Origin of the sequence: Klebsiella sp., assembly GCF_027492335.1 — a bacterium.
Classification (GTDB): Bacteria; Pseudomonadota; Gammaproteobacteria; order Enterobacterales; family Enterobacteriaceae; genus Klebsiella; species Klebsiella huaxiensis.
The window spans coordinates 1-56,606 of the sequence record NZ_JAPUEW010000032.1; the positions used below are offsets into that span (position 1 = coordinate 1).

At 52.0% G+C, this 56,606-nt stretch carries 56 protein-coding genes and 2 pseudogenes; 24 read left to right on the top strand and 34 right to left on the bottom strand.

The features are described 5' to 3' along the window. Positions 1–1,159 (bottom strand): PTS sugar transporter subunit IIC (locus tag QVF11_RS09360; protein WP_287856505.1); only part of this gene is annotated, 1,159 nt, incomplete at its 3' end. 155 nt (positions 1,160–1,314) lie between these two features. Here QVF11_RS09360 and QVF11_RS09365 point away from each other — a divergent pair. Further along, complete coding sequence (locus tag QVF11_RS09365) at positions 1,315–2,136, top strand: helix-turn-helix domain-containing protein (RefSeq protein WP_112214992.1); 822 nt, start codon at positions 1,315–1,317, stop codon at positions 2,134–2,136. 333 nt (positions 2,137–2,469) lie between these two features. Continuing rightward, positions 2,470–3,330, top strand: a complete 861-nt coding sequence (locus tag QVF11_RS09370) for an AraC family transcriptional regulator (RefSeq protein WP_287856616.1) — start codon at positions 2,470–2,472, stop codon at positions 3,328–3,330. 37 nt (positions 3,331–3,367) lie between these two features. Here QVF11_RS09370 and QVF11_RS09375 read toward each other — a convergent pair whose 3' ends face one another. The 12 genes from QVF11_RS09375 to QVF11_RS09430 form a co-directional block, all read right to left on the bottom strand. Beyond that, the gene (locus tag QVF11_RS09375) at positions 3,368–4,888 is read right to left on the bottom strand and encodes a carbohydrate porin (protein WP_287856507.1); all 1,521 of its coding nucleotides are present in this window, start codon (positions 4,886–4,888) and stop codon (positions 3,368–3,370) included. An 88-nt stretch (positions 4,889–4,976) separates the two neighbouring features. Further along, on the bottom strand, positions 4,977–5,309 hold the full coding sequence (locus QVF11_RS09380; protein WP_287856509.1) for an L-rhamnose mutarotase: 333 nt from the start codon (positions 5,307–5,309) through the stop codon (positions 4,977–4,979). Then, entirely contained in the window at positions 5,302–6,228 is a 927-nt protein-coding gene (locus QVF11_RS09385; RefSeq protein ID WP_142513720.1) for a dihydrodipicolinate synthase family protein, read from the bottom strand. Before QVF11_RS09385 ends, QVF11_RS09380 begins: the two co-directional genes overlap by 8 nt. 99 nt (positions 6,229–6,327) lie before the next feature. After that, positions 6,328–7,632 carry an MFS transporter gene (locus QVF11_RS09390; protein WP_112214989.1) on the bottom strand — a complete coding sequence of 435 codons (1,305 nt, stop codon included), beginning with the start codon at positions 7,630–7,632 and terminating at the stop codon, positions 6,328–6,330. A 209-nt stretch (positions 7,633–7,841) separates the two neighbouring features. Further along, positions 7,842–8,711 carry an amidohydrolase family protein gene (locus QVF11_RS09395; RefSeq protein ID WP_287856512.1) on the bottom strand — a complete coding sequence of 290 codons (870 nt, stop codon included), beginning with the start codon at positions 8,709–8,711 and terminating at the stop codon, positions 7,842–7,844. Beyond that, positions 8,708–9,658, bottom strand: a complete 951-nt coding sequence (locus QVF11_RS09400; RefSeq protein ID WP_112214987.1) for an aldo/keto reductase — start codon at positions 9,656–9,658, stop codon at positions 8,708–8,710. Before QVF11_RS09400 ends, QVF11_RS09395 begins: the two co-directional genes overlap by 4 nt. 16 nt (positions 9,659–9,674) lie before the next feature. Continuing rightward, a complete protein-coding gene (locus QVF11_RS09405; protein ID WP_287856515.1) occupies positions 9,675–10,826 on the bottom strand; it encodes a mandelate racemase/muconate lactonizing enzyme family protein in 1,152 nt (383 codons plus the stop codon). Further along, positions 10,823–11,869 (bottom strand): alcohol dehydrogenase AdhP, encoded by a 1,047-nt coding sequence (gene adhP / locus QVF11_RS09410; protein WP_142515416.1) that lies wholly within the window; start codon positions 11,867–11,869, stop codon positions 10,823–10,825. The genes QVF11_RS09405 and adhP overlap by 4 nt, the downstream gene beginning before the upstream one ends. 12 nt (positions 11,870–11,881) lie before the next feature. Further along, positions 11,882–12,382, bottom strand: coding sequence for a D-ribose pyranase (gene rbsD, locus QVF11_RS09415; protein WP_142513723.1), 501 nt, complete (start codon positions 12,380–12,382; stop codon positions 11,882–11,884). Between the two features lie 5 nt (positions 12,383–12,387). Beyond that, a complete protein-coding gene (locus QVF11_RS09420) occupies positions 12,388–13,317 on the bottom strand; it encodes a ribokinase (protein ID WP_185930824.1) in 930 nt (309 codons plus the stop codon). A gap of 57 nt (positions 13,318–13,374) precedes the next feature. Continuing rightward, positions 13,375–14,076, bottom strand: a complete 702-nt coding sequence (gene deoC, locus QVF11_RS09425; protein ID WP_110274695.1) for a deoxyribose-phosphate aldolase — start codon at positions 14,074–14,076, stop codon at positions 13,375–13,377. Positions 14,077–14,309: 233 nt separating this feature from the next. Beyond that, positions 14,310–14,753 carry a hypothetical protein gene (locus QVF11_RS09430; protein WP_287856521.1) on the bottom strand — a complete coding sequence of 148 codons (444 nt, stop codon included), beginning with the start codon at positions 14,751–14,753 and terminating at the stop codon, positions 14,310–14,312. A gap of 237 nt (positions 14,754–14,990) precedes the next feature. On the opposite strand from QVF11_RS09430, the gene QVF11_RS09435 reads away from it, so the two are divergent. The 6 genes from QVF11_RS09435 to QVF11_RS09460 all read left to right on the top strand — a co-directional run bounded on the left by QVF11_RS09435 (position 14,991) and on the right by QVF11_RS09460 (position 20,337). Beyond that, a complete protein-coding gene (locus tag QVF11_RS09435; protein ID WP_142515415.1) occupies positions 14,991–15,800 on the top strand; it encodes an ABC transporter ATP-binding protein in 810 nt (269 codons plus the stop codon). 19 nt (positions 15,801–15,819) lie between these two features. Then, a complete protein-coding gene (locus QVF11_RS09440; RefSeq protein ID WP_112214982.1) occupies positions 15,820–16,776 on the top strand; it encodes an ABC transporter substrate-binding protein in 957 nt (318 codons plus the stop codon). Beyond that, positions 16,773–17,780: a FecCD family ABC transporter permease gene (locus tag QVF11_RS09445; protein ID WP_287856524.1), complete on the top strand. Its 1,008-nt coding sequence runs from the start codon at positions 16,773–16,775 to the stop codon at positions 17,778–17,780. Before QVF11_RS09440 ends, QVF11_RS09445 begins: the two co-directional genes overlap by 4 nt. A 465-nt stretch (positions 17,781–18,245) precedes the next feature. Continuing rightward, a complete protein-coding gene (locus tag QVF11_RS09450) occupies positions 18,246–18,752 on the top strand; it encodes a hypothetical protein (protein ID WP_112214980.1) in 507 nt (168 codons plus the stop codon). Positions 18,753–18,881: 129 nt separating this feature from the next. Further along, positions 18,882–19,598 (top strand): FadR/GntR family transcriptional regulator, encoded by a 717-nt coding sequence (locus QVF11_RS09455; protein ID WP_167492767.1) that lies wholly within the window; start codon positions 18,882–18,884, stop codon positions 19,596–19,598. A 1-nt stretch (position 19,599) separates the two neighbouring features. After that, a complete protein-coding gene (locus tag QVF11_RS09460) occupies positions 19,600–20,337 on the top strand; it encodes an IclR family transcriptional regulator (RefSeq protein ID WP_227016009.1) in 738 nt (245 codons plus the stop codon). 653 nt (positions 20,338–20,990) lie between these two features. Here QVF11_RS09460 and QVF11_RS09465 read toward each other — a convergent pair. From QVF11_RS09465 to QVF11_RS09475, 3 genes are read right to left on the bottom strand one after another with little or no spacing between them, the layout of a single operon-like run. Next, complete coding sequence (locus QVF11_RS09465; protein WP_287856528.1) at positions 20,991–22,112, bottom strand: CaiB/BaiF CoA transferase family protein; 1,122 nt, start codon at positions 22,110–22,112, stop codon at positions 20,991–20,993. Continuing rightward, positions 22,109–23,266, bottom strand: coding sequence for a CaiB/BaiF CoA transferase family protein (locus QVF11_RS09470; protein WP_287856530.1), 1,158 nt, complete (start codon positions 23,264–23,266; stop codon positions 22,109–22,111). The genes QVF11_RS09465 and QVF11_RS09470 overlap by 4 nt, the downstream gene beginning before the upstream one ends. A 2-nt stretch (positions 23,267–23,268) precedes the next feature. Then, positions 23,269–24,411: an extracellular solute-binding protein gene (locus QVF11_RS09475; protein WP_112214975.1), complete on the bottom strand. Its 1,143-nt coding sequence runs from the start codon at positions 24,409–24,411 to the stop codon at positions 23,269–23,271. Positions 24,412–24,677: 266 nt separating this feature from the next. Here QVF11_RS09475 and QVF11_RS09480 point away from each other — a divergent pair, with 266 nt between their 5' ends. From QVF11_RS09480 to QVF11_RS09505, 6 genes are read left to right on the top strand one after another with little or no spacing between them, the layout of a single operon-like run. Further along, a complete protein-coding gene (locus QVF11_RS09480; RefSeq protein ID WP_287856533.1) occupies positions 24,678–25,688 on the top strand; it encodes an L-rhamnose/proton symporter RhaT in 1,011 nt (336 codons plus the stop codon). Positions 25,689–25,704: 16 nt separating this feature from the next. After that, positions 25,705–26,760 carry a Gfo/Idh/MocA family protein gene (locus tag QVF11_RS09485; protein ID WP_287856535.1) on the top strand — a complete coding sequence of 352 codons (1,056 nt, stop codon included), beginning with the start codon at positions 25,705–25,707 and terminating at the stop codon, positions 26,758–26,760. Positions 26,761–26,779: 19 nt separating this feature from the next. Next, the gene (locus QVF11_RS09490; RefSeq protein ID WP_287856537.1) at positions 26,780–27,649 is read left to right on the top strand and encodes an amidohydrolase family protein; all 870 of its coding nucleotides are present in this window, start codon (positions 26,780–26,782) and stop codon (positions 27,647–27,649) included. Between the two features lie 48 nt (positions 27,650–27,697). Continuing rightward, complete coding sequence (locus tag QVF11_RS09495; protein WP_112214971.1) at positions 27,698–28,600, top strand: dihydrodipicolinate synthase family protein; 903 nt, start codon at positions 27,698–27,700, stop codon at positions 28,598–28,600. 19 nt (positions 28,601–28,619) lie between these two features. After that, positions 28,620–28,952 carry an L-rhamnose mutarotase gene (locus tag QVF11_RS09500; protein ID WP_287856539.1) on the top strand — a complete coding sequence of 111 codons (333 nt, stop codon included), beginning with the start codon at positions 28,620–28,622 and terminating at the stop codon, positions 28,950–28,952. Positions 28,953–28,973: 21 nt separating this feature from the next. Beyond that, entirely contained in the window at positions 28,974–29,426 is a 453-nt protein-coding gene (locus QVF11_RS09505; RefSeq protein ID WP_112214970.1) for a MaoC/PaaZ C-terminal domain-containing protein, read from the top strand. A gap of 175 nt (positions 29,427–29,601) precedes the next feature. Here QVF11_RS09505 and QVF11_RS09510 read toward each other — a convergent pair whose 3' ends face one another. Then, complete coding sequence (locus QVF11_RS09510) at positions 29,602–29,865, bottom strand: SAM-dependent methyltransferase (RefSeq protein WP_287856542.1); 264 nt, start codon at positions 29,863–29,865, stop codon at positions 29,602–29,604. Positions 29,866–30,435: 570 nt separating this feature from the next. On the opposite strand from QVF11_RS09510, the gene ompC reads away from it, so the two are divergent. After that, positions 30,436–31,521: a porin OmpC gene (ompC, locus tag QVF11_RS09515; protein WP_287856544.1), complete on the top strand. Its 1,086-nt coding sequence runs from the start codon at positions 30,436–30,438 to the stop codon at positions 31,519–31,521. Positions 31,522–31,643: 122 nt separating this feature from the next. Here the strand turns inward: ompC and QVF11_RS09520 are convergent, their stop codons facing one another. The 12 genes from QVF11_RS09520 to QVF11_RS09575 all read right to left on the bottom strand — a co-directional run bounded on the left by QVF11_RS09520 (position 31,644) and on the right by QVF11_RS09575 (position 45,432). Further along, positions 31,644–32,906, bottom strand: coding sequence for a PTS galactitol transporter subunit IIC (locus QVF11_RS09520; RefSeq protein WP_112214968.1), 1,263 nt, complete (start codon positions 32,904–32,906; stop codon positions 31,644–31,646). Positions 32,907–32,995: 89 nt separating this feature from the next. Next, complete coding sequence (locus QVF11_RS09525) at positions 32,996–33,991, bottom strand: 2-hydroxyacid dehydrogenase (RefSeq protein ID WP_287856547.1); 996 nt, start codon at positions 33,989–33,991, stop codon at positions 32,996–32,998. 16 nt (positions 33,992–34,007) lie between these two features. Continuing rightward, positions 34,008–34,769, bottom strand: a complete 762-nt coding sequence (locus QVF11_RS09530; protein ID WP_112214966.1) for an SDR family NAD(P)-dependent oxidoreductase — start codon at positions 34,767–34,769, stop codon at positions 34,008–34,010. A gap of 11 nt (positions 34,770–34,780) precedes the next feature. Next, positions 34,781–36,319 (bottom strand): FGGY-family carbohydrate kinase, encoded by a 1,539-nt coding sequence (locus tag QVF11_RS09535; protein WP_287856549.1) that lies wholly within the window; start codon positions 36,317–36,319, stop codon positions 34,781–34,783. Between the two features lie 20 nt (positions 36,320–36,339). Continuing rightward, on the bottom strand, positions 36,340–36,891 hold the full coding sequence (locus tag QVF11_RS09540) for a glycerol-3-phosphate responsive antiterminator (protein WP_112214964.1): 552 nt from the start codon (positions 36,889–36,891) through the stop codon (positions 36,340–36,342). A 16-nt stretch (positions 36,892–36,907) separates the two neighbouring features. Beyond that, positions 36,908–37,696 carry a class I fructose-bisphosphate aldolase gene (locus tag QVF11_RS09545; protein ID WP_112214963.1) on the bottom strand — a complete coding sequence of 263 codons (789 nt, stop codon included), beginning with the start codon at positions 37,694–37,696 and terminating at the stop codon, positions 36,908–36,910. 648 nt (positions 37,697–38,344) lie between these two features. After that, entirely contained in the window at positions 38,345–39,265 is a 921-nt protein-coding gene (locus QVF11_RS09550; protein WP_287856552.1) for a carbohydrate kinase family protein, read from the bottom strand. Further along, on the bottom strand, positions 39,262–40,632 hold the full coding sequence (locus QVF11_RS09555; RefSeq protein WP_112215023.1) for a hypothetical protein: 1,371 nt from the start codon (positions 40,630–40,632) through the stop codon (positions 39,262–39,264). Before QVF11_RS09555 ends, QVF11_RS09550 begins: the two co-directional genes overlap by 4 nt. A gap of 77 nt (positions 40,633–40,709) precedes the next feature. Beyond that, positions 40,710–41,729 carry an ABC transporter permease subunit gene (locus tag QVF11_RS09560; protein ID WP_110274656.1) on the bottom strand — a complete coding sequence of 340 codons (1,020 nt, stop codon included), beginning with the start codon at positions 41,727–41,729 and terminating at the stop codon, positions 40,710–40,712. Next, entirely contained in the window at positions 41,716–43,248 is a 1,533-nt protein-coding gene (locus QVF11_RS09565; RefSeq protein ID WP_142513751.1) for a sugar ABC transporter ATP-binding protein, read from the bottom strand. The genes QVF11_RS09560 and QVF11_RS09565 overlap by 14 nt, the downstream gene beginning before the upstream one ends. Before the next feature lie 63 nt (positions 43,249–43,311). Next, positions 43,312–44,265 carry an ABC transporter substrate-binding protein gene (locus QVF11_RS09570; RefSeq protein ID WP_287856556.1) on the bottom strand — a complete coding sequence of 318 codons (954 nt, stop codon included), beginning with the start codon at positions 44,263–44,265 and terminating at the stop codon, positions 43,312–43,314. Positions 44,266–44,400: 135 nt separating this feature from the next. Further along, positions 44,401–45,432 carry a LacI family DNA-binding transcriptional regulator gene (locus QVF11_RS09575; protein ID WP_142515344.1) on the bottom strand — a complete coding sequence of 344 codons (1,032 nt, stop codon included), beginning with the start codon at positions 45,430–45,432 and terminating at the stop codon, positions 44,401–44,403. Between the two features lie 492 nt (positions 45,433–45,924). On the opposite strand from QVF11_RS09575, the pseudogene QVF11_RS09580 reads away from it, so the two are divergent. Together QVF11_RS09580 and QVF11_RS09585 are read left to right on the top strand one after the other, a co-directional pair. Next, positions 45,925–46,552, top strand: a pseudogene (locus QVF11_RS09580) (DUF1062 domain-containing protein). A 211-nt stretch (positions 46,553–46,763) separates the two neighbouring features. Continuing rightward, a complete protein-coding gene (locus tag QVF11_RS09585; protein WP_142515342.1) occupies positions 46,764–47,372 on the top strand; it encodes a DJ-1/PfpI family protein in 609 nt (202 codons plus the stop codon). Positions 47,373–47,416: 44 nt separating this feature from the next. Here the strand turns inward: QVF11_RS09585 and QVF11_RS09590 are convergent, their stop codons facing one another. The 3 genes and pseudogenes from QVF11_RS09590 to QVF11_RS09600 form a co-directional block, all read right to left on the bottom strand. Next, entirely contained in the window at positions 47,417–47,809 is a 393-nt protein-coding gene (locus QVF11_RS09590) for a VOC family protein (RefSeq protein ID WP_287856561.1), read from the bottom strand. 216 nt (positions 47,810–48,025) lie between these two features. Continuing rightward, positions 48,026–48,581, bottom strand: a pseudogene (locus QVF11_RS09595) (DUF1349 domain-containing protein). Positions 48,582–48,932: 351 nt separating this feature from the next. Then, positions 48,933–50,072 (bottom strand): MFS transporter, encoded by a 1,140-nt coding sequence (locus tag QVF11_RS09600; RefSeq protein WP_287856562.1) that lies wholly within the window; start codon positions 50,070–50,072, stop codon positions 48,933–48,935. A 320-nt stretch (positions 50,073–50,392) separates the two neighbouring features. On the opposite strand from QVF11_RS09600, the gene QVF11_RS09605 reads away from it, so the two are divergent. The 7 genes from QVF11_RS09605 (at position 50,393) to QVF11_RS09635 (ending at position 55,507) form a co-directional block, all read left to right on the top strand. After that, positions 50,393–50,776, top strand: a complete 384-nt coding sequence (locus QVF11_RS09605) for a VOC family protein (protein ID WP_110274649.1) — start codon at positions 50,393–50,395, stop codon at positions 50,774–50,776. A gap of 41 nt (positions 50,777–50,817) precedes the next feature. Beyond that, complete coding sequence (locus tag QVF11_RS09610) at positions 50,818–51,321, top strand: prolyl-tRNA synthetase associated domain-containing protein (RefSeq protein ID WP_287856565.1); 504 nt, start codon at positions 50,818–50,820, stop codon at positions 51,319–51,321. A 127-nt stretch (positions 51,322–51,448) separates the two neighbouring features. Further along, positions 51,449–52,357 (top strand): LysR family transcriptional regulator, encoded by a 909-nt coding sequence (locus QVF11_RS09615; protein ID WP_142515338.1) that lies wholly within the window; start codon positions 51,449–51,451, stop codon positions 52,355–52,357. A gap of 100 nt (positions 52,358–52,457) precedes the next feature. Continuing rightward, the gene (locus tag QVF11_RS09620) at positions 52,458–53,054 is read left to right on the top strand and encodes an NAD(P)H-dependent oxidoreductase (RefSeq protein WP_112214952.1); all 597 of its coding nucleotides are present in this window, start codon (positions 52,458–52,460) and stop codon (positions 53,052–53,054) included. 21 nt (positions 53,055–53,075) lie between these two features. Next, positions 53,076–53,876 carry a carboxymuconolactone decarboxylase family protein gene (locus QVF11_RS09625; RefSeq protein WP_287856568.1) on the top strand — a complete coding sequence of 267 codons (801 nt, stop codon included), beginning with the start codon at positions 53,076–53,078 and terminating at the stop codon, positions 53,874–53,876. A gap of 4 nt (positions 53,877–53,880) precedes the next feature. Continuing rightward, positions 53,881–54,318, top strand: a complete 438-nt coding sequence (locus QVF11_RS09630; protein WP_287856570.1) for a cyclophilin-like fold protein — start codon at positions 53,881–53,883, stop codon at positions 54,316–54,318. Between the two features lie 352 nt (positions 54,319–54,670). Beyond that, a complete protein-coding gene (locus QVF11_RS09635; RefSeq protein ID WP_112214950.1) occupies positions 54,671–55,507 on the top strand; it encodes an alpha/beta fold hydrolase in 837 nt (278 codons plus the stop codon). A 50-nt stretch (positions 55,508–55,557) separates the two neighbouring features. Here QVF11_RS09635 and QVF11_RS09640 read toward each other — a convergent pair whose 3' ends face one another. Then, positions 55,558–55,782 carry a YdcH family protein gene (locus QVF11_RS09640; protein ID WP_080828775.1) on the bottom strand — a complete coding sequence of 75 codons (225 nt, stop codon included), beginning with the start codon at positions 55,780–55,782 and terminating at the stop codon, positions 55,558–55,560. A gap of 192 nt (positions 55,783–55,974) precedes the next feature. Beyond that, positions 55,975–56,223, bottom strand: a complete 249-nt coding sequence (locus tag QVF11_RS09645; RefSeq protein ID WP_110274641.1) for a hypothetical protein — start codon at positions 56,221–56,223, stop codon at positions 55,975–55,977. Positions 56,224–56,606: the final 383 nt, after the last annotated feature.

Sequence of the window (56,606 nt, forward strand, 5' to 3'; positions counted from 1 at the left end):
TAAAACCGCTGATCACCGGCGGCAGGGTCCATGGAATAAAGACCCCGGTAGTGACCGCCACCGCGCCGATTTTCATCGCCGCGTACTGCACCGTGACCAGCACCAGCGGCACCAGGTTAAAGGGGATCAGCATGATCGGGTTCATGATCACCGGCAGGCCGAAGAGAATCGGTTCGTTGATGTTAAAGATGGAGGCACCCGCGCCAAGACGAGCGACTTCGCGCATATTTTTGCTGCGGGCGAAAATCAGCATCGCAATCACCAGCGACAGCGTTGCGCCTGCGCCGCCCATCCAGATCATATCGAAGAACTGTTCGGTGATAATGTGCGGCGGGGTAACACCTGCCTGAATAGCGGCAATGTTGTCGGTCTGGTTTTCCATCCACAGGGGACGAATAATGCCGTTGATCATCGAACCGGAGTTGATGCCGACCGACCACAAAATGGTGATGCTGAAAACGGTCATCAGCGCGCCGAAGTAGGAGGTGCCGTAGTGGCGAACCGGCGAGGCGACGACCTCATAAATAAACTGATGGATGGTCGCGTAGTGGGTGTGCTCAAACCCGATACGAATCGCCAGGATCAGAATCATCACCAGCAGCGCCGGGATCAGCGCGGCGAAAGATTCCTGTACCGCAGGCGGTACGCCTTCCGGCATCTTAATCACCAGTTTCTTACGTTTTAGCCAGCAGAAGAGCTCGGTCCACAGTAACGAACCGATCATGGCGACGAATAATCCTTTGGTACCTATCCATTCCACCGGGATCACCGTGATGCCGCCGTTTTCTGCCACCTTGATAAACGGCGTCAGAATAAGAAAACCTACCAGCGAGAGGATACCGCAGGAGATACGGTCATCGCCGTAATGTTCCGCCAGGCGGTAGGCGACCAGGAAGCTAATAAACAGCGACATCGTCGAAAATACCGCGTTAAACGGGATTTCGATAATCGCGCTCCAGCTGGTGCCGAAGGTGCTGGCCATAAATTGCTGGTAGCCCTGATTAGGGAAAGAAGAGATCACCAGCAAAATTGAACCGACAATAATAAAAGGCATGAATGAAACGTAGGCACCACGAATAGCGCCGAGGTGACGCTGCTGGGCGGTTTTGGCCGCCAGAGGCATCAGTTTAGCTTCAAGAAATCCCAGAACATTGTTCATTGTGAACTCCGTACAAGATCGACAGGGGTTGTGTGTGTTATCTATGACGGATTATGAGAGAAAGCGTTGGGCTGAAAGGTGAAGCGGTTCACATTGTATTCTCTGCAATAATGTATATCTCATATGATTAGTTATATTTTCTTGTAGAGGGCTGTATGGAAATTAAGCTGCATGCCAATGCCACTACCACGCCAAGAACGCGCAAATATCTCCAGGAATCGGATAAAAGTGACCGGGAACTGGCGCAGGAGCTGGGGATTTCTGTCACCACGGTTCGTCGCTGGCGTAACCGTAGCCAGATTTCGGATAATCACACTACGCCACATTTGGTACACAAAGTATTGAGACAAGAGCAAGAAGCGTTGGTTAACGCGCTACGCGATGTTTTGCGTGCGCCGCTGGACGAGCTGCTGTTTATGGTGAATGAGGGGCTGGGTATCGCCATTTCCCGCGCGACGCTAAACCGCTATCTCCGTCCGGCCCATGAAGGGCGAAAAAATGCCGCGCCGCAGGGAAAGAAAGCGTTAAAAGTGGGGATGCGCGCCGATACGCTGTCGTTGCATTACCGCCAGCTTGCGCTGTCGATGGATGACGGCGGTGAACACCATCTGCTGTGGGCGCAGGAGCCTATCAGCGGCTGGTGCTTTGGCCGCATCTATTCAGGGATCTCGCCCGCGCTGGTTGATAGCTGGCTGGAGCAGGTGCTGGAAACCTGTCCGGCTCAGATACAATGTCTTGAGACTTATGCTCATAAAGGCTTTCAGCCGGTGCGGGCGGAACTGTCGTGCAGGACTGTGGTTTTAGAGGAGCGTGGGGCGATACAGCTTAGCGAAAGATTAGCTGACGTTATTCCGGCGCTGGATGAACCGGACGCGACGCTGCAGCGGCTGTGTGCGCTGTGGAACCAGGGGCGGACACAAAAAAAGCTGGGCGATATGACGCCGCAGGTGTTTCTTGAGTCGCTAAATCAGGACTAAAGGCCGCGACGGATTTAGCTATTGTGTTCGCATTTTGTCGGGTGGCGGCAGGCGCCTTACCCGATCGACAAAACCCAATCCCGAATCCGTCCCGTAGGCCCGGTAAGGCGTTAGCCGCCACCGGGCGATTGTGCAAAAATGCATTTTGCCAGCAGCAGGAAAATCTGCTCTTTTTATTCAAAACAGCGGTGTCGAATTTCCTTATCGCTTTGTTGTGAGATAGCTCAAAAATCCATAACCTAACCACCCTGAATTGCCCTATACCGTGTCACGATAGATATCCACAGGCTTGATGAATATTGATTATTTGGGGAGTGGCATATGACTTCACTCGTGCAGCGAACGCAGGTCATCGAAAACTGGTATCGCGAGTCCGATGATTTTTCGACGCTGGTGAATTATCGGGTTCTCAGGGCGGGCCATATCCGGACAAACGGCAATTTCCATATTCAACGTCAGTCAGTTGTCGGGCATGAACTTATATTTTGCCTTAAAGGGCGTGGGGTTATTCGACTGGAAAATAATCTGCATCATGTTGAGGAAGGAAATCTGGTCTGGCTACCGGTACGTTGGCCGCATGAACATTACCCTGATAGCGCTGAACCGTGGGAAATATTATGGCTGAGAATTGATAGCTCAAAATTAAATAATATCATGCAGATTCTCAATGTTCTTCAGGAACCCGTATTTGCCTTCCAGCAGCCGGAGAAAGTGACTGAAATTTATTATCAACTGTTCAGTTTAATGAAAAGCCATACTCTGGTTTCAGACGCGCACTGTGATGCGCTGTGCGCAAAACTTATTTTTACCTTGCTGGAGAACCGCAGCCAGGAAACGGAAAAATCGCCGGTAATTACCCATCGTGGCCTGGGGCGGCTTATATATCAGATCCACAGCCACTATCATGACGAGTGGGATATTGAAAAATTTATGCAGTACTGCCAGGTGAGTAAATCGCAGCTATTTCGCCTGTTTCAGGAGACCTTTAATCAAAGTCCGTTAAAATGGCTGAAAAATTATCGTCTGTCTCAGGCCCGACGGTTATTGGTCGAAACCGATGATACAATTAGCAAAATTGCCGGGCAGGTGGGTTATAACGATCCGCTGCATTTCTCGCGCGACTTTCATCGCGCGGTAGGCGTTTCGCCAAGCGAATTTCGCCGTCAGGAAAAACAGCTCTCGGATGGCACGTGAATACGAACGGCTTCGTCAGGGAAGCCGTTCGCTGCGATCAGAAGAAGGTTTCCATCTGAATACCAAACGACCACTCTCCACCAGAGGTAAAGCCTTTCTGGCCCAGCGTATCGTTGGGGCTGTAGTTATCCAGCGCTTTATCCCAGTTCATCCAGGTCGCAAAAACGCGCAGTTCCGGGCGGGTGAAGAATGGCGAGACATCGTCCGGGCGGAAAGTCGGGGCAAAGGTGAGCTTATAGAAGTTGCCGTGGACCTTCTGGTACTGCTGATAGCCGTTAGGATCAAGATCCATATACTGCCAGGTGACTTCATAGCCTAATGCGAAATTCTGTGTGATATTTTGCATTACGCGACCGTTCAACGTTACCCAGCGGTAATCGTCTCCTTTCACGTAGCGATCGCTGCTGTACTGTGCAAGTACCGAGGGGGCGAAATCCCAGTTGCGGGCCAGGTTAACCATACCATAGCTGGCAAAACGCAGGGTGCTGGCGTCAGAAAGCAGCGCCGGGTCGGTGCCGATATTTTTCACCTCCGCCCCCAGTCCTTGCCCCCATGACAGCACGCTGCGTGATTCGCCTTGTGCCATCCCATAGAAACTATCGCCCTGATAACCAAGCAGTACGGTGTAGCCTTTATTAGCGGCGTTGAAGACTTTATAGCCGCTGAGCGTTTCGCGTTCCTCGTTGTCTTTGGCCTGCATGCCGCTGACGAAAAGCTGCACCGGGCCGAAATAGTTGTTGGCGGTGAGAATGTAGTTCTGCACATCGTTATTCACCACGTCGACATCGCCAAAGCTGCGCCCGATAAAGGAGAAGTTGCTGCGCGTGTTCTCTGACCAGCGAACGTCATAAATGCCGCCGCCGGTGCCGTTGAGCGCCACGAACTTGGAGTCCAGCCACGGAATTTCAAAGTTATCACGATCAACGCGCTTCCCGGCCCATAAGGTGGTGTCTTTGAGCGGCCCGGTAAAGCTGGGCAGGGAGGCGATTTCGGCAAACGCCTGGCTGACGTTTAGGGTGCTGGAGTCGGCGGTCCAGTCGTTGTAGCTCTTTTGCTGGTCGGCGATCATGGTCATAAAACGAGTTGTCGCGCCATTATCCAGACGTTGTTTTTTCTCCAGATAGACTTCGACGTAGGTGTCAGGTTCGTTACCCAAACGGCCAATCGCGCCGCCGGTTTGCCCGGCAGGGGTCATAAATGGGCCCCCCTGGGAATGGCGGGCGTTGTGGTTGGTCATCATCCCGGCGCGCGCGTAGCCGTGAAGTTCAAAATAACCATTATCGTCCGGGGTGATTTTTTCAATTTTTTGCGTGCGGGTTTCAAGGTCTTCGACTTTTTTCTGCGCCTGGTGCGATCCCTGTTCTGTTTGTTTTAGCTGGGTCGCCAATTGCGCGTTTTTTTGTTCCGCGATAGCCGCGCGGTTTTCCGCCTGCTGAAGCCGTAATTCCAGTTGGTTCAGGCGTTGTTCGATACTGACATTCTGTGCGGAAAAAGCGTAAGGGATGGTCATAATATTTATCAGGCAGAAACCTGGTAGGGTCATAGAGGTTATTTTCATATTATTCTCATTAGGTCACTATCATAAATAAAAAGGGCAGAAACTCTGCGCTGGTTAATAAGCGCAGAGGTTGTTATTTATCTTTCTATTAATCTAAGTGGTAAACTTCTTCCATTTCAGCCCATAGCGTACCTTCCGACTCGCCGTCGAGTGGCATCTGGCATGGCCCGGTTTCCTGCCACCACTGCTGAGTTTTTAAATGCGCGGCCATTTTCTTTTGATCAGCTTCATAATCGTCACCGTCATATTCGAGATAGCTAAATAACAATCCGTTTTTATAATAAATTGAGAAGTTGCGTAGGTTGCACTCTTTAATCATGGCGTTCACTTCCGGCCAGGGGTTAGCGTGCAGCTCTTTATAATAATCCAGTTTTTCCGGACGGACTTTAACCACACAGCCAAAGCGGCGAATTTTACTCATCGTCGTCATCCTTATTAATAACGTGGGCACGTTGCAGAATCTGTTTTATTTCGGCTTTCATCTCTTGTGTTAATGGTGATGCGGGAGGTAGGGAATAAACGGGAATATCCAGACCGGTCAGCTGTAGCGCATATTTCACGGCGTTATAAAACGGCACGTCAATGCTGTAGAGCGGTGGGATCCAGGAAAGAGACTGCTGTAGAGCGACCGCCGCGGCAAAATCCTGACGCTGCCAGGCGGCGAGTATTCCGCAGGTGAGCTGCGGCGCAAAGTTGGCGCTAGCCGGGATACAACCGTCGCCGCCGAGGATCAGGGTGCCCAACAGATACTCGTCATAACCTGCGAATACCGCGAAATCCGGGCGCAGCGGTTTGACCGCATGCAGGGTTTCCCGGATATGCGAGAGTGTATCAACGGTATCTTTTAGCCCCACGATATTCGGGCAGTTCTGCGCCAGCGTTTTGATAACCGATGGTGGAATCGACTGACCGGTCAGCGCCGGGAAATTATAGAGAATAATCGGCAGCGGCAGAGCGTTAGCAATGGTGGTGAAGTGGTGCAGCAGGTTGCTTTCGCTCAGAGGGTTGTACCAGGGGTTGACCACCACGACGCCGTCGGCTCCCGCCAGTCGCGCATGTTCGCCAGCCGCAATCGTCTGCTGAGTCCCACAGCTGGCAATACCGATCAGCACCGGTTTTCTCCCGGCGACCGTGGTAATGCAAAATTCCGTAACTTGCCGCCGCAGGGCATCGGACATATGAGCAAATTCCCCCGCGCTGCCGAGGAAAAACAAGCCGTCGACCGGGGAGGCCAGCAGGTGTTCAATTAATCGCGCCTGGGCAGATTGATCAAATTCTCCCTGCGCATTAAATAACGTCGGGACCGGGGGGATCACCCCGCGAAAAATAGGCTGAGTCATTATGTTCTCCTGTCACGTATTCCTGAGTCAGTTCCAGGCGCAGGCGAGGGCCTTCACACTCATCGCTGAGTGTGTTCTCGCCTGCAAACTACGCGTTATTTATTTAACGGATTTAATCGGTAATACAAAAAATGATGATGCGAATACAAACACAATGGCGGCAATAAACAGCGACGAATAATCATTATTAAAGGTCGCCAGCAGCCAGGCGGATAATATTGGGCTGAAGGATTGCGGTAATACGGTCGCAATCGTCAGAATGCCCATGTCTTTACCCGCTTGCTTTCCGCCGCCAGGTAATACCTGTGTCATCAGCGCCATATCAATAGAGGTATAAGCGCCATAGCCCAGCCCCATGATGGCGGCATAAATATACATTCCGGTCAGCGTTGGCATAAACAGAGGCACACACAAACCGGCGGCCATTAACAGGGTTGAGAGGAAGACAAAGATTTTCCGCCGCTGCAGTTTGTCCGAGAGCACGCCGGAAACCAGGCCGGAGAACAGTAACGTCACCAGGGTGATCACCGAGATAGTGCCGATAGCGTAGTTAGACTCCTCAACGCTTAACCCAATGAAATCCTGCAAAATATAAAGCTGATAGGTGACGACTCCCTGGTAGCCCAGATACATGGCGAAGCGACCAAAAAACGCCCAGCCAAAATCTGGATACTTACGCGGACTGACCCAGAAGTTTTTGAAGAACGAGCCCCAGCGGAAGGGTTCAACTTCCATGTTTCGGGTAGAGGGTTCGCGGTTGATAAGGACAAAAGCCACGCAGCAGGCGGCAATCGCCAGCGCAAATACCAGATAGCCCAGTTGCAGGTTCCACGCCAGATAGCCTGCGAGAATAATCCCCACCGTACCGCCAGCAGTCGAGCCCGCGCCGACGAAACCGGAGGCGATACCGCGGTTTTCTGGTAAGAATCGGTCGGCGATCACGGTGGCTAATGGACCGTTCATGCAGTTCAGCGAGACGGCAGCCATCAACCAGAACACCGCAATACCGGCAATCGTGGTGGTCATGGAAATGCCGAAGATAGCCAGCCCACCGATTAACGCGCCGCCAACGATAAACGGTGAACGACGCCCCCAGGTTGAGCGGCAGCGGTCGGATAACGCCCCGGCAATCGGCTGGGCGAAAATGGTAAACAGCAGCGCTGAGGTCATCACGATCGCCAGGTTATTAGCCTTATTGGCGGGATCGATTTGCGCCACGTGGTTGGGGAGAAGAACCGAGATAACCCCGCAATACAGCGCCAGCAGAACAAAGAAATTGGTAAACAGCGAGGCCAGCAGGATATTTTTCTTACGCCCCGTGACTCTGTTGTTATTTTCTGACGATACGCTATCAGGTTTATCGTCAACCTTGCCGGCAGGCAGTGAGTTGATATTATCGGACATGCTTATTTCCTCATTATTATTTAGAATCTATCCCATTAGGGCTATTTTACTTGTCATTTTGAACCTGGGCAGTGCTCGAAATCCTCACGTACTACGTGTACGTTCTGGTTTCTGTGCGCTGTCCGTGTTCAAACTGCCTGCGACAATAACGCCTACTGGGACAGGCTCTTAGTAGGGTGAATTGAAAATAAACGTTATAAACTCCGGTTTTATTTATTTCCCCCTTCTGATTGCGTCAGATATATACGGCGCGCGTTTTCGCCCATCACTGCGTTAATATCTTCCGGCGATAAGTGGGCAATCGCCGCCATCACGCAGGTTTTCCAGCGCGCGTAGCCACCGGCCAGCTCGACCACTGGCCAGTCGCCGCCAAATAAACAGCGCTGCGGACCAAATGCCGTTATCGCCTGCTGGATCCAGGGGAGTAGCTGCTCAGGCTGCCAGTGTTGCCAGTCCGCTTCGGTCGGCAAACCGGAAATTTTGCACGCCAGTTGAGGAAAAGCGGCGAGGGCGGTCAACGCGTTCTGCCAGGTCTGCCACTGGTTCTCGGCGATAGCAGGTTTCCCCATATGATCCAGCACCACGCGGGCATCAGGTGCGTGTTGATAAAGCCACGTCAGTAAATCGTGCAGCGCGGTGAGTTGGGACGCTCTGACGCACATATCCAGCACAAAGCCCTCACGAGCGGCAGCCAGCAAACCGTCGCGATAATCGGTGTTGTAAAACAGCTCCAGGGGCTCGTTTTGCAAGGAGCGCCGGATCCCCACCACGCGCGGCAGTTCATGTAAATGACGCAGGTAAGGCACCACGGCATTGCCCGTTTCCAGCGGCGCCCAGGCGACAATACCGGCAAGCTTAATCGCGCTGGTTTTCGCCAATTGGTTTATCCACTCTACCTCCTGGAGCGCCTGCTGCGCGGCGCAGTCGGCCTGAACCACGATGGCGGCATCCGGCGATTGAGCGACTTCTGCCAGCTGCGCAGGCAAAAAAGGTCGGTTAAGCGCCGGGAGATCGCGCAGCCAGTCGTAGCGCAGCACGCCCGGATCCCAGAGATGCAGATGGCTGTCGAGGATCTTCATTTTTGCGCCTTCCCACCGTTGCCCGGCAGCAGGTCCCAGCCAATATTCAGCACCGGAGCCATTAACTCATCGATTTTTGCGAACAACTCCGGATCCAGCGGCTGCGTACACCAGCGGATATTATCCAGCATATTGTCGGCGCTGGCGGTGCCGATCACCGTCGAAGCGATGCCGTTATCCGCCGCGGTGGTGAGTGCAAATTGCAGGGCGACCTGGGCAATATTTACGCCGTGGCTGTCGCACAATGTAGAAACTTTACGGCAGATCGCCTGCACATCCTGATGCGCCGGATGCCAGTCGGGTGCGCCACCTCGGGTCAGCAGCCCCATCGAAAGCGGTGAAGCGTTGAGGACGCCGATACCCGCCTGATTCAAACGTTGCGCTACCGCCCCAAGCCGCCTGTCCTGTAAGGTCCAGGTGCAGTAGGCCATCACGCTATCCACTTTTTGCTCGCAGGCGACGCGTTCCAGCAGCGCCAGGTCGTAGCCGGTAATGCCAACGTGGCGCACGACGCCGCTCTCGCGCAGTTCGCGCAGCGTTGGCAGCCCTTCATCGAGCAATTGCTGCATGTCGCCATATTCAATGTCGTGGCACTGAATCACATCGATATAGTCGCAACCTAAGCGGGTAAGGCTTTCATCGATGCTGCGCAGGGTGGCCTCACGGGAGAAGTCCCACAGGCTGTCGCCGTAGCGGCCGACTTTAGTTGCCAGGGTATAGCTGTCGCGCGGTACGCCTTTTAACGCGATGCCCAGCGCGGTTTCCGCTTTGGTTAGCCCGTAATAGGGGGCAACGTCGAAATAGTTCACGCCGTGGGCAAGGGCCGTCGCCACGGTTTCGTTGGCCTGCTGTTGCGACACCGGGTGATAGATGCTGCCCAACGAGGCCGCGCCCATCGCCAGCACCGGGACCTGAATTCCAGTGCGTCCTAAAGATACTGTTTTCATTATTTGTTCCTTATGATTAATCGTTGGCAGATGTCCGCAAGCTCAGGCGCAGCCCGGCGCGTTCGGGCCTGACGTGTGGGCCTTGCGCTATCGTCCAACTGTCATCGTTCTGCTGTTGTTGCAGCGCGTTTTCATCGATGGCGATCCCCAGCCCCGGTTCGTTGCCCAGCACGATACCGCCGTCTTCGATGCGCTGATCCACGCGTAGCCCAGTGGGGAAGCTGAGGTCCTGAATTTCGCAGCTCAAATGGTTGCTCACCGCCGCCGCCGCGTGGGCCACCGGGTTGGCGTTGTAGCCGACCGGACTAACCGGCAGGCTAAACGCCTGGGCCAGATTGGCGACGCGCAGAAAGTGGGTGATGCCCCAACACATACCCGCCTGAAGAACATCCACCGCGTTCTCTTTTAGCAGCGGCAGAAACTGTTCGAGGCCGGTGAGGTTTTCCCCGGTGGCGACCGCGCAGCGCACCTGTTGGCGGATCGCGGCATGTCCGGCTGCATCCCAGCGGCGCACGGGTTCTTCGATCCAGCTCAGATCGAGCGCATCCTGTAAACGACTGACGTAGCGCACCGCCTGCTTAGCGCTCATCGACTCGTTGACATCAATCATCATCGTCGGCGAGGGGCTGTTAGCGAGATACACTTCGCGTACCGCCAGCAGGCGCTGTAAATCGTCTTCAACATCGAGACCGCCTTTGAGCTTAAAGGCGTTGAATCCACGCTCGGCAAAACGCTGATGGAGCGCGGTTAGCGCCTCCAGCGACAGCGGAAAGTCCAGCCCCGACGCGTATCCGGGAACAAAAGGACTTCTCGCGCCGAGCAGACGCCAGAGCGGTTCTCCGGCGCATTTGGCTTTCAAATCCCACAGCGCCATATCGACCACGCCAATCGCGCCGAAAACGCTGCCCGCATGGCCGCTTTTGAAGACCCACGCCTGCATCCGGTCGTAGAGCGCGGTGACCGCACGTGGGTCCTCGCCTTCGATAGCCGGGAAAATACGCTCAATATCCGCGTGTCCGCCAACCCCGATACCGTTAATGCCTTCATCGGTTTCGAGGATCAACAGCGGAACTTCCGTCACGCCAGAGGTGAGGGTGCCGTTGACATCGCCAATCGGGCGTCCCCAGCGATGCCAGGTTTTAATCGTGCGCCAGCCGGTGATTTTCATGCGCCTGACTCCTCTGTTTGCCGCGAGGTGCGTAAATCAATCACCATGCGTCCCTGGATGGTGCCGTTATCCATCTCGTTGAAAATAGCGTTGATCTCTTCCAGCTTGCGGGTCTGTACTATCGGGCGAACGCGTCCGGCCAGCGCGTGCTGGAAAGCTTCCGCCAGATCCTGACGGGTACCCACCAGGCTGCCGACAATCTGAATACCATCGAGCACGGTTTTGACGATGTTCAGGTCAAGATCGCCTGGAGGGACGGCGACACACACCACTTTGCCCCCGGCCCTGACGCTATTGACGGCCTGGTGAAAGGCGGCGCGCGCGACGGCGACCACCACGGCGGTATGCGCACCGCCAGCGGTCATCTCCTGAATGCGTGCGGGAACGTCGTCCCGGCTCGGGTTGAGGGTGATTTCTGCGCCGCACTCGCGGGCAAGTTCCAGCTTGTCGTCCTGTAAATCAATAGCGATAACGCGGGCGTTAAAGACGTTGTGGGCAAACTGGATCGCCATATTGCCAAGCCCTCCTGCTCCCCATATCGCCAGCCACTGCCCGGGGCGAACGCCGGAAACGCGAATGGCTTTGTAGGTGGTGACACCGGCGCAGGTGATGCTACTGGCAACCAGCGGATCGAGGCCGTCCGGAACTTTAACCGCGTAGTCGGCTTTTACGATGCACTGTTCAGCCATCGCGCCATCGACGCTATATCCGGCGTTTTTCACGCTGCGGCAGAAGGTTTCCCGGCCGCTGACGCAGTATTCGCACACGCCGCAGCCTTCATAGAACCAGGCAATACTGACCCTGTCTCCAGGCTTCAGGCTGGTGACGTCGTTGGCGACCGCACGAACAATACCGATCCCTTCATGGCCGGGAATGCGTCCCGGCACCGGGCCAAAATCGCCTTGCACGACGTGGAGATCGGTATGGCAGACGCCACAGCACTCAACGTCGACCAGCGCTTCGCCGGAGACTAACGGCCGCACCGGCATCTGGCGAATCTCGACCTGACCGGGATGACTTTGACTCACTACAGCTGCTTTCATCATGACCTCTCGTCAGTTCAGTTGCGGCGTGACGTTATCGTTAATCCGCTGACGTCGGGCGACATAGGCGGGCAGGGGCTGTACGCCTGAAGCGTCGGTAAACCAGGCAAAAGGATCGGTGCTGGCGACGAGGGCGAAATTCGCCCACGGCTCGAACGATCCGGAACGGATAATCAGCTTGGCTTTGTGCGCGATGTCGTGGCATAGCGTTTCGTGGCTGGCGGCGAGAAACTCTGCGCCAGAGCCGGTATAGATAGTTTGCACTTCGCGATACAGCTGCGGATGGCAGTCGCGCACTTCGCTGGCAAAATGCACCTCTTCGACGAAAATCTCTTTGCGCAAAACGCGCAGGATGTCACGGACATCAACGGTGCCGGGCCACAGACCAAGATCGATGCGATTCGCGCTGGCAGGAATCGGAAAACCGGCGTCGGTTACCAACACAATATCGGTATGGCCAAGGGTCGCCAGAGCGGCGGCAAGTTCAGGGTGTAAGATTCTATCGGGTCTCATTATTGTTATTCCTCAGTCACGGCGTGAGATTGCAGGAATGCATCGACATCGGTGCGGTATTTATAGGAGGGGACGGTTTCCCAGTCAGAACAGCAGAGGGCCGCCGTGGCGTTAGCGAACAGGACCGCTTTGCTTATCGGCTGACCTTCGTCCAGCGCCACCGCAAGGGCGGCGTTGAAGCTGTCGCCCGCGCCGTTGCTGTCAACCACCTCAACCAGACAAGGGGGAATTTCCTGCGTGGTTTGCGGGCCGAATACTGCGGATCCCGCATCTCCAAGCGTCATTACGACATAGCGGCAGCCGGTTTCCAGCAACATACTGGCGATTTCCCGGTTGCTACGAGCGTCGTCCGGTGCCAGGCCCAGCGCAACGCGTGCTTCGGTTTCATTGGGGGTGAGGTAGTCGATCGCGCTCAGATCGAGACCGCGGAGATCTCTGGCCGGCGCGGGGTTAAGAATGGTAATTTTATTCAGCGACTTTGCGCGTCTCAGCCCGTAGAGTGCGGTTTCCAGCGGAATTTCCAGCTGAGCCAGAGCCACGCCGCAGCTTTTAATTTGATGCAGGGCGTTATCCACCAGCGCCGGGGTAAAGAGTTTGTTCGCTCCCATATCCACGACGATGACGTTACGAGCTTCTTTATCTTTAATAATCAAGCCAGCCCCAGTCGGCAATTCGGTGGTCAGGGTGAGACCATCGATATTGATCCCTTCCTCCAGCATCAATTCAACGAATTCGGTGCCGAAAGTATCTTTACCCACCACGCCGCTATAGACCACATCAGCTCCCAGGCGGGCAGCCTGAACCGCCATATCGGAGCCTTTTCCTCCCCAGGTCTGGCGGAAGTCGTGCCCGATTAGCGTCTCACCAGCCAGCGGAATGCGCTCAGCGGTCATCACAAGGGCTTTTGCATAACTGCCGAGAATAAATACACTCATCACATACTCCTTAAATTGTGCGGGTGTGGTACCGCCATTTCCGGCGGTACCCTTCGGTTAATAGGCGTTGATGTCGCCGACCAGACCTTTCACCAGCTCGGGTCCTGAGCTGGTGCCAACCAGCTCTGCGCCTGCAACGAACATCTCTTTCATCTTCTCCAGAGTGTTCACTTTACCGGATACTTTGACCCGACAAGGGGCCTGGATATTGGCTTTGAGAAGTTGAACATCTTCTACCGTTGCCGCGCAGCCGCCTTTGCCCCAGCCGCTGGATTGTTTCACCCAATCAATACCTGCTTCATAGGCGTAGCGAGTGGCCTTGATTTTCATCGCCTCTTCTGTGATGAAACCGAACTCCAGCATTGCCTTCACTTTCATTCCCAGGTCGTGGGCGATGTGGGTGACTTCCTTCAGTTCATTGAAATAGAGGTCATCCATTCCGCCGAGTAAAAAGCCAGGGTTCGGTGGGAAATCAAATTCATCTGCGCCTTCTTTGGCCAGTTCTCTAACCACGGCGACTTTCATGGCCGTTGTGTCGTTGGCCTGAGGGAAGTTCACGGTGGTGGCGACGCGAATACCGGTTCCTTTCAATACATCTTTGGCGACGGAGACCCAGCACGGTGCGATCATCGCCGCATCGAACTGATACTCCATGCAGACATTCAGATGCTGAATCAGTCCTTCACGGGTTAAGTCCGGGTTGACGTTGGTGAACTGGATGGCCTTCGCGACCTGACGGGGATCATTAAAATCGATCATGTACCACTACTCCTGTTGGCTGAAAAAACATACGTTACGATGTGAATGACATGGGCTTACTGTAAGGAGGTGGCAGAAAAGGCGTGATAGGCAAGAATCCCGACCATATGGACAGAATTTTCAGACGGATAATTTTGTGAGGGAGTTGGCAAAACGAGCGTGTTTATGGTGCTGAAAACGGCTGGCGAGGGCGGGTTTCAATAGGTCCAGGGCCTGAAAGCGAAGCCTCTTCGCTACTTTAGCGCGGAGCCCGCGCGCTCATTTGCCAGGGCTTTCTTCCATTTACAACTGTGATAGCAAAAATAGCCTATTGCGAGCGGTAGTGTCAGGGGGGCCAGTACAAACCAATAGAGGGCACCGAATCTACCTATGCCACCACCATTAATGACTTCAAACACGCGCTCAGACACGATTGAAAGCAAGAGATCGTCGGCCATCCTTTTAGCAAATGGCCAGAGAATCATGGAGAGCCACAACAGGGCATTAATCCACCAGTGCTGGATTATCTCGTTGAAATTATAAATAGTTATACCGAAAAGAATAATCCCCGTCGCAAGCTTGCCAATAAAATCTGTACTGTTTATAAACCGGATCGCAGGGTGCTGCTGCTGCTGGGGGGTATTATTGGCTAAACGCCGCATCCTGCTTTTACCAGGGTTCTTCTTTTTCCTGCTCACGTGACCTCTTGGCTTAACTACTCGTATTTATTCAATTTATCACTTTGCATTCTGTATTGTCGCCCCTGGGGAGGGCGGAGCCTCTAAGCGATGCATTGTACATATAACAGATTAAATGTTATGTTATAACATAATTAAAAAATCATTATAAAATATGTGACTATTCACCTTTCTTTTTAAATGATAATGATTATCATCTTTTCTGAGTAGTGAAAGATGAAAAAAGTTCGCCTGCTAATGGAGGAGAGTTTGACAAATTGTGGTACGGCCGTTGACCCGGTGCTCAGCGTCAATATCGAATTATTGCCGCGACCCGGCGGCGGGGAACTTCTCTCCGGGATTCATTTTAATGCCGCTAAAGGGGAGTGCCTGGCGGTCATTGGACCGAATGGCAGCGGTAAAACATCTTTATTACGTGCGATTGATCAGGAACTCGCATTGCGGGATGGCGACATTCGGATATTTGGTCGTTCCATTGCGACCTTGACCCGGCAGCAGCGTGCTAAGCAGATTGCGGTGCTCGCGCAGAATGATACCCCCGATATGAGGCTGGCTCTTGAGGATTACGTCGCTCTCGGGCGCATTCCCCACGCCCGCGATATGTCTCATCGTGAACATGAAACCATCGTGACCCGGGCCATTAACGATACCGGATTGCAGAGGTTGCGAAAGCGTTCGCTGTCTGCGCTTTCCGGCGGGGAAAGGCAGCGAGCGGCGCTGGCTCGGGTGTTGGCTCAGTCGCCAAAACTGGTGTTGCTGGATGAGCCAACTAACCATCTGGATCCTCCTGGCCGGGTGGAACTGCTTTCGTTGGTAAAAAGCAAAGAAATCACGGTGGTGGCGGTGCTGCATGATTTATCGCTGGTTGAGTCTTTTGCCGATCGCGTTTTGCTTTTGTCGCAAGGGCGTGCGGTGGCCTGGGATATACCGGAGCGGGTACTTGTCTCTGAACAGCTTTATCCCGTTTTCGGCTTGACCTGTTTTACCGTACCGCACCCTGATACGGGTAAGGCTCTGCGTATTTTTGAGGTTCCAGGTTATGCCTGATGAATATATGAGGATCGTAATGAACAAGTGGCTTGTTGGTATTATTACTATTATGTCGGTTACTGCGGTGTGCGCTGCTGATTATCCGGTCACCATTGAGAGTTGTGGGACGCCTGTGACCTTTACGCAAGCGCCAAAGAGGGCGGTGATCCATGATCTTAATATGTCTGAAATGGCTTTCGCACTCGGTTTACAGGACCGCATTGTTGGGCTAACCGGTATTAGCGGTTGGTATAAAATGACGCCGGAATTTAAAAAGGCGATGGGATCAATTCCCGAACTGGCCCCTAAATACCCTTCGCTGGAAACGTTGCTAGCGGTGAATCCCGATTTCTTTTTCGCGGGCTGGAATTACGGTATGAAAGTGGGCGGCGAGGTGACGCCAGCCGTCCTCGATAAATATGGTATTAAGACTTTTGTATTAAGTGAAAGCTGTGTTTTTACTTCTGGCGATAAACGCAAAGCGAGCATGGATCTGCTGTATAACGATGAGCTGACGCTGGGTAAGATTTTCGGCAAGCAGAAAGAAGCGCAGGAGTTAGTCGACGGCTGGAAAAAAACGCTGAGTACGTTACCAAAATCGCCGCAGGGCGCTCAACCGTTGAAAGTGTTTGTTTATGATTCGGGCGAGGATAAACCCTTTACCAGCGGTCGCTACGCGATGCCAACGGCGATTATCGAAGCTGCCGGAGGTAAAAACGTGATGGACGGGCTGGATATTAGCTGGGGAACGACCTCGTGGGAGAGCGTCGCGACGGCGGAACCGGACTTTATTATTCTCCTGGATTATCAGACCGGCAGCGGGGCGGACGCGCTTCGTCATTTCCTTGAAAATCATCCGTTAATGAAGATGACACCTGCGGTGAAGCATCAGCGTTATCTGAAGTTGCAATACGCTGAGTTGACCCCAGGGCCAGCCAATATTAAAGCGGTAGAGAAGCTGGCGCAGGCGATGTACCCGACGGCAAACCAATGACCTTTTCTGCATACCGTTACCATTGGGCAATATGGGGTGCGCTGGTTGTTTTAGCTGGGTTAATGCTGCTCAGCGTTGCCAAAGGCAGCGTACCGTTATCGCTGATTCAGGTACTGGGCGCATTAGGGCTCATGGACGTTCCTGTCTCTGAGATGGTCAGGCGCATTGTGATTGATCTACGCGTCCCGAGAACGCTGCTCGCCGTACTCACGGGAGCTGTTCTGGCGATGGTGGGGGGACTGCTGCAAACCACCACACGCAACGATCTGGCCGATCCCTTTTTATTCGGTCTTTCCTCCGGCGCATCGGCGGGTGCGGTACTGGTGATCACCCGGTTCGGCGAGCGGCTTGGCGCACTAACACTACCGGTATCGGCGTTTGTCGGCGGGATCTGTTCTGCCGTAGCGGTGATGCTGCTGTTTCATTTTAAAAAGCAGCGCGGTGCTGAACATCTGGTTATCTGCGGGCTGGCCATTTCCTTTTTATTTGGTGCGTTGACCAGCTATCTGATTTTCTCCGGCGATCAGCGGGCCGCCAGTTCGGTGTTGTTCTGGTCGCTGGGAGGGCTGGGGCTGGCGCGTTGGGATAATCTGCCTTATGCCATATTAAGTCTGCTGTTTCTCGGCGCTTTTGTCCTGCTACGTTGGCGTTCGCTGGATGGTTTGCTGGCCGGTGAACAGACCGCGCAATCATTAGGCATTAACGTCAGTCGCCTGCGGATGGAGGTTTTCTTCTGCTGCGCGCTGGCCACTTCTTTGCTGGTGGCCTTAACCGGAGTGATTGGTTTTATTGGGTTAATGGTACCGCATATGTGCCGCTATTTTTCTGGTGTTAAGCATCTTCTTTTGCTCCCTCTATGCGGCCTGTGGGGCGCAGTACTTTTATGCGGTGGCGATATTGTCAGCAGGACGCTGCTGGCTCCGCAGGAGCTGCCGATTGGCATTATCACAGCAGGTATTGGCGGCCTGTTTATTATTATATTGTTGGCCAGAAACAGAACCTAGCGTCATCACAAAAATCAGCAGAGGCATTCGTTATGCCTGATGACTTCGCTAAAAAGTGGACTTACACTTTCTAAACGAATGGCGAAAAAGCGTTTAGAAGGTGTACCAACGTTTCACACTCTCTGACGCAGAATATTCATAAACCCGGGTTTATATGTTGATAAATCGACTTTAAGTGATTTAATTTGTTAGTTATTGCTTATTTTCAGAATATCTATCTGCCTCATCGTACACGCCAGAGAGGTTGTGAGAAAAATCCTAAAACCACAAAAGCAATAGCCACTACATACGGGCGTTAAGAATTCAAATAACTTCAACCAGTGATGGATTTTTCTTAAAATTGACCGTCTGGACAATAAAGAATAAATAACTTTATAATTCACCTTCTTCACTCATGGGTATATGCCCATGGATGTGCTATGCGCACATCTATAAAGGATTATTGAACTTTCGTGAGGGAAAGGGATGTTAACTATTTTCAGCCCCAACTATTTTTTCAAAAAAGCCATACAACTGAAAATAAATGATATCAAGCCGTTCAGGGACGCAAATCTGGTTGATTTGTGTTTAACTAAGTACACTTCTCACACCAACGCGCAGTTCCATTTTCTTATCAATAGCTTTGACATGAAAAAGAATTTTGTTTGCTTCAGAGTCGAAGATAACATTGTCTGTTTGATAAATAAAAAACGCACAGCACATATCGCCAGCATAATTTCCAGAGTGACCGATGGTATTCCTGTCGGGGAAGACATTAACTTAACGGAGAGAGAATTTCAGTATATTTTCATTATGAAATTTAATTTGCTGGCAAAAGATTACCCCGATCTACTTGGCGTTTCGCCAAAAGTTTATAGCAACTACAAAAGAAAATTAATCGAAAAATTTGGCTTTAACTCATTTCATTCGCTATTAGCATTATCTCATTATTTACATGCATCCTCGATGATCGATAAATTTATGCCGGAATGACGGTTCCCGCACCAGGGCGTCTCATTTATTCTGCCATGCTGCTTGAATAGTGAACATCAAAGTGTTGCACAACTGACCCGGCTTCCGTAAATTCATGGATATGAACCTTGTCCGTATATGGAAAATATCATGGATGTGACCGCACTGAAGAAAACCACCCTAACCGAACAGATTATGGAGCAGATAGCCTCGCAGATCACCTCTGGAAAGCTGAAGCCCGGGCAGCGTTTGCCGAATGAACGGGCGATGGGGGAGATGTTCAATGTCACGCGCAGCCGGGTGCGCGAAGCGCTGCGCGCACTGTCGCTGATTGGGCTTATCGAGATAAAACCAGGCGATGGCAGCTATGTTTGTGAGAACAAACCCCAGCTTCCTGAAGAGACGATGACCTGGATTTTCCATAAGGAGATTCACAACCTCGATGAAATTTATGCGGCGAGGAAGCTTATAGAAGAAGAGGTTTACCTCACTGCGATTACCGTGGTGACTCACGACGACCATATCCGTTTTCAGGCGATAATTGACCAGATGGCGGAGCTGATTTCGCAGGATGGTCAGCCGGAGGCCTATCACCAGTTGCTTGATGAGTACGATCTGCTGATGGGACGCCTGTGCGGCAACCAGATTTATGACAAGTTAATGCAGACTATCGTGATGCTGCGTAAGGATTTTTCGCGCAAATTACTAAATGCCGACGGTGCCATGGCGCACAGCTTTAAGTTGCGACTGAATATTCATGAAGCCTTTGTTCTGCGGGATAAGGTTCAGTTGCGTAAAAATCTGAAGTCGTTCTATCAGTCTTCGCGTAAATTCTACGATCGCATCGCGGATAATAAAGATAACTAATATGGCCAAAGTTAAATCTGCTGAAAGATCGTTTCGTCTTCTGGAGTTGATTGCCAGCCACCGCGAGGGGCTGAGTTTCACCGATCTGCAAACCAGTCTCGACATCCCCAGAAGCTCCGCCCACAGCCTGATTCAGGAATTTCTCGATAACGACTACCTGCTGTATATGCCGGATACACGGCTATATCACGCGGGTCTGGCACTGATAAAAATCGCCGCTAACTGCATTGAGAGCACCGACCTGGTTCGCGATCTGCGGCTGCTAACCGCCTTTTTGAGTAAGCGGCTGGGCAAAACCAGCCACGCGGCGATTCTTGATGGTAAGCAGGTGGTCTATCTGGCAAAAGCGCTGGCTCAGGACGACCTCTCGCTGATGCGGCATATTGGCAACCATCTCCCGGCGCACTGTACCGCCGTTGGCAAAGTGCTCCTTAGCCAATATAGCGATGAGGAGATTACGCAGCTTTATGGCTACACGCCGCTGGAGAAAATGACGATTGATTCAATTGGGACGTTGCCGGTTTTGCTTGCCGAATTAGGTGAAGTGCGTCAGCAGGGCTACGCCATTGAGCAACGCGAGGCTAACGAACGCGCGGCCTGTATTGCTCTTCCTGTTTATTCTGGCGCAGGGAAAATGGTCGCGGCGTTTAGCGTGACCACTTTGGCCTACGAATGGGAGTCGCTGGTGCTTGATGATGTACTGGCGGTGATGAAAGAGTGCCGGATACTGGCGCAATAGCGACAGTTTCAGAATATTGCCGAACCATCCCGGAGGCGATGCTGCGCATCTGTCCGGGCTACCAGCCTTCAGCCGTCTGCGAGCCCGTAGCCCGGGCAAGGCGCATTGCGCCGCCCCCGGGAGAAAGGCCGCAGGGGAGTAGAATTTCCCGGAGGCGATGCTGCGCATCTGTCCGGGCTACCAGCCTTCAGCCGTCTGCGAGCCCGTAGCCCGGGCAAGGCGCATTGCGCCGCCCCCGGGAGAAAGGCCGCAGGGGAGTAGAATTTCCCGGAGGCGATGCTGCGCATCTGTCCGGGCTACCAGCCTTCAGCCGTCTGCGAGCCCGTAGCCCGGGCAAGGCGCATTGCGCCGCCCCCGGGAGAAAGGCCGCAGGGGAGTAGAATTTCCCGGAGGCGATGCTGCGCATCTGTCCGGGCTACCAGCCTTCAGCCGTCTGCGAGCCCGTAGCCCGGGCAAGGCGCATTGCGCCGCCCCCGGGAGAAAGGCCGCAGGGGAGTAGAATTTCCCGGAGGCGATGCTGCGCATCTGTCCGGGCTACCAGCCTTCAGCCGTCTGCGAGCCCGTAGCCCGGGCAAGGCGCATTGCGCCGCCCCCGGGAGAAAGCCCGCAGGGGAGTGGAATTTCCCCCGGAGGCGATGCTGTTTGTGGCATGATCATCCCGGATTATGCGCGCCAAGCGGCGGCGCGCCAATGGCACTTGTGAAGATCTCGCCGTCGATTTTTATCGGACAGCGGGTGGTTTGCAGGGTTTTCCCGCTCTGCAAACGCACTTCCTGTAGCATCTTCAGCGACCGAAAACCTTCGCTGGCAATTAACTGCTGCCAGTCCATCACCTGAGCACACCAGATATCCTCAGCCTCCAGAATGCTTAACCACTCCTCGCTTTTCTTATGCCGCAAGTGCTCCAGCAGGACTCGTTTGATCTCATCCCGACGGTTGAACCACTCTTTTGGTTCGTTAAACTCAAGCAGCGCGGTGCAGCCCAGCAAATTTCCCAGCCGGGGGATGGAGGCCATCGCCAGCGCAATAAAGCCGTCGGCGGTTGGATAGATGCCGTAAGGTGCGGAAATATAGGCATTGGCGTTATTGACCGCGCTTCTCTTTGGTGGCTGCCGGCCATCGTTCAGCCAGGTGGTGAGAACTTCAAACTGCAGATCGAGAATGGTATCCAACAGGCTCACCTGGACCAGACACCCGCTACCGCTGCTGGCCCGCTGTACCAGCCCGGCCATAATTCCCTGAACAAGATACTCTCCGGCGAAAATATCGCAGACGGAAAGGCCGAAGGGAAGCGGGGGCTGATCCTGATTACCGTTGAGCCAGCAGAGCCCTGAAAGCGCCTGCACCAGCAAATCCTGGCCCGGACGTGAAACCCAGGGACCGCTGTCGCCGTAGCCGGAGATTTCACCGTAAATCAGACCGGGATTGATTTCCCGTAGCGATGCATAGTCCAGGCCGAGGCGCTGCGAGACGCCGGGACGGTAATTAAAGATAACCACATCTGCCTGCTCGAGAAGCGGGCGCAGCCTGCTTTTCTGCGCGACGTCTTTTAGATTCACGGTGACGCTTTTTTTATTGCGATTAATCGCGTGGAACAGCGAGCTATCGCCATCAATTTGTAGTTCGGAAATGTAGAGCTTGCGGCAGATGTCGCCGCCATCGGGGTTCTCGATTTTGATTACGCTGGCCCCAAGGTCGGCAAGCCGAAGCGCAGCCGACGGGCCGGAAAGGAACTGACTGAAATCCAGTACATTAATACCTGACAGTGGTTTCATTTCTCTACCTCCCGTAAATGAAAATCGGCCTGAATTTGTGCGCTACCTGCGCCTAACGCGGGAGTCGGGCGGGAAGAGGAGGCGCGTGCGCCATTAAAGCGCAGCGGGGATTTCAGCATCGCGATCGTGTTGCCGTCCTCAAGTCTGACATGCTGGATCATATCCAGCGCCTCGAATCCCTCGCTTGCCGTCAGCGTTTGCCAGTCGCAAACTTCAGCGCACCAGTAACCCGCCTCCTCAAGTCGGGTGACCCAAAATGCGGCGCTATCTGTCGCCAGAATCCCGGCAATCACCTGCTTGATCTCATCCCGACGGCTGAACCATTCGTCCGGTTTGCGATATTCGGCGAGCTCTGGAGAACCCAAGATTTCGCCCAACTCAACCACTGAGCCCATAGCGAGCGCGATATAGCCCTGTTGCGTAGGATAAATACCGTAAGGAGCGGCGAGATAAGCATGGGCGTTATTTTCCGCGCTACGACTAGGCGGTTGATGTCCGTCGTTGAGCCAGGTGGTCAGCACTTCAAACTGCATGCTGAGCAGCGACTCCATCAGGCTGACCTCAACACGTCCGCCAAGCTGAGTTTTCCCCCGACGAATCAGGCAGGCGAGGATCCCCTCGACCAGATGTGCACCGGCAAGTGAATCGGCGACCGAGAGCGCGAACGGCGTCGGCGGCTGGTCCTGATTGCCGTTGAGCCAGGTGAGCCCCGACATGGCCTGCACCAGCAGATCCTGACCGGGTTTTTTAACCCACGGCCCCTCGGTCCCGTATCCGGTCACAGATGCATAGACCAGACGAGGGTTGAGCGCCTTCGCCTGTTCATAGCCAAGACCGATTTTGTCCATCACGCCGGGGCGAAAATTTTCGATAAGAACATCGGCCTGCGCGATCAACTGCTTAACTGCAGCCAGCTCCTGGAGCTCTTTCAGATTTGCCGTGTAGCTCTCTTTGCCGCGATTAATAGTATGAAAAAGCAGACTGTCGTTATTAATCCACTGATTATTAAGGCTCAGGTTTCTGCTGGCATCTCCACCCTGAGGACGTTCCACTTTGATGACCCTGGCCCCCATATCCGCCAGGCGCAGCGCAGCGGAAGGCCCGGCCAGAAACTGGCTGAAATCCAGTACCACTAAACCTGTTAAAGGAAGCATAGTTACCCCATTAAGCCGCGTGATTTTTGATAAAGCGCGTTCAGGTGGGCAAAGACGGCAGCGCTGTTGCCACCGTGCATCACATACTCCTGAACCACATCACCAGCGTGATCCTGAAAGTTCAAAAAGCCGCTGTAGCGCGGACGCTTAGCTGAGCGATCAAGAGTGGGAAGGGTGTCGATGAAGAAATCCAGGCTGCGGCGATTCACCTCTTTATCAAGCCAGGCCCCGCGATGGCCCGGCTGACCGCCGTTATCAAAGAACAGCGTCTTCTGTACCTCCGGCGAAGCGGTATAGCTGGCGTAGGCGAGGGCAGCCTCTTGATGCCGACATTTCGCGGAAATGGCCAGTCCCGTCCCACCAAGCACGGTTTTCAGCGGTTCGCCGTGCCAGGAGACAACGTCAGTGGCTTTCAGCAGGTAACGGGCATATCCGGCGCGGGAATAATTTGAATAGCCATAGGCAAAGGGGCAATAGCTCCACTCATCACGGATCGAAAGCTGTTCGTGAACGGCGATAGGGTCGTAGTCAAAAATCTCTTTTGAACAGTGGCTGGCCAGTTCGCGCAGCGCTTCAAGCGCTTCGATGCCGGTGTCGCGGTGGGTAATATTTTCCTCGTCAAACCAGGTGCCGCCGCGGGTAGCGCAGAGCATCAGGAAATCCATCAGCAAGTTAATTGGGATCCCGGCGTAAATCACTTTGCCGCTGCGGGCAAGGGTGAGTAAGTCTTGCCAGGTTTCTGGCAGGGCGAACTGACCTTGTTGCAGATGATCTGGCCGATAGACCGCGACCGGCGCGGCCGCATCAATGGCGAGGGCGCTTTGAAAACCGTTAAATAGATAGCTTTCGTGGGAGCCACCTACCGAATTGGCCGCCTGATCGTCAAGATACGCTTTTGGTAAATGATCTTGCAGAGGCAAAAGGATCGCTTTCTCCGCGACAAAGCCCGCCCACGGATGGTCAATAACCAGCAGGTCGTAATGCCGCGCCAGCTCATCCAGATCGCCATCAGCGAAGGCCTGCAATGAACGTTTCTCCCATAAAATTTCGATGTCAGGATGCAGTTCGCTAAACCGCTGTGCGGTTGCGACAACGGATGTGAATCCGCGGCTATGACCCCAGGTAATGCCCCTCAACGTCACCATAACAACTCCTTTTTGCAATGAACTTCACATAAAATTGGTACTACCGCACTACCATTGAGTCACAGCTACTGATACTTTTGTAGTCAGATTAGGTGAATTTGTGATCAGCATTGAAAAATAATAATTGAAGTTTTATTTCGATTGACCATTAAAAAAACGAGGGTTAGTTTTCGATTAGTTTTTATTTGTGGTCATTAATTCACATATATGAACAAAACAATGAGGATAATCCTTGGGTAAATAATCTAATTAACAGGAGATGCTCTATGCTAGCGGGATTTTTTGTATTGATGATCGCTTGTATGTTCCAGGGAAGCTTTGGGTTGGGGATGAAAAATTACCGGCCTTTTTCCTGGGAAGCCTTTTGGGTGATATTTTCTATTATCGGCATACTGATCATTCCTATTGTCTGGACGTGGATTGAAGTTCCAGGATTTTTAAAATACATCCTGATGACGCCCGGTTGGATTTTATCAATTGCCGCCGCCTGCGGTTTTCTTTGGGGTATTAGTGCCATCTGGTATGGTAAAGGCATTGATAATATTGGCATGTCGTTAACCGTCGGGATTAATACCGGGGTGGGGTGCTCGCTCGGCTCGCTAATTCCGTTATTTATCCTTAACAAAATACCACCTGCTAACTCAATGAGCTGGCTGCTGGCCGGAATGGCGGTGATGCTAATTGGCGTAGGGGTTATCACCAAAGCCGGTATTCTCAAAGATGAAGAGTCAAAGCAGGATGCTTCGCGGGTCAAAAACGATAAATTTGTCAGCGGGCTATTGATGGCACTGGCCTCGGGATTTGGTACCGCAGCGATGAATGTCGGCTATACCTACGCCAGTCGGGCCAGCGCGCTGGCAGTGGAAGATGGTATTAATCCGGTGAGCGCCAGCCTGATTGCTTACGTCATCGTTTTTGCCTCCGGCGGCTTCATATCCAATATCGGCTATGCGTTGTGGGTATTGAGAAAAAACAACACGTTCAGCGACTTCGCCCGCCCAGGTTCTTCCTTTGCATGGTTTAAAGCATTACTGACCGGGGGGATCTGGTTTGCCGCATTAGGGTTATATGCCAAGTCCACGGCGCTGCTGGGCGAGCTGGGGCCGGTCATTGGTTGGATAGCGTTCCTCTCCGGGGCGTTGATTATTTCCAACGTCTGGGGACTCAAAACAGGTGAGTGGCAAGGCTATGAAAAGCCAAAAAAAGTTATGCTGCTGGGTAACGTTATTCTGGTTCTATCCGTCGTTATCGTTGGATATGCCAACGGATTAGCATAAAGAAGAGGATAAAGAGATGACAACGCAACTGAACATGCCGCAAAACAGTAAACCTATCGTCATTATTGGTGCTGGCGGTATTGTCACTGACTCACATTTACCCGCGTATCGCAAAGCTGGATTCCGGGTTCTTGGTCTGTATGACCGGGATTATCAGAAAGCACAAAGCGTGGCTTCGCAGTGGGATATTCCTTATACTTGCCAGTCGATTGAGGAGCTGGTATCGCTGGCGAGATCCGAAGACTGCGTATTTGATATCGCCGTACCGGCCTCAGAAATTTTGCCGATTTTACAGAAACTCCCTTCGCAGGTTGGCGTATTGATTCAAAAGCCGATGGGCGAATCCATTGAACAGGCTAAAGCCATTCTTGATTGTTGTCATGAGAAAAATATTACCGCTGGCATTAATTTCCAGCTACGTCGCGCCCCCTTTATGATCGCCGCGAAGAAAATGATTGATGAAGGTCTGCTTGGCGATATTCATGATGTTGAAATGCGAGTTATTTGCCAAACGCCGTGGAATCTTTGGAAGTTTCTTTTTGAGAAAGAACGGATGGAGGTTAATTACCACAGCATACATTATATCGACGCGATTCGTTTCTTCCTTGGCGACCCCCAGTCCGTTTATTGTAAAACCATGAAGCATCCTAAAATGATGGAGCTGGCGCAAACTCGTTCATCGATTATCATGGACTATGGCGATGTTATTCGTGCCAATATTCATACTAACCATGGTCATGATTACTCCCCGGATAAACAGGAATGTTTCTTCAAAATAGAGGGCACTAAAGGGGCTATTAAAATCCAGATTGGGGTTATTTTAAATTATCCGCAGGGCGCTGACGATAAATTTGAATTTATCCTTGATGATGGCAAAGGGTGGCGAACGTTAGCAATTGAAGGGACCTGGTTCCCGGATGCCTTTATTGGTCCGATGGCGGGGCTACAGTGCAAACTAGAAGATCCAAATTATATCTGGCTTAACGACATCAATGACGCCTGGAAAACCATGTGCGTGGTGGAAGCCTGCTACCAGTCAACCGCTAGCGGTGCGACAGCGGTGAAATACTGATAACTACGGGAGGTCTGGTATGTTGCACATTACCGATACGCATCTTCATCTATGGGATCTGTCGCGCTTTCATCTGCTGTGGCTCAGTGCGGTTCCGGCATTGAATCATGATGTTAGCTGGCAGGATTATCGCGCGCGAGTTGACCAGGAAAAGTGGTGCATCGACCGGGCGCTGTACGTCGAGGTTGACGTCGCGCCCGAGCAGCGAGATGAGGAAAGCCTATTTCTGCACGATCTCTGTGAAGATCCGGCGAATTTTGTCGAGGGGGGCATTATTTCCCTCGACCTGCAACAGCCAGATGCGGTCTCACGCTGGCTGGACGCCGGAAAATACCATTCGGCGATCAAAGGCGTACGTCATGTTTTACATGTTGCCAGCCAACTGCCTGGTGCCTGCCTGACCTCTGATTTTCTCAATAATGTTAATGCGCTGGGTAAAGCAGGGCTCTGCTTTGAGGTCTGCCTGCGCAATGAAGATCTGGCGGATGCGGTGGCACTGGCTGAACGGACGTCAACGACCCTGGTGCTAAATCATATGGGTAATGTTGATAGCGTCCGGCTGATGGAGGAAGCGACCTACGCGGCGAACTGGCGGCAACGTTTGCAGGCGCTGGCGCAGCAGCCACACGTCTGGTGCAAAGTTTCTGGGGTCAATATTCCCGCTGATGGCGATATCAGTCTGGTACGTCCGACGGTTGAGCAGTGTCTGGAGATCTTTTCCGCCGACAGGATCGTCTTTGCCAGCAATTTCCCGGTCTGCTTACTGAATACCGGACTGATCCCGTGGGTCGATACGCTACTGCGCATTACCGAGGGGCAGGGCCGCGCCTGGCAAGAGAACTTTTTTAGCCACAATGCACACGAACTCTATCGGTTGAGGGAAGCATGACGCGCAGGCGTCTTTGACCGATATCTTTTAGAACATCAGGAGTGACATATGAGTACGAAATTTAGCGGCATTATTCCCCCGGTCCCTACGTTGTTTGATGAGCACGAGCAGTTGGATCGCCCGGCGATGTCGCGACTGATTGACCATCTGCTTGCCAGCGATGTGGATGGACTCTTTTTTCTCGGCAGTGCGGGCGAATTCGCCCATATGTCAGATAGCCTGCGCCTGGAGGTGATGCGGTTCTGTATTGAATATGTTGCGGGACGTAAGCCCGTGCTGGTTGGCATCTCTTGTCCCGGCACCCAGGCGACCGTCGAGTTTGGTCGCCTGGCACTGGAGGCGGGTACGGACGGCGTAGTGGTGATCAACCCGTGGTACAACCCGTTGGCCGACGAATATCTGTTCGAGCATTTCCGCTATATCGCCGAACAGTTGCCGATACCAATCGTGTTGTATAACTTCCCGGCGCTGACCGGCCAGTCGATCCCTGTTTCCTGTATCCAGCGTCTGGCGCTGGAATGCCCGAATATCGTGGGTCTTAAGGATACCGTTGATACCTTAAATCATATTCGCGAAGTGATTCACGCGGTGAAACCGCTGCGACCGGATTTTGCTGTGTTCTCCGGATATGATGAATATCTGTTTGGCACCCTGATTTTAGGTGGCGATGGCGCGATCCCCGCCAGTGCTAACTTTGCTCCGGAACTAACCTGCGGCATTTATCAGCACTGGCGCAACGGTGAGCTGAGCGAAGCGGTCGCGTTGCAGCAGAGGTTGTCCTGGATCCCACCGCTCTACGGCCTGGATGTGCCTTTTTATAACGTCATTAAATACGCCTTGCAGCTTATCGGCCTTGATGTGCCGGTGAATTCGCTACGCCCGACTGGGCCATTAAGCGAAGAACGGAAAATCAAAATTCGTGAGGTGCTGAAACAAAGCGCCATTATCTAATCAGTTTACGAGGGATAATATGAAAACCATTCAACGTTTCGGCGGTGTTATTCAGGTTAAACCTGAAAGATATGCTTATTATGCGCAACTGCATGCTAATCCCTGGCCTGAAGTGAACGCTATGATTAAAGCATGCAATATCTCTAACTACTCAATTTACTTTAAAGATGGCTGGCTATTTAGCTATTACGAATATCACGGCGATGATTATCAAAAGGATATGGAAAAGATGGCCGCAGACCCCGTTACTCAGCGCTGGTGGGATGAGTGCATCCCTTGCCTGACGCCTCTTGAAAGCAGGAAAGAGGGGGAGCTGTGGGCATCAATGGAAGAGGTTTATCACCTGGAGTAACCGCCTGTCGAGGTAAGAATTATGTTTATCGATAAATATTTCGAAGATTTCTCTCTGTCTGAATGCCGGACAACTACGGGACGTACTATTACTGAAAGCGATATTGTTATTCATGCCGGACAAACCGGGGATTTTTATCCTCATCATATGGACGCCGAGTGGTGTAAAACTCAACCTTTTGGCCAGCGTATTGCTCATGGTACCTTAACGTTTGCCGTTGCCGTAGGAATGACGGCTGGTGTTATTAATTCTAAAGCCATGACCTATGGCTATGAAAAGTTACGTTTCCCGTACCCGGTTTTTATTGGCGACACCATTCGGGTCAATATTTCTATTAGTGAAATGAAAGATCACCCGCGTAATGAGAAATACGGCTTTGTGACGGAAAAGCTGGAGGCCGTGAATCAGCGCAACGAGTGCGTCATGGCGACGCAGCATGTGCTGCTGGTTGAAAAACGGAATATTGGCGAATAAAAGTGCGCGCCTGTCCGGACCTACGACTACCGCATAACATGTTGATATTGTGGTGTTGTAGGCCGGATAAGGCGTTAGCCGTCACCCGGCAGAAAGACCTACCCAATATGTGTTGGTTATTTATTTAATAACATGACCGATCATTTGAATAAAACGCAACTGCTTGCCCGTCTCTTCATCTCTCCATGCCAGCAGACGCGAAGCGACGGGCATTATCATCAGCGTTAACCCACAAATCCGCTGCCACAACTTCGACGCCAAATTCGGTTGCCAGATACATTGATGACAGCCCCGTACCACAACCCAGATCGAGAATACGCATGCCTGGCCAAAGTTCCAGGGAACGGCTGAGTTCCTCTACCAGTCTCAGCACATTCGGCCCCATCATATTCTGATTAAGATAATCTCCCGGATAATTTTCTGGACTAAATTTATTCATTATTAAAGCCATCCCTTAAAAATACTGTAGCTGACGTCCCTTTCACAGAAATACTAAACAAACCTTAAACAGCAGTGGTATGATGTTTTGAAGTTTTGTAAAAAAACAAAAATAAAAAATGCAATAACCATCAGACGAAATCAAGCCAAGGTAGAAAACTCTGAATATACCGTTTGAAAGCCAATGTGGCGAATTGACTCGTTTATATATAGGATTTTTTCAGGTCAACATCTGAATTGTAACATATTGATTTAATTGTCATTTAACAAATTGAAATGTTTAATTTTTCTTATCATTAGAATTTCCTTATGTGAATATCTGTATTTTAGTTGAACATTCTATTTTTGCAGATTGAAATGACTCTGATTTAGAATCATTGCATGTTGGTGGTGCGATTAATTGACGTGTGTCAATTAACAACCACCGCCTCCGTCACAATTACAGTTTTTGGTATAAAAACAAGGAACTTTTCATTTCAAGTCATCTTGAGAATTATCGCATAATGGTTCCGCTCAGAAGGCATCTGAGATTTGATATTTTTTAATAAATAATAGTTAGGGACGAAATAATATGAAATTAAAATTACTAACAGTGGCCGTCTCTACACTTCTTGCTGCAGGAACTTTGCACGCAGCTGAAGTGTATAACAAGGACGGAAACAAACTCGACCTCTACGGGAAAGTGACCGGCCTGCATTATTTCTCTAGCGATAAAGGTGAAGATGGCGACCAGACCTACGCGCGTCTGGGCTTTAAAGGTGAAACGCAAATCACCGATCAACTGACCGGTTACGGCCAGTGGGAATATAACTTCAGCGCCAATAACGTTGAAGGTGACAATTCCGGAGACAAAACGCGTCTCGCGTTCGCGGGCCTGAAGTTTGGCGAGTATGGTTCTCTGGACTATGGTCGTAACTACGGCGTCGCGTATGACATCGGCGGCTGGACCGATATGCTGCCTGAGTTCGGTGGTGACACCTGGACGCAGACCGACGTCTTCGCAACCGCGCGTACTACCGGCGTGGCTACCTACCGTAACAACGGGTTCTTTGGCCTGGTGGATGGCCTGAACTTTGCCGTACAGTACCAGGGTAAGGAAGAAGGCGACCGTTCTCTGGCTAAACAACACGGTGATGGTTGGGGTATGTCCTCTTCCTATGAGTACGAAGGATTTAGCGTAGGTGCGGCCTATGCGGCTTCCGACCGTACCGATGCTCAGGTTAGCGCGGGTCGTAATAACCCGGGACTCTATGCTCGTGGTGAAAAAGCGGAAGTTTGGGCTGCCGGCCTGAAGTATGACGCCAACAACATCTACCTGGCGACGACCTATGCTGAAACCCACAATATGACCAAGTTTGGTAGCAACTATATTGCTAATACCGCGCAAAACTTTGAAGTGGTTGCCCAGTATCAGTTCGATTTTGGTCTGCGTCCATCCATCGCCTACCTGAAATCAAAAGGTAAAGATCTGGGCCGCTACGGCGACCAGGATCTGGTTGAATACATTGATGTAGGCGCGACTTACTACTTCAATAAAAACATGTCTACCTACGTGGACTATAAAATCAACCTGCTGGATGACAGCACGTTCACCAAAGATGTTGCTGGTATCAGCACCGACAACATCGTTGCCGTGGGCGTGACCTACCAGTTCTAAGTCACGCGTTTTATCGTACAATGCCTGCCAGCTAACCCTCCTGGCAGGCATTTTTTTGGGGAAAGCAGGTCGATAAAAAACCCGACGCCGTTTCCAGCGCCGGGCAGGGAGAGAAGGGGAATTTAAGGCGCAGTACTGAAAAACTCACCGAACTTCACCGCCAGCCAGCCAACCGGGGTGGTTGCGCCTCCAACGATATTAGTGATTTCGGACATCCCTTCCGGCACCGGAATATTAGAGTTGACCGCTGCCTGGGTGTACTCTTTCGAAATATCCGTCCCGACGTACAAAATGCAGGTTATCACCAACGTACCGGTAATAAACATGCGGAACATATTGCGTTTACAGAACGGCGTAACCATTGCCAGCAGGAACATCAGCGAGGCCAGGTCGACAAACGGCAGCACGCGGTTGCCCGGCAGGATAATTGACAGCACTACCGCCATTGGGATCAACAGCAGCCCGGTCGCCAGCACCGAAGGCTCGCCTATGAGCAGCGCGGTATCCATCCCGATATAGAAATCGCGGTTAGGGAACTTAGCCTTCAGCTTAGCTTCAGCGGCATCGCGAACGATCAGTAAACCCTGAACTAAAATTTCGATCATTTTTGGTAGCAGCAGCATAGCGGCGGAAACTTTAATCGCCAGCGACACCGCAGCTGAAACATCGTATCCAGCAAGGAAGGCCAGCAGCAGTCCCAGCACGAAGCCCAGGGTCAGTGGTTCACCAAAGACGCCGAATTTCTTATTAATGCTCTCCGGGTCGAAATTAATTTTATTGATCAGCGGGATCTTATCAATAATATAGTTACAGGCAATACCAAACGGGACATAGGTTATACAGGTAAGATGGGGAAAAGAAATCCCTTTAAGATTATAGTTTTTTTGTAAATATGGCGCGGTTAAATCTGCAGCCAGCAGGGTTAAGACAAATATACCGAAAGTAATACCGACTGAGAGCCAGTAGTTACCGGTTCCGGCATACACTACCGATCCCATAATCAGGAAAATCCAGTAGTTGAATATATCGATATTGACCGTTTTGGTGAGTTTGAGCAGCAGCATGGCGATATTGATAACGATAAAACCGACTACCACCGGCAGCATCAGCGGCGAACCCCAGCCGATGGTCGAAGCGGTCGGCCAGCCAGTATCCACCACCGTTAGCTGCAGGCCGACGCGCTCTACCATCGCCTGCGAGGCCGGGCCGATGTTGGTTAACAGCAGACCAATCACCAGGCCAACCCCTTCAAAGCCGATCCCCACAAGCATCCCGGCTTTAAATGCGGTGCCGACTTTTACCCCAAAACAAAGTGCGATAATAAAGAATATTACTGGCATCATTACTGATGCCCCCAGACTAATAATGCTGTTGATAATATCCATAATGATTCCTTAAACAGGCGGCTGAATTGGGCACGAGCGAACCCGTGCCCAATGGGCCGTATAAAAATCTTAATCGGTTCTTTTAATACTTAGCCGAGTTTCTTTAATAAGATCTCAGAAAATAACTTTGGCGAATTGCTGAATGCGTCAATCGTGCTACCGGCAATATGCGGCGTTATCGTGACGTTATTCAACGTATAAAACGCGCTAGCGTCCGGCAAAGGTTCATCATCAAAAGTATCCAATGCCGCGCCCATAATTTTTCCTGCCTGAAGTGCGGCAATCAGATCCTGTTCGTTGATTAACCCAGAGCGTGCTGTGTTGACAATAATGGCGCTCGGTTTCATTAGCTCAAAATGATGGGCGTTGATCAGGTTTTCGGTTTCCGGCGTCATGCGGGCGTGTAGCGACACGACATCCGCCCGCTGAACCAGTTCGTCCAGCGAATTCACCTTTTCATAGCAATCGTGCCCGGAGACGTATTTGTCGTAAAAGATAATCTCGCTGCCGAAACCGCGCAGGAACCCGGCGACCAGTTGGGCGATGTGCCCCAGCCCGACCAGACCGACCACTTTACCGCCCAGTTCAGGAATGGCCTGGTGGTTAGGGCTGTCTTTGCGCCAGAATTTATCGCGCAGCGCGTCGTGTGAACGGGCGATATTGCGCATTTCCGCCAGGATCATGCCGACGGTAAACTCCGCCACGCTGCGGGCGTTGCGCCCCGGCGTGTTCATGACCTCAATTCCGCGCGTATTCGCCACTGCCTGGTTGACGTTTTCAATTCCGCCGCGCAGCACGCCCACATACTTGAGCTTTGGCAGTTTATCGAAAACTGCTGCATTAACCGGGGCGAACTGGGTTATCAGGATCTCAACGTCCTCTGCCCCCTGGAGCAGGGCGGCGGGCAATGCCACCGCTTCAGCGCCTTGTTGCTCAACTTGTAAATTGTCCTCCTGTAGCTTTTCGATTGATGCATGCGACCATTCGCGAACTTCCACCTCGATACCTTTATCTTTAAGCGCTTTCAGACCAGCGTCCATCATTGCTGTATTGATAAAAAGATCGGCAATTGCCAGACATTTCATAATGATTCTCCATAAATTAACGCATCAACATACCGCCGGTGACATCCAGAGTTGCTCCCGTCATATAGCTGGTTTTAGGAGAAACCATGAAGACCCCAATGTCGGCAATTTCCTGCGGTTGGGCCACCCGGCCCACCGGAATACGGCTGACGTAATAGTCAGGATTTTGTTCAATGTTTTTACGGATCATCGCGGTATCCATGATGCCGACGGCGATGTTGTTAACATTGATTTTTTGTTTTGCCACTTCACGCGCCAGCGAGATAGAAAAGGCCACCAGGCCCGCTTTACTGGCCGCATAATGGGCATGACCGGTGGTTGAGCCGTGGAAGGCCGCCTGCGAAGTAATGTTCAGAATGCTGCCCGCCTGATCTTTACTCAGACAGTGATTCACAAACAGCTGGCTTAAGTGGAAGACCGCCTTCAGATTGACATTCATCACCTTGTCCCAGTCCTGCGGAGTGATTTCGGTGACATAGCCACTCAGCCAGATCCCGGCGTTGTTCACCAGAATATCGGCATTACCCAACTCCTCAATGCAGGTGGCGAACAGATTCTCCCGGCTTTGCTCAGCGGAAAGATCGGTTTTAACCGCAATAATCTCGACGTTGGAGATGCTTTTCACCGTTTCGACCAACTGTTCCGGGCACTCTTCATCACGCATATACGTGAAGCAGATGTTGACTCCCTCTTTGGCCAGCGAGAGGACAAACTCTTTGCCCAGGCCCGTTGCGCCGCCGGTAACGATAGCTGTGCGATGGTGTAAATTCAGATCCATACTTTCCTCACTCAATGCGTGATGTAGTTGCTGCAGCTTTTCCACGGAGACTGCATTTCCGATAACAGGTTTTTGTAGAGCTGATACTTATCCTGATAGACCTTGTTGTTGTCCGGATTAGGGGTGACGGTTCGCGAAACGTGAACCATCTCGTTTGAGGCGGCAAAGACATCATCAAACCAGCCAACCATCACTGCTGCGGTCATTGCGGTGCCCAGCGTGCCGTGCTCTTTAACGTCAACAATCTCCAGAGTGGACTGGAAAATGTCGGCAAAGACCTGTAGCCAGACCGGGGAGTTGGTGACGCCGCCCGCAATGCGAATGGTGCGGCTTAAATTTGTGTTGATATTGCGTAAACGCTCGGTGTGATAAAGATGACTGAACGCGACGCCTTCGTAGATTGCGCGCAGGAAATGCGCCTTTTTATGGAAACTATTGAGTCCGATAAAACCCGCTGAAGCATCCGGGATGGTGTTGGATCCAAATACAAACGGGAAGAACAGCAAGTGGCTTTCATCGGCGGTGGTTGTAGAGACCAGTTCATTGCACAGCTCATAGACCGATGATCCCTGCGCCGCAGCGGTTGTGCGGTCACCTTCCATAAAGTTATTGATAAACCACTCAAGATTGCTGGCGGAAGTCGGGCTGGCCTCGGTGATTAACCATTTGCCCTCAATCGGGTAGATAGAGGTCATAAACAGATCTTTATCGATAACGGGATGGTCGGTCACGTATTCGTTGATGCTCCAGGTCCCGGTGATGATCGCCAGCTTATCCATGGTATTGATACCGGAAGCGACGGATGAAGCGGAGATATCAAAGACGCCGCCGGAGACCGGCGTTCCCGCGCATAACCCAGTTAATCGGGCCACTTCGTCGGTAATATAGCCGCAGCAATCTGTGGAAAGCTTAATCGGCGGGAGTTTGTCGCGAAGCTCGGCGAGCCCCCACCAGGCCAGCAGCGATGAATCATAATCACGGTCGCGGACGTTGATCAGGTTGGTACCTGAGATATCGGTGAGTTCGAGGAAGGCGTCACCAGTCAGGTAAAAACGAATCAGATCCTTGACCATAAAAATGTAGTGCGCCTTACTCAGCGTTTCAGGCTCGTGCTCTTTTAGCCAGGCGAGAAGGGCAACGGGCTGTCCGGCCCAGATTGACTGCATGGTTTTTGGCAATATATCGGTCAAGAACGTTGGTTCACGGTACCACTTGTCAACGTACGCTTTCGCCCGGCTGTCGGTGGAAATAATCCCGTTACGTACCGGCGTACCGGTTTCGTCCACCATATACAGCCCGTTGCCGTGGCCGGTCACCGCCACGCCTGTAATCTGGCTGGCGTCGATACCGGACTGGGCAATAGCTTTTTTAATCACTTCAACGTTTGCCGCCCACAGTTCGTTGATATCGCGCTCGGTATGAAATTCCTTTGGCGTTAGCATTTGCGTTGATTTTGAGGCGATGGCCACCACGTTACCGCGGCGGTCATAAATAGCCGCTTTGGTCACGGTGCCGCCATTATCAATACCCATGACATATTGTTGGTTCATTTGCGTGAACTCCTTATTAGTTACCATAATCCGGGTTCGCTGGTGGTGATACCCTTAAATCCGGCATGGAATATTTTATCGACAAGGTATTTCCGCTTAACAAAGCCTCCGGCGATGAACATCACATCAAAGCCTTTTAAATTTCGGCTAATCAATTCCAGACACTGGCAGGCATATTCAGCAGGTAAGATCTCAATGGCATCCGGCGGGTTATGTTTAACAATATCGATGGACTGGTCCAGCGAACGCGAATCGATAAGCAACACCCGAAAGATTGTTAACAATCCCTCTTTTTTGGCAAATCGTAGGGCCGAGAGATTGGACGAAATAACACCATCAACCTTGTAGTAATTTTTTAACAAACTGATCCCCGACTGGTCTGGCTTAAAACCACCCAGCAACTCCAGGTGAATAAGGACTTTCTTGCCACTTTGATGGCATTTGCCAATCAGAGATTGCAAATTTCCGATATTCGCTTCTGATAACAGTACATATTCTGAAGGGCAGGCTAACGCCTGTTCAAAATGTCTGTATTTTCTGACTGAAGGTATGATGGTGTTATTTAAAAACATATTAGTATCCGTGTGATTAAGCCATGTAGAGGCTGTATGCATCTTCCGCTGTGGCATTTTCATGGATAATGGCATTCAGACCTGCTACTACTTTTGCGGGCTGTGGGTCCTGAGTAATATTACGGCCCACCGCTACGCCTTTTGCGCCAACCTGCATGCAGTGCTCGACAAACTTGAAGTAGCCATCAATACCTGTTTTTGGTCCACCGAGCGCCAGTACCGGCACGCCGCTTGCTTCAACAATCAGTCGGTCATCCGCAGTACCAGTGAACCGCGTTTTGATAACATCAGCGCCAAGCTCAACAGCGATGCGCGCCGAAGCGGCGATAATAGCCGGGTTGTTGGAGTCATCGCTGGTGACGGGGTAGCCGTACGGTAGAGATTCAACGATCAGCGGTACGTTCCAGCGGTCAGCGGCCTGCGCCAGCTGCATCGCCATAATGTGCGTTTTCTCTTCATTGAATGCACCGGGGAAGGTCATGCAAACCACGCCTTCGGCACCGACTTTCAGTGCATCTTCGATGGAAAAAACCGGAGTCGTATCGGGAACGGTATTATCAAAAATACTCACCGTGCTATCGACGCGTAATACAACGGGAACGCAATTGAAAACCTCGCGGAAATTTTTGAGCATGCCATAAGTAACCAGCGCACAATCCAAACCACTCTCCACCAGGGTAGGGAGCTGGTTTATTGTATTATCAATACCATTTGTTTTGGTTGAAAAATAGTAGCCATCCAGTGCCAGAGTGACTGATTTACCATCTTTTGCGAAAATGCGAGAGAGACGACGTTCTTTAGACATTTTTTACTCCTGAGATAGAAAAACAAAAAAAGCCCTCAGAGACTTTCGTCTCTGAGGGCTTTCGATTCACTTACCCTTTTGATAACCGTTCAGTAATCCAAACCATTATCAATTAAATTTTTTTAGCTTATTGGGAAGGCTTTAAATTCTGTTTAATTTAAATCCGTTCTCCTGCTTGATTAAATTACTAACATGCTTACGATCTTACTGTCCAGCGTTTGTTTAGAAAATGAGAGATTCATCACAATATTTCATTAAGGTTAATCTGAGGTGAAATGTGTGGCTGAAAATATTGGTTTATTCAGATAACAGGAGTGTTTCGAGCGCAACCTGCGCCAGAAATAACAATGTGGCAATAAATGCAAGCCATTTCACCAGACGAAATTTGTGTTGCGGAATTGATGTGTCACGTAGGTATGCGAACCATTTTCTCTTTTTCATTAATGACATCCTGTCCTTAAAAATGATGTCGACTCAGACGACAAATGTACACGTACCTGATATTAATAAATCAGACGACAATATCCATAAATAAATTAGAGTGGTTTAGGTTTCATTCAATTACCTCGACGCAAATTATATGGCGAAAATGGCCAAATGACCTGCGTGTGAACCATCTCGCAGGTCATCATCAGCATCCAAATGGATTCACAGCTCGTGATCCCACGGTGGATTCGCACCTGGCCTTGAGACCGTCACTGCCGCCGCCCGCATACCGAGGTCAACGGCATGACGCACCTGCTCACGTGACAGTGTCACTAATTTACTTTTCTCAAGACACTGCGCCTGAGACAGGCTGGCTAAAATCCCGGCATTGACCGTATCTCCGGCACCGACGGTGTCAGCAACGTGCACGCTGACGCCGGGAACATGCAGTTTGAAGTTGGCCGTCCACGCATCAGCACCATCCGCACCACGGGTGACAACGATAAGTTTTGGACCCAACGTCAGCCAGCGGGCAATAACCTCATCTTCGCTTGCGTGCTCGCCAAACCAGGCAAGGTCTTCATCTGACAGTTTGACAATATCCGCCAGCGCTATCATCCGCATCATACGGGCCAGATGTTTCTCCCGGTCCTGGATAAAAATTTCACGGATATTGGGGTCGAGAAACATCACCCGGCGCGGGGCTTCTCTCACCATCAATGATTCATAAACGCTGCCGCACGGTTCAGCTATCAGGCTGATGCAGCCGAATAAAACGGCGGTAACGTCGTCCCCCAAATTAGGCAGATCGCTTTCTGCCAGCATTCTGCCCGCGCTGTTTTCATCGTAAAAGGTATAGCGTGCCTGTCCATGTACCAGCCTGACGAAGGCTAGCGTCGTCGGCAGCGGCGCTCGAGTGGAAGGTGAGAAATCAACCCCGGAAGCTTCAAGAGACTGACGCAGCAAATCGCCCATAAAGTCATTTGAGAGACCGGAAAACAGGCTCACCGGCATTCCCTGGCGACCCAATGCGATCGCGGTATTAAACGCCGCACCGCCGACGCAAGGAATAAATGCTGAGGCATTCTCGCGGGTTCGACAGGGCAGCATATCGATTAAGGCTTCTCCACAGCACAGGATCATTGGTCGTCTCCTTTGCTCACTGATATGTACGGCGGCGTTTCCAGTTGATTGGCAATATGCATCCAGTTATCGGCAAATATTCCGCAGGCAGTTTTGATATCAACCCCGACAGGCAGTTCTGGGCACTCGTTTTCGCCGTTACTTCCCCAGTTGACCCATCCTGACTGACGGCGCTGGACTATCTGAAAAGCGCCGGAGGGTTGAGAAGTCCACCAGATCATTGCCCGGCCGCTTGCTGAATCATATTCAACGGTTTTACTGGCCGGACCGGGAAAAATGGTTTCATCGGGCACGGCAGAAACATCCACAGGCGAATCGGTGAGTATCCACTCCCGTTCATTCAGATCGGCCCTGAGGTGCGCTCTGGCGCGGACTAAGCCAAGCCTTTCACGGATCTCAGTTTCATCGAGCACGTTCTCCCAGCGACAGAACATTCGCCAGTAAAGATCCCAGTGGGCAGACGCCATATCGCTAAGTTGTTCGCGGAATTCGGCAAATTTCGGGCTTTGATTCTCTGAGGTAGTGACGGTATGGGCGACCATCGCGACCAGTTCTTCGGCGTAGGGGTCGCCTGCGCGATAGCGGGTGCCGCCGTGAGCGGCGAAGCGATCGAATACCAGCTTTCCGGGGCCGCTTTCAAACTCGTCGCCAACGGTAATTTTATTGGTCACCGAGCGTCCGTTAATCACGGTTGAAAAATCATCTACGCAGTAGCGGCGCTGAAACCACGGGGTATTCCAGCTGAACTTCCAGTCAATAGAAAAGCGCTTACCACGCAGTTCCGGCAATAAGCCATCGGGGATCGTTCCATGCATTCGATAGTGATGATAGACCGGACCTTCTTCGATCGTTTCAATATCAACGAGGGTATGTTCAGGCGGGTTAATCAGGCCGTTTTCGGGGGTAAAGAACGGGCCGTAAAATCCGCCGATGGCATTATTTCCGGAAGGAAGAAGTTCGATGTTGTCCTCCTGGCGGCGGAAGTGGCGCAGACCCCACTTGGATGAACCTACCCCCTGAGCGGTTCCCCGACACATTTCCAGATCAAAGCAGCCGGTATTAAGACGGGCAAAGCAATCTGCCTCTTTACCGTCCAGTTTTTGAATGCCCGTGGCCTCACGGGTTTCGGCATCAGTGCAAGGACGCTCAAGTCGTAAACGAAGCGTGCCGGTAAAGCTGACCGTAGCGATGAACGTTGTACTATTTTCCCCCACTGAATGGTTAAGCCGTTGGCAAAGGATCCGCTCTCCCGTTTCGGCAGTGGCCCACCACAACGGTTCTGGCAAAATGTCCGGGATAGTGAACGTAATGGGTTCATGATCCCGAAGGCCGTTGAGCGGGTCTTTCAGTGTAATTTGGTATGTCATGGCCATATACTCCATCAGAATTTAAGCAAGCGAAAACCCGCCGCCTGAGCGGCGGATAAACAAAGCGTCATGGAAAGTTAGCGTGGTCGGGCGATCTCTTTTTTCCGCCAGAAGGTGAACAGCTCCGGATGCTGCTTCAGCCCGTCTATCGCCACGGCGAGTATGATGACGATGCCTTTGATTAAAAGTTGGGTGAAGAAGGGGACGCTCAGCAGGATCAGCCCGGTGCTAAGTACGCCAAGGATCACTGAGCCTATCAGGGTGCCGATAATCCGCCCGCGTCCACCAGCAAGGCTGGTGCCCCCCAGGACGACCGCCGCAATCGCGTCCAGTTCATAGCCTGTCCCGGCGGTAGGTTGGGCGGAGATGACCCTCGCGGCAAAGATAATGCCAGCTAAACCTGCGCAAACACCGGCAATCATATAGACGGCGGCAAGAACACGTTTCACCCGTACACCGGCAAGACGAGCAGCCTGAGCGTTGCCGCCGACGGCATAGATATGACGCCCGAATCGGGTACGCTCAAGGATGAACCACGCCAGCAGATAAACCACCAGCATGATAATCACCGGAACAGGGATACCGGCGATATAACCATTCCCCAGTTCGCGGAAGCTGAGACTACTTGAAACAATCGGTTGTCCTTCGGTAATGGTGTAGGCCATACCGCGCAGAAACGTCATCGTGCCGAGGGTCACAATGAAGGGGGCGAGGGCGAGATAAGCGGACAGGACGCCATTGAGCAGCCCGCAGAGCGCGCCGACGCCGACGCCAGCCAGAATCGCCAACGGTGCCGGGATACCGGCCATCGCAGCAACGACCGAGACCACGCCGGAAACGGCAACGATCGAACCGACGGATAAATCAATGCCGCTGGTTAAAATCACGAAGGTCATGCCTGCTGCCAGGATGGCGTTAACGGAAATCGATCTGGCAATATTCAACAAGTTATCGACCCGATTGAAGTTAGGGGCAAAGGTCGACATCAAAATCAGCAGTACCAGCAGAACGATCAGGATCCCCACCCGATCCCACCATTTTGCAAAATCAAACGGCGCGTTGACCGGCAGTTCCGTCACTGGTTTATTGTGGTCCATGGCATTCTCCGGGTTGACTGGTGAAGGTTCCTGTTGCGTGCAGCATCACTTCTTCTTCCGTTGCTGAATGTGAAGGTAACTGGTGAACGATACGGCCAGCGCGCATGACCAGTACTCGGTCGCTGATCCCGATGGCTTCGGGCAGGTCGGAAGAGATAACCAGAATGGCTTTCCCGGCGCGGGCGAGCTTGTCGATCAGTTCGTATATTTCTCTTTTCGCGCCAATATCGACGCCGCGCGTGGGTTCATCGAGGATCAGCAACCGTGAGTCGCGTAGCAGCCAACGTGCCAGCGCCGCTTTTTGTTGGTTGCCGCCGGACAGGGCGCTGACCGGCAGCTCGACTGCATTTTCTCGCAACCGTAGTCTGCGCATCTGTTCGAGAACCGCCGTACGGATGGATTGACGTTTGACGACGCCGCTGGCGACAAAGTTATCGAGAGAGCTGATATCAATGTTGTGCTCAACCGAGTGCCCCAGGAACAGTCCCTGCGTTTTTCGGTCTTCAGTCACCATCCCAATACCTTCTGCGATGGCGGCGGTAGGGTCTGAAGGATGGATCGCCTTGCCATCAATATGCACGCTACCGTGGGTTCGCGGATCGGCACCGAATAATAGCCGGGCGACTTCGGTGCGCCCGGAACCGACCAGCCCGGACATGCTGACCACTTCTCCCGCCCTGACGTCAAAAGTTACCGGGCCGGTTGCGCTACCCGCCAGTTCTCTGACATCCAGCAGCACATCCCCAGGCGTGCGGGGTTCGTGTTGATACAAGTCGACAATTTGCCTTCCCACCATCATGCGCACGATATCAGTGGTGGAGACGCTGCCCATGGTTTCCGTGCCGATCCAGGTGCCATCGCGGAACACCGTTACCCGATTGGCCAACTGCCATACTTCCTCCATGCGGTGTGAGATATAGACCATCCCGACGCCATCCTGACGCATCTGTTCAATCAAGCGAAATAATTGCAGCGTTTCCGTTCGCGACAGGGCCGCTGTCGGCTCATCCAGCACGAGCACTTTGGCGTTTTCACTGACGGCGCGGGCGATTTCCACCATTTGCTGGCGCCCGATACTGAGCGACCCAAGCGGTGCATGCGGGTCAATATCCGCATTGATGCGATCCAGCTTATGCTTTGCTTCCCGGTACATCCGTTTTCGGTCGAGAATACCGGCAAAGGTCGTAGGCTCCTGACCGAGAAACAGATTTTCCGCCACCGTCATATCCGCAACCGTATTCAGTTCCTGGTGGATAATGGCGATACCTTGCTTGCGGGCATCACGAGGTGTACGTATATCAATCTCATGCCCATCCTTAAAAATAGCTCCGCTGTCGCGCTGCTCATTTCCGGAAAGAATTTTCATCAGCGTGGATTTACCCGCCCCGTTTTCACCCATCAGGGCGTGAACCTCTCCGGCAAATAAATCAAAACGTACGTTGTTCAGCGCCAACGTCGCGCCGTAGCGTTTTGAGATCCCCTCAAGCCGGAGCAGGGGTTGTGATGATCTGTCGGTCATTGTCTTTACCCTCCGGGATGAACCTGAGATTCATCCCGTTTATCGCATCTTAAAGTGATGTTTTTACCAACCCGGATAGCTATCCACGTTATCGCGCGTGACCAGTACGCTGGGGATTAAAATGGTATGGGAAGGTACGGGTTTATTCGCCACGATATCCTGAGCAAGGGATATGGCCTGGCGTACCATTTCTCCAGGGTTTTGCGTTGCGGTACCGATAAACGGTGAGCCACTGCGTTTTAGCTCATCAACTGCTTCCGGGCTGCCGTCTACGCCAGTGACTTTGATTGTGCTTGCCTTGCCCGCCTGTTCAACGGCCAGAACGGCGCCCAGAGCAGAGGGATCGTTCATGCCGAAAATACCGGAGACATCCGGGTTGGCGGTGAGCATATCTGTGGTGACCATCAGGCCGGAAGCACGGTCGTTGCGCGATGCCTGCTGACCGACGATTTTGATATCCGGGTATTTTTTAGCGACGTTTTTACACCCTTTAATACGGTCGATAATCGTCTGGATCGGCGTTCCATCAACCAGCAGCACTTTGCCTTTGCCGCCCATCTGGCTGAACAGATATTCACAAGAGGTTTCTCCGGCCTGGATGGCGTTGGTCATGATGGCGGCGTCAGCACCTTTAGCGGGCGTATCGACCGCAATAACGATGATGCCCGCGGCTTTTGCCCTTTGAATTGCAGGCTCAATCCCGGACTCGTCAACCGCAGAGATAATAATGAGATCCATTTTTTGCTGAATAAACGCATCAATCTGGGTGTTCTGATTTGCCAAATCGACCTGCGCGTCTTGTACGTTAATGGAGGCACCAATCTCACCAGCGGCTTGCTTAGCATTTCTCTCCATTGCCGAAAAGAACGGGTTGGACATGTCCTGCACCATTAGTCCAATACGGGCAATTTTTTTGCCCTCCTGCGACGCGGCGCTGGTGGTGGGAGAAAAACCGGTCATGGTGGCGATGACCGCTGTAACCGCGACAGCCAGCCATGCTTTGCGAAGTTTAGTCATGTTCTGCTCCTGTAATTATCTCGTTGTATGACGGTACGGCCAGGTATGGGGGAACCTCAGAAATAATCCCCTGATGTTGTTTTGTAATATTGGCTGAACGCTCAGCCATTATTTAAATAGATGAAAATGTGTCTTTTATTTCTTATTAGTTTTGCTACAGCCGCAGGACTGGCGAACAACCAGCTCGGCGGGCACTCTGAGTTGCGTTGTGGTGTCTCCTTTTCCTTCTTCTTTTATTAATCGGATCAGCATTTCTGCAGCCTGTTTGCCAATTTCTTCACTATTTTCATTCAGTACAGTGAGCGGTGGATTTAACAGCGGCGCCCAGTCAAATTCGTCATAGCCAATAAGGGCTATATCGTCGGGAATGGCTATTTGCCGTTGCTGAAGCTGTTGAAGCGACCCCAGCAGAATAGGGTTGTTACCGGCAATAAGTACGTCGGGCAACTGCGCCTGGCTATCGAGGTATTGACTCAGTTTTTCAGAAGCTGAATGCGCGTCATTTTCGGTTTCTAGCACCCGCAGCGTTGCGCCGCAGCGTTCTGCCGATTCGCGGATCCCGCGTTCGCGTTCAAAGCGTGTCGTCCAGCGTTCAGGGTAGATAAGCAGCAGCCAGTTTTTATATTCGTGCTGCGCCAGATGTTCCCCCACTAACAGGCTGGCATGATAATTATCGGTGGTCACGCTGGGAAAATTATGATCGCCCCGAGGAGGGGAATCGACAAAAACCACCGGAATATCCCATTTAGCCAGCAGACTCAGGCTCTCCGGATGGAGCGTCACCGTCGAAATGATGCCCGCCATTCGGGATTCGATCAGACGGTTAATCATGCGATCTTCCTGGGGCCGATCGTAGATACCGTTTACCGCAATATCCCCAAGGACCACGGTCCATTGCGAAGGTTGCAGCATATTCTGAATCCCGGACATCAGGTTAAGGTAGTAAGAGTTTGAGGCGTGTGCGGTGATAACCGCCACGGAATCCCTGCTGGAACGGCGTAGCGCCTGGGCTGCACGATTAGGGACATAGCCAAGTTCCCGTGCCACTTTGAGTATCAGTTCCCGACTGTCATCCGCAACGCCATCTCCGCCGTTTAGCGCACGTGAGACGGTAAACATTGAGAATCCTGTTGCCTCACTGACGTCCCGCATTGTCGCTTTTCGCATTTTCCACTCTCTATCTTTATGCGTATCAACTGGTGATATATACCCTAAATAATTCGAGTTGCAGGAAGGCGGCGACGGAGTGAATCCTCAGGAGCTTACTCCAGTAAGTGACTGGGGTGAGCGAGGAAAGCCAACGCACATGCAACTTGAAGGATGACGGGTATAAACGATTATTCTGTTGACCTAAACGTTTATGATGTAAAACATAAACGTTTAGGTTTGTTAGATCAGTGAGCAGTTTCTCGTTTTGTGAACAAGATGTAATCAAGGTGATTTGTGAATGAAATTTGATATTTATTGATTTCATACATGATTGAACGCTCAATCATTTTGTTACTCTTGGCCTATTCATTTGCAGTCAGACAGGGTCGTCGCGTTGGAAATCTTTTTTTAACCCACTGAAAAATATCCTCTAAATATTTTTCACATCGCAAAAAATCACGGTCCGTTATAGACGGATCCGCTTTTGTATGGGTTAAAAAAAGGGTTACCATGAAAGTCACATGGAACGTCAGTCCTGTGGGCTACCAGCTGATTAGCAAACGCTGCCCCTCATGCCATGGGGCGCAGGATTTCACGCCTTCCGGAGCCTTCCGGATCAATTCGCAAAAAAAAGTACTGGATGTCTGGAGTATCTATAAGTGCGTGCGCTGTGCCTGCACCTGGAATATCAGCCTGTTCTCTCGTTTGCCGATCGGCAAAATCAATCCGCAACTCTATGGGCAACTTATCACTAACGCTGAATCTGCCGTTCAGCACTATTCTCACGATCTGCAGGTTCTACGGCGCAACGGCGCAACGCTATCAGCGTTCGCATGAATTCGTTGTTGAAGAGCGGTGGCAAATCAGCCTTCTTCGCACTTCTCGCGTTTGGGTAAGAGTCAGACTGGAACGTACTTTTCAGGTCAGCTTGCTGGCGGTACTGCGCAGTCATCTGGGCCTGAGCGGCAACGAAATCCGCAAGCACCTTGATTCGGGAGATATTGCGGGTATTACGTTGAAGACGTTGAAAGCACGAAGATTAAGGCCAGAAGGATATACGCTTTATATCGCTGCGGAAGTTCTCCTGGCTCACAGGCGTATTCCATTGTCTGCAGGATCTGACCTGAGGAGAAAATAGCCAGTACCCCGGATAGTTATTCTATCCGGGGAGCTGCCTCGCAAAAATTGACTCTGGTTGCCATGAGAGGAAAAATGACCTTGCCTTTATTACTGGGTATTTATACAGTTTTAGCGTGTGTAACAACACGCTAATCGCGTCGATTGCAAGAGCGACGCCAGGCAATCCGAACGCCGTGACGGCGGAATCTGTGTTTACAAAGGAGAGAACGATGTCTGTGGATACCCGCAAGGAAGTGTTGTTTGTGCTGATCCCAGAGTATGCCGACTGGGAGTTTGCATTATTAGCGCCGGGGTTACGTCGGGGGTTTGGCGTATGGGAAACGCAATATGACGTTAAAATCGTCGCACCGGATGAGGGGCCTGTCACCTCTATCGGTGGGGTTCGTTGCCTGCCGGACTATACCTTTCAGACGATGCCAGAAGATTACGCCGCCCTCGTGTTGGTTGGCGGGCTTAACTGGTGGGGCGAAGAGGCACTGCGAGTGGTACCTCTGGTCGAACAGGCGCTTGCCCGGCAGTTAGTGGTTGGGGCTATTTGTGATGCATCGGCATTTTTAGGTGCCAACGGTTTTCTCAATGAGGCTGCTCATACATCAAACGGCCTGGCCTATCTCCAGGGCAGAGCGGGGTCAGCCTATCGTGGCGAAGCGCGATACCAGAACGTCCCTTCCGTGCGTGACGGCAACCTGGTGACTGCCAACGGCGTCGGTTTTGTCGATTTTACCTGCAATATGCTGGCCGCGTTAGACGCGGCGCAGGAAAAAGAGGTTGCAGCGATGAGAGCGGCGTTTACATCGGGAATGTTTCCTGAAGGTTGATGCGATACAAAGCGCGTCAGGAAGAGGGGCCTGGTTTTGCGCGCTTAGTGCACATCGGCATAATAAACGAACGCCAGCTTATTGCCGTCGGGGTCTCTGACATAGGCGCTATAGAAACCTTCACCGTACTGCGGGCGGTGTCCTGGCGCCCCTTCATCGGTTCCCCCCAGGCTTAGTGCCAGCGCATAAAGGTGCTGAATGTGTTCAACGGAACGCGCATTCAGCGCAACCATCACGCCGTTGCCGGTTGTTGCCTGCTGTTGGTTAAACGGCCTGCCAACGCACAGGCCGGTGGTGCGGTTTTCGCTGAATGTCCCCCATGATGCGCCTTCATCGCTCCGACCGCTCTGCGGGTGTCCCAGCATTTCCATCAACGGATCGTAAAAACGGACAGCTCGAGGCAGATCGTTGGTGCCAAGCATGATATAGGAAAACATGGAGCCTCCTGGATTTTCGCCTGAGTGATATGCCAATCTAGCAGTAATGGCGGTGACGCGGGTGCCGGCGGGTCAAAAATTCTACATCGATCGTGATTAATCAGCGCAGGCTCTTATCTGTGAATTCCTCAGGCACTATAAATGGACGATTGATTTTGATTCGATGGTTATGACATTTGAGCAGAAGCAGAGGCGGGAGGGATCCCTCCCGGCGTCTCAGCTCAGGTCGTGCAAATCTTTATCATTCGGCGGCAGCAGCGAAAGATCGTGGAAATCGACTTTGAGTCCGCTGCGTTGCGGCGTACAGCACATCACACCGACCTTTGCCGTCCCGGTTGGAAAAGGGCACAGGCGCAGCAGAGGCCAACGGTGACCGTCCGTGGAATATTGCAAGCGTAGCGAGGCGCAGCCAGAACTCTCGGGGATCTCCTGAATAGCTGCCGGTTGCCCAGTCTGATTTCCCCAGCGTCAGTACGCTGCCGATGGCGGGTGCACCGTCGTTATACTCAATACCCGCCTTAAGCCAATGTCGCTCATCCTGCATCACCATAATCCCCGCCTGGTCATACAGAGTGTCGAAATCAGCGCGTACCCGAACCTGGAAGGTGAAATCGCCGGAGACTTCCGTTGCGTATATATGCCCGGAAAAGCGCTCAAACCCGTACCAGGTTTCACGCCAGAAGTCAGTTTGCGCGTCGGTTACCACGCTGAGGACGCCATCCTTATCGGCCCATGTTGTCGGTTCGTTAATCCAGTGAAATGCCTGATGCATCATGCCTCCTGTTTCTGCTGAATAAGGGATATGAATAGTTCCGCGTCTTCGTCTGCCTGCTGCGCAAGGCATGCGTCCCACGCCTGGCTATCGGCATCACAAAAGCCGTGCTGTGCATTGAACATTCGACAGGGCACAGACGGCTTTTCTCCAGCTCATTGCGCATTGATGCCATAGATTTCGTGCAACAGAACGGTGGCTTTATCGTAATCAGGTAACATAAACGCACCTCTGTTGGATAAAAATGAGTTTGTCAGAAATTGAGAACCATCCTGAACTGGGTCAGAGCGTCAGGGTTGAAGTCTGCCAGTCCGGATGGTTTCCCGCTGCTGGTTGTCGCCGTGTATATGTCTACCTTTCCGGCGCAACCGTGCGCGACATTGCAGCAACGATAAGCATCAACACAGTGATAAAAATAAACGCATAGGTCAATGAGCTAAGATGCGCGACATAACCAATCAAGGCAGGCCCCGCCAGTACGCCCAGATACCCCATGGTGGTAATCGCAGGAACGGCTACGGACTGTGGCATGACCTGCTGACGTCCCACGGCTGAGAACATCGCCGGGACAATATTGGCGCAGCCTGCGCCGACCAGCACGTAGCCAAGCAGCGACAGCGACCAGGCGGGGACAAACGTCACCAGGCAAAAACCGATGGCGGCCAGAATGGAACCGCCAAATACCACCGGTACAAAGCCGAGGCGAGTGATAAGGCGGTCGCCGCTCAGGCGGACTGCGGTCATCGCTATCGCAAAGAAGGCAAAACCTAACCCGCCCAGGTTTTCCGGCATGCCGCGAACTTCGGTGAGAAAGACGGCGCTCCAGTCGAGCACCGTGCCTTCGGCCAGAAAGACCGCAAAGCAGATTATGCCGATCAACAACACGATGCCTCGCGGGATAGCAAATGCAGGTCCGCTGGACGGGTTGGCCCACGGTAAAAGACCTTTGGTACAGATGAGTAACAGCCCGGTGACGATCAGTGCAACAGTGATGGTGGCGGAGAGGACGGCAAGTCCGGCGGTCAGCAGGAGAGTCATCACCCCGGCACCGGCAATTCCCCCGACGCTGTACATCCCATGAAAGCCGGACATTAATGGTTTTTTTGCCTGGCGTTCGACGATAATCGCCTGAATATTCATGGCACAGTCCGTCACGCCGATGCCTACACCAAATATCAGCAGCATAAAACCGAGCAGCCGGGCATCGCTAATGATGGCCAGCAAAGGCATGGACACGATAACGATAGCCACTGACGACACAATCACCCGACGACAACCGTAGCGACTGGTCAGTATGCCGGTCAACGGCATGGCAATAAGCGCGCCCATCCCCAGGCACAGCAGCAGGGTACCGAGCATGGCGTCGTTAACTGCCGTGTTACTTTTGGCGAATGGCACGATCACCGCCCAGGTTGCGGTGGCAAAGCCTGAAATGAAAAATGCGATACGTGTTGCCAGGGACTGGCTGGCATTTGGAGCAGAAGCGTGCATTGATGTTCCTTGTCGTAAGATCGTAAGGCTTCCCTGTACTCAGTTGGCATCACGCCGATACCTTCAGAGAGGACTAATCATTCAGGTGCTCAATATTGCTCGAATGGTGTTTTCAGGGTGATTTTGTTGCTCGATTTTGCAATATTAGCGCAAGGGCAGCAAGCGTTGATTAGCTGAAGGCACTGGTCAGGATGTCCGTAGTATCACAGTCTGTTGCATGCTAAACGGGTATTATCATAATAACTGTGAATACTCTGAGCATGACTCTTGCGGGTAACTCACAGTAAAGGAACATCTTGCTTATTTTCAGGGAGAAATTCATGTTCGATCATACCGGCATCACCGTGACCCATTTTGAACGTAGTAAAGTTTTCTATACCTCGGCGCTCTCGGCCCTGGGCCTCGGGATCAGTAAAGCTCCACCGGGCGAGCGGGTGGGGTTTGGCAATTTACAAAAGACCGGGCTGGAGTTGGCGGCGGAAACCTTCTGGATAACCGTCGGGATCCCCTATGTACCCCGAACCCATATTGCCTTTCGTGCGCGTTCGGAAGAAGAAGTCGTGGCGTTTTATCACGCCGCTCTGAAAGCAGGTGGCCGTGACAACGGTTTGCCCGGTCTACGGCCCCAGTACGGCGGCGGCTACTACTCTGCATACGTTCTCGACCCCGATGGCTACAATATCGAAGCCGTTTATAGATACTAATGCGTCTGGAACTCTGGTCGCGCCAAATGGATATATAAGTTGTGAATCGGGATAAATTACTTCAGCTACTTAATAATCTGCATATCGATTATCGTTATATTGAACATCCGGCAATGAACAGCGTCAGCGATCGAGAGCACCATGCGGTGAAGCTCCCTGCGCAACTGCTTAAAAATATGCTCTTAAAAAACAGCAGCGGACGCCATTTCTATCTTTATATTCTCGATGGTGAAAAGAGGGCCGATCTCAAGGCGTTAGCCAGAGAAATTGGTGACTCCCGTCTCTCTCTGGCAACGCCTGGTGAGCTAAAGCAACTTATGGGGCTGGAGCCAGGCGAGGTTACTCCCTTTGCACTGCTAAACGATCCGGCTCATAAAATTAAGGTGCTGATTGATGCCTCGGTTGATGAACAGGGACTACTAGGTTTTCACCCACTGGTAAATACCGCCACAGTGTGCATTTCACTCAGCGCGCTCCATCAATTTTTACACTACTGTACGCATGCATCTCAGCAGGTCGGCGATGTTGCCAGTCACTGCGGCTAACCGCAAAAGAGTCGATCATTGTGATTTTTCTGGTCAGCACAAACGTGAAACAGCACATTGCTTCAATGCATCAAGTCGAGGTACCGTGGTTTTTTCAGCTGATTTTCTACCATGTTAGCGAGACCGTATGAATTTGAACCGTGCCGATATGGCCGATCTTATCTATTTTTGCGCCATCGCACGCCATCACAGTTTTAGCAAGGCAGCCATCGAGCTTGGCGTCAGCGCCTCGACGCTCAGCCACGCCCTGAAGGGGTTTGAGGCGCGACTGGGCGTACGTTTGCTGAACCGCACTACCAAAAGCGTCACTCTAACGGCGGCGGGTGAGAGCCTGGCCTGCGCGGTGAGCGAACCGGTAGCCTCGATCGATGCGGCGATCGAGCAGCTTAATCAGTTTCGCGACTCACCCGCAGGACGCATTCGGCTTAACGTCGCCGTTGAAGCCGCCACGCTGCTTCTGGCTCCCATTTTGCCGATTTTTGCTGAGCGCTATCCCGACATTGAACTAGATATTGCCGCCAGCAACCGCATTATTGATGTGACGGAAGAGCGTTTTGATGCCGGGATCCGCTACGGTGGAACAGTACCTGAGGATATGGTGGCCCAGCGCCTCTCCGCCGATGTTCGCTGGGTTGTCGCTGCGTCTCCGGCCTATCTCGCGCGGTTTGGAGAACCTCAGCATCCAGACGAACTGCATCACCATCGCTGCGTTAGCAACCGGCTGGGGAATAATCGTATTTATAAATGGGAGTTTGAGCGTGGTGAGGAGCAGCTCACCATAAAGGTCCCCCCTTTGCTGACGGTCGATCAGGCGGAAACCGGGGTGGTGGCAATATTGCAGGGATTCGGTTTGATGTACCTCCCGGAACCGCTGATTTCTCAGCACGTCAGCGAAGGGCGTCTGCGCCTGGTCCTCACTGACTGGGCTTCTTCCGGGCCGGGGTTCTATATCTATTACTCCAGCCGTCATCAGCTTCCCGCAGGGCTGCGCTTATTAATTGATCTTGTCAGAGAGTTAAAACCGCTGGGCCTGTAGCCTGATTGATGAAAATTACTCACAACCCCATTCGATAAGCGGGGGCTGGCTCCTTCGTAATGCACGCCTTACCCTTGAGGCAAAAGAGAAGGAGACCTCAATGAAATTACAACACCGCAGTATCCCCGGACTATTTTGCTTTTTGGCCGCCACCATCTTTTTTATCGGCTCTGTCAGTACCCGCGCGGTTGCAGAGACGAAAACCCTGGTGATTGTTTCTCACCCTTATCCGGAGCAATCGGTCATGACCAAAGGTCTTGAGACCGCAGCGCAAAGCGTACCCGGCGTGACCGTGCGTAATCTGGAGACGCTTTACGGTTATGACACGCGAAAAATCAATGCCGATGAAGAGCGACGCCTTATGCGTGAACACTCGCGCATTGTTTTCATTTTCCCCACTCACTGGTTCAACATTACGCCGATGATGAAAGCCTGGATGAACGATACCTGGGGCAGCGTGGGACCAGGGTCGTGGCAGGGCAAGGAAATGCTGATTGTGACCACCGCAGCAGGAGGCGACACGACCTACGGCGAGTCCGGGCGAATTGGCGTCAGCCTTGCCGACGTATTTATGCCGATGAAGGCCAGCGCCCTGCATACTGGAATGACCTGGCTTCCACCGCTGGTGTTTCAGAGCGCCACTCGCAGCCAGTTGCCTGAGTATCAGCGTCAGCTAGTGGAAAGACTCTCAAATTAATTTGCCCACAAGGAGTTGACCATGAAAGGTTTTATTGCCGTTGCTGCGATGTCACTTATTTTTGGCGATCCTGCCTGTGCTGAAGAAAAAAGAGGTACCAATATGACTCCATTTACTCCATCCGTATTGTCGACTACGGATATCCAGTCGGTCTCCCCGGCGCTTGCACGTTTTGGCAATGAAGTCCTGGCTGAGGATCTCTGGAAGAGAAATGAACTCTCGCTGCGCGACCGAAGCATCGTCACCATCGCTATTCTTATTGCCCGCAATCAGCCCGCAGAGCTGAAGCATTACGTTGAAATCGCCCTCGATAACGAGGTCACCCCGGCTGAAGTCTCTGAGGTGATTACTCACCTGGCCTTTTATTCCGGCTGGCCAAACGCCATGTCCGCCATCGCCGTGACGAAAGATATTTTTGCCACTCGTGGTATTAGCCACGAGCAGCTGGCGGCGGCCTCACCGACGCTGCTTCCCCTCAACCAGGAGGTTGAAAGCCAGCGTTCGGCCACGGTAGAAAAGAGCGTCGGCCCCATTTCCCCAGGGCTTGTAAAGTTCACCACCGATCCGCTTTTCCTTGACCTGTGGCAGAGACCGGGGCTGAAGCCGCGCGATCGCAGCCTGGTAACGGTGAGTGCGCTGATTGCTGCCGGGCAAAGTGCGCAGATTGGCTATCATCTTAATCGGGCGATGGACAACGGTCTTACGGCGCAAGAGGCCGGGGAGATAGTGACTAACGCGGCGTTCTATGCGGGATGGCCCAATGCTTTTTCCGCCGCGCCGGTGGTTGGCGAAGTTCTGCGCGCTCGCGGTCTGGTTAGATGAGCCTATGTTTAAAACTCTCAGCACCACGCTGTTTATCTTTGCCACGCTGACGGGTGTCGCATCGGCTAACGGGCAGGAGAACAGAGTGAAAATTCAGTTTGTTTTTAACGGAGTGAAAGTGGTTGGCTCTCTGGAGGAGAGCACCGTCGCACGCGAGTTTTTGGCGCAGTTACCCTTGACGGTGAAGCTTGAGGATTACGGCTCAACCGAGAAAATCGCCTGGCTACCGGCGAAGTTGCGCCAGGCAGACGCCCGGGAATCGATAACGCCGAAGCGGGGCGATATCGCGTATTACGCCCCTTGGGGAAATCTGGCTATTTTTCGTGAAGATTACCGCCATTCGCCGGGTTTAATAAAGCTGGGAAGAGTTGAGCAAGGGCTGACCTCACTTAACCTGTCAGGTGCTGAAGTGGTGACTATCACGCGTGATGAGGAGCCATAAACGGCTCCCTGCTTTATTAACCGTATTAAAAACATAGGTTTTTTGCTCAAGATGGGCATTGAGATAACCTTGAATGGCCGCTTTTAACAATGCGGTTGAGCCTATTCTTATTGATGAAATGGATTCATTATCACGTAAGACGACACTCATCCCGATCAAGCATCTGGTGCCTTCAAACGCACAGTGAAATGTGAACGTCCCGCATCGCCAAAAATCATCTACACTTTTTCAGCCAAACCATTTTCATGCCCACGAGACATGATAGCCACCAGACAGAACATTCAACCTTTATACCCGACTTACTGTAGGCGTCAGCCAGCAGCCTTGTTTTCTCAATAGAGGAGTTTGTAGCATGGCATTTGTGACAACCAAAGACGGCGTTAATATTTTCTATAAAGACTGGGGTTCCAGGGATGCGCAGCCCATAGTGTTTCACCATGGCTGGCCGTTAAGCGCGGATGATTGGGATAACCAGATGCTGTTTTTTCTGGCTGAAGGCTTCCGGGTGATTGCTATTGACCGACGCGGTCATGGTCGCTCAGATCAGGTGAGTGAAGGTCATGATATGGATCATTACGCCGCGGACGCTTCGGCTGTGGCGGAACATCTGGATCTGCATAACGCCGTGCATATCGGGCATTCTACCGGCGGCGGGCAGGTTGCGCGCTATGTTGCACAGTATGGCCAACCGCAGGGTCGGGTTGCCAAAGCGGTGCTTATCAGCGCCGTGCCGCCGTTGATGGTCAAAACGGACAGCAATCCAGGCGGTACGCCTGTTGAAGTTTTTGATGGTTTTCGCCAGGCGCTGGCTGCTAACCGCGCGCAGTTTTATCTCGACGTCGCTTCCGGGCCTTTTTATGGCTTTAACCGCGATGGCGCAGAAGTGTCACAAGGCACCATTCAGAACTGGTGGCGGCAGGGCATGATTGGCAGTGCGCAGGCACACTATGAGGGGATTAAGGCGTTTTCTGAAACCGATCAGACCGAGGATTTAAAAGCCATTACGCTACCGGTACTGGTTATGCAGGGGGATGATGATCAGGTTGTTCCCTATCAGAACGCGGCGATATTGCAGGATAAACTACTGTCTGATAGCCAGCTGAAAATTTACCCCGGCTATCCGCACGGTATGCATACCACCCATGCGGATGTGATTAACGCCGATCTGCTGGCGTTTATCCGTTCGTAGCCCGAAGCTGAGAGAAGAAAGGCCGCTATCTGGCGGCCTTAATCGAAGCGTCAGGCCTGATTCAGGCTCTCATGTTGGAGGATTTTCAGTAACTCATCCTTCAACAGAAGTTTTTCTTTCTTCATATGAACAAGTTCAAGACTGTATCCTTTGCCGTCAGCTCCTTCTATCCGGGAAATATCGTGATCGAGCGCGTTATGTTTTTCGAATAGCGATTGAAAGCGTGAGTGCGAGGTTTTCAATCGAGAAATCAACTCTCTGTGTTCTGGAAACATGTACCTTCCTTGTTGATAGAAAAAGGTGTGTACGGAGACACACACGTTTAGATTAACCACAGCAATAAAATGGTAATGAGAACGGTGTCGCGTTTATGTTACAGGTCAAAGGAATTTCAGGCGCTGAGGAGAGGGGGCGTAGCTAAGAGCCTATGTCATTAGGCTCTTAGCCGCTGGAGGGGTTTTTAGTAATTAAATGGAATCCGCCAGGCGGTCGACAACAACTCGTCCGCTATTATCAAACTGCGTTATGCGGTAATTCACACAATACGAACGACGGGTAGTAAACTGATTAAATAAGGCCACGCGGCCTTTTTTGTCGCCGTTGCTATTAATAATGATCCATTCAGTGACATCCGTTGCGTTTATCTTATCGTCGCTTGCGCATTGTTGTTCAACAAGGCGATCTTCTTTTTCTACCAACAAAAAATCTCGTAACATTTACTTATCTCCGCTCATCATTGTTTTTAACAATACTCCTTTTATCGATTCATTCAATTAAACATTTTAATCAATTAATGTAATTATTAGCCTGAAACTTATTGTTTTACTTGAGTGTTCATTTCTCTGTTTTTAAAGGTAAAATAATTAATTCATGACGCAAAGGGGCAGGTTTTATTCCATCAGAATAACTTTCCCTTTGATAAAATTGTATGTGACAACGTCACTTCACCTGAAGTGCACAACGCGTAATCAAGTAATAATGGGGCACGCTTGACGGGTTAAAACTTGAACATCAGACCTGGCTCACAGATAAGAATTTTGTATTATTGATGCGAACTTGATCACTTGACTGGACAAGTGGCGCTATCCTATGTTGAAAG

What these genes read in the sequence shown, in the direction of transcription:
- QVF11_RS09420 (WP_185930824.1), bottom strand. Translation starts at nt 13,317, where the DNA reads ATGAGTGTATTTATTCTCGGCAGTTATGCAAAAGCCCTTGTGATGACC.
- QVF11_RS09470 (WP_287856530.1), bottom strand. Translation starts at nt 23,266, where the DNA reads ATGCTTCCTTTAACAGGTTTAGTGGTACTGGATTTCAGCCAGTTTCTG.
- deoC (WP_110274695.1), bottom strand. Translation starts at nt 14,076, where the DNA reads ATGATCGATTTTAATGATCCCCGTCAGGTCGCGAAGGCCATCCAGTTC.
- QVF11_RS09585 (WP_142515342.1), top strand. Translation starts at nt 46,764, where the DNA reads ATGTCTGTGGATACCCGCAAGGAAGTGTTGTTTGTGCTGATCCCAGAG.
- QVF11_RS09375 (WP_287856507.1), bottom strand. Translation starts at nt 4,888, where the DNA reads ATGAAAATAACCTCTATGACCCTACCAGGTTTCTGCCTGATAAATATT.
- QVF11_RS09625 (WP_287856568.1), top strand. Translation starts at nt 53,076, where the DNA reads ATGAAAGGTTTTATTGCCGTTGCTGCGATGTCACTTATTTTTGGCGAT.
- QVF11_RS09365 (WP_112214992.1), top strand. Translation starts at nt 1,315, where the DNA reads ATGGAAATTAAGCTGCATGCCAATGCCACTACCACGCCAAGAACGCGC.
- QVF11_RS09620 (WP_112214952.1), top strand. Translation starts at nt 52,458, where the DNA reads ATGAAATTACAACACCGCAGTATCCCCGGACTATTTTGCTTTTTGGCC.
- ompC (WP_287856544.1), top strand. Translation starts at nt 30,436, where the DNA reads ATGAAATTAAAATTACTAACAGTGGCCGTCTCTACACTTCTTGCTGCA.
- QVF11_RS09395 (WP_287856512.1), bottom strand. Translation starts at nt 8,711, where the DNA reads ATGAAGATCCTCGACAGCCATCTGCATCTCTGGGATCCGGGCGTGCTG.
- QVF11_RS09490 (WP_287856537.1), top strand. Translation starts at nt 26,780, where the DNA reads ATGTTGCACATTACCGATACGCATCTTCATCTATGGGATCTGTCGCGC.
- QVF11_RS09460 (WP_227016009.1), top strand. Translation starts at nt 19,600, where the DNA reads ATGGCCAAAGTTAAATCTGCTGAAAGATCGTTTCGTCTTCTGGAGTTG.
- QVF11_RS09435 (WP_142515415.1), top strand. Translation starts at nt 14,991, where the DNA reads ATGGAGGAGAGTTTGACAAATTGTGGTACGGCCGTTGACCCGGTGCTC.
- QVF11_RS09455 (WP_167492767.1), top strand. Translation starts at nt 18,882, where the DNA reads ATGGATGTGACCGCACTGAAGAAAACCACCCTAACCGAACAGATTATG.
- QVF11_RS09495 (WP_112214971.1), top strand. Translation starts at nt 27,698, where the DNA reads ATGAGTACGAAATTTAGCGGCATTATTCCCCCGGTCCCTACGTTGTTT.
- QVF11_RS09600 (WP_287856562.1), bottom strand. Translation starts at nt 50,072, where the DNA reads ATGCACGCTTCTGCTCCAAATGCCAGCCAGTCCCTGGCAACACGTATC.
- QVF11_RS09570 (WP_287856556.1), bottom strand. Translation starts at nt 44,265, where the DNA reads ATGACTAAACTTCGCAAAGCATGGCTGGCTGTCGCGGTTACAGCGGTC.
- QVF11_RS09535 (WP_287856549.1), bottom strand. Translation starts at nt 36,319, where the DNA reads ATGAACCAACAATATGTCATGGGTATTGATAATGGCGGCACCGTGACC.
- QVF11_RS09635 (WP_112214950.1), top strand. Translation starts at nt 54,671, where the DNA reads ATGGCATTTGTGACAACCAAAGACGGCGTTAATATTTTCTATAAAGAC.
- QVF11_RS09565 (WP_142513751.1), bottom strand. Translation starts at nt 43,248, where the DNA reads ATGACCGACAGATCATCACAACCCCTGCTCCGGCTTGAGGGGATCTCA.
- QVF11_RS09615 (WP_142515338.1), top strand. Translation starts at nt 51,449, where the DNA reads ATGAATTTGAACCGTGCCGATATGGCCGATCTTATCTATTTTTGCGCC.
- QVF11_RS09525 (WP_287856547.1), bottom strand. Translation starts at nt 33,991, where the DNA reads ATGAAATGTCTGGCAATTGCCGATCTTTTTATCAATACAGCAATGATG.
- QVF11_RS09485 (WP_287856535.1), top strand. Translation starts at nt 25,705, where the DNA reads ATGACAACGCAACTGAACATGCCGCAAAACAGTAAACCTATCGTCATT.
- QVF11_RS09400 (WP_112214987.1), bottom strand. Translation starts at nt 9,658, where the DNA reads ATGAAAACAGTATCTTTAGGACGCACTGGAATTCAGGTCCCGGTGCTG.
- rbsD (WP_142513723.1), bottom strand. Translation starts at nt 12,382, where the DNA reads ATGAGACCCGATAGAATCTTACACCCTGAACTTGCCGCCGCTCTGGCG.
- QVF11_RS09380 (WP_287856509.1), bottom strand. Translation starts at nt 5,309, where the DNA reads ATGAGTAAAATTCGCCGCTTTGGCTGTGTGGTTAAAGTCCGTCCGGAA.
- QVF11_RS09640 (WP_080828775.1), bottom strand. Translation starts at nt 55,782, where the DNA reads ATGTTTCCAGAACACAGAGAGTTGATTTCTCGATTGAAAACCTCGCAC.
- adhP (WP_142515416.1), bottom strand. Translation starts at nt 11,869, where the DNA reads ATGAAAGCAGCTGTAGTGAGTCAAAGTCATCCCGGTCAGGTCGAGATT.
- QVF11_RS09605 (WP_110274649.1), top strand. Translation starts at nt 50,393, where the DNA reads ATGTTCGATCATACCGGCATCACCGTGACCCATTTTGAACGTAGTAAA.
- QVF11_RS09590 (WP_287856561.1), bottom strand. Translation starts at nt 47,809, where the DNA reads ATGTTTTCCTATATCATGCTTGGCACCAACGATCTGCCTCGAGCTGTC.
- QVF11_RS09385 (WP_142513720.1), bottom strand. Translation starts at nt 6,228, where the DNA reads ATGACTCAGCCTATTTTTCGCGGGGTGATCCCCCCGGTCCCGACGTTA.
- QVF11_RS09540 (WP_112214964.1), bottom strand. Translation starts at nt 36,891, where the DNA reads ATGTTTTTAAATAACACCATCATACCTTCAGTCAGAAAATACAGACAT.
- QVF11_RS09465 (WP_287856528.1), bottom strand. Translation starts at nt 22,112, where the DNA reads ATGAAACCACTGTCAGGTATTAATGTACTGGATTTCAGTCAGTTCCTT.
- QVF11_RS09510 (WP_287856542.1), bottom strand. Translation starts at nt 29,865, where the DNA reads ATGAATAAATTTAGTCCAGAAAATTATCCGGGAGATTATCTTAATCAG.
- QVF11_RS09505 (WP_112214970.1), top strand. Translation starts at nt 28,974, where the DNA reads ATGTTTATCGATAAATATTTCGAAGATTTCTCTCTGTCTGAATGCCGG.
- QVF11_RS09530 (WP_112214966.1), bottom strand. Translation starts at nt 34,769, where the DNA reads ATGGATCTGAATTTACACCATCGCACAGCTATCGTTACCGGCGGCGCA.
- QVF11_RS09645 (WP_110274641.1), bottom strand. Translation starts at nt 56,223, where the DNA reads ATGTTACGAGATTTTTTGTTGGTAGAAAAAGAAGATCGCCTTGTTGAA.
- QVF11_RS09390 (WP_112214989.1), bottom strand. Translation starts at nt 7,632, where the DNA reads ATGTCCGATAATATCAACTCACTGCCTGCCGGCAAGGTTGACGATAAA.
- QVF11_RS09500 (WP_287856539.1), top strand. Translation starts at nt 28,620, where the DNA reads ATGAAAACCATTCAACGTTTCGGCGGTGTTATTCAGGTTAAACCTGAA.
- QVF11_RS09520 (WP_112214968.1), bottom strand. Translation starts at nt 32,906, where the DNA reads ATGGATATTATCAACAGCATTATTAGTCTGGGGGCATCAGTAATGATG.
- QVF11_RS09445 (WP_287856524.1), top strand. Translation starts at nt 16,773, where the DNA reads ATGACCTTTTCTGCATACCGTTACCATTGGGCAATATGGGGTGCGCTG.
- QVF11_RS09630 (WP_287856570.1), top strand. Translation starts at nt 53,881, where the DNA reads ATGTTTAAAACTCTCAGCACCACGCTGTTTATCTTTGCCACGCTGACG.
- QVF11_RS09405 (WP_287856515.1), bottom strand. Translation starts at nt 10,826, where the DNA reads ATGAAAATCACCGGCTGGCGCACGATTAAAACCTGGCATCGCTGGGGA.
- QVF11_RS09560 (WP_110274656.1), bottom strand. Translation starts at nt 41,729, where the DNA reads ATGGACCACAATAAACCAGTGACGGAACTGCCGGTCAACGCGCCGTTT.
- QVF11_RS09480 (WP_287856533.1), top strand. Translation starts at nt 24,678, where the DNA reads ATGCTAGCGGGATTTTTTGTATTGATGATCGCTTGTATGTTCCAGGGA.
- QVF11_RS09450 (WP_112214980.1), top strand. Translation starts at nt 18,246, where the DNA reads ATGTTAACTATTTTCAGCCCCAACTATTTTTTCAAAAAAGCCATACAA.
- QVF11_RS09545 (WP_112214963.1), bottom strand. Translation starts at nt 37,696, where the DNA reads ATGTCTAAAGAACGTCGTCTCTCTCGCATTTTCGCAAAAGATGGTAAA.
- QVF11_RS09475 (WP_112214975.1), bottom strand. Translation starts at nt 24,411, where the DNA reads ATGGTGACGTTGAGGGGCATTACCTGGGGTCATAGCCGCGGATTCACA.
- QVF11_RS09550 (WP_287856552.1), bottom strand. Translation starts at nt 39,265, where the DNA reads ATGATCCTGTGCTGTGGAGAAGCCTTAATCGATATGCTGCCCTGTCGA.
- QVF11_RS09575 (WP_142515344.1), bottom strand. Translation starts at nt 45,432, where the DNA reads ATGCGAAAAGCGACAATGCGGGACGTCAGTGAGGCAACAGGATTCTCA.
- QVF11_RS09555 (WP_112215023.1), bottom strand. Translation starts at nt 40,632, where the DNA reads ATGACATACCAAATTACACTGAAAGACCCGCTCAACGGCCTTCGGGAT.
- QVF11_RS09440 (WP_112214982.1), top strand. Translation starts at nt 15,820, where the DNA reads ATGAACAAGTGGCTTGTTGGTATTATTACTATTATGTCGGTTACTGCG.